We start from the raw sequence: 55776 nt of genomic DNA, 5'->3' as shown, positions 1-55776 counted from the left end.
ACCGGAACTCTTGCCGAAGCTGGTGCCGGCGCTCTTGCTCGACTGGGTGGATTCGTCCAGCACCACGGTGAGGATGTCGCCGACCCGCACCGCGCGCTTGTCGCCGACCAGCGAGCCGCTGTAGCCGCTGCGGAACAGGCCGCCGCTGGTGGTGGGCGGCTGGCTGTAGTCCAGCGCCAGCGGCTCGTAGTGGCTGGAGTCCTCGTCGGGCAGCATCTCGTTGAAGCTGGCGCAGCCACCCAGGGTCAGCAGCAGGGCAAGCGGGATCAGGCGCTTCATGGCGGTCACACGGTCTGGTTGAGGAACTGCTGCATGCCGGACGCGGCGTCCAGCACCTTGGCGTTGGCCTCGTAGGCGCGCTGGATGGCGATCATGTTGACCATGGCCTCGACCACCTGCACGTTGGAGCCTTCCAGCACACCCTGCTTGAGGTTGCCCAGGCCGTCCTCGCCCGGCGTGCCTTCCACCGGCTCGCCGCTGGCCACGGTCTCGCGGTAGAGGTTGCCGCCGAGGGCTTCCAGGCCGCCCGGGTTGGCGAAGTTGGCCAGGGTGATCTGGCCCAGTTCCACCGGCAGGGTCTCGCCGGCCATGACCGCGGTGACGATACCGTCGCTGCCCACGGTGAAGCGGCTGCTGCCGGCCGGCACTTCGATGCCCGGCACCAGCGGCAGACCCTGGGCGTTGACGATCACGCCCTCGGCATTGAGCTGGAACTGGCCGCTCTCGGTGTAGTAGATGTCGCCGTTGGGCGCCTCCACCTGGAAGAAGCCGTTGCCGATGATGGCCAGGTCCATCGGCTGGCCGGTGGTTTGGATGCTGCCCTCGGTGAACACCTTCTGCGTGCCGGCCACGCGTACGCCGCTGCCGAGCTGAATGCCCGACGGCACGGTGTTGACCTGATCGGCCTGGGCACCGGGCTGCAGCTCGATGGCGTAGAACAGGTCCTCGAACACCACGCGGTCGCTCTTGAAGCCGGTGGTGTTGACGTTGGCCAGGTTGTTGGCCACGGCGCTCATGGCCTTGTCCTGGGCGGCCAGGCCGGTCTTGCTGACCCAAAGGGCGGAACTCATGTGCATTACCTCGTTTGTCTGTAGCCCGGATGCAATCCGGGGAAATGTTCCCGGATTGCATCCGGGCTACGCGTCGTGTCCTGTGCCCCGTAGGGTGGGCAGGGCGGCGGTCCGCTTCCGTGGGTAGGGTGGGCTTTAGCCCACCATTGCAGAGCACGCCGGTGGGCTGAAGCCCACCCTACGGTCCTACGGTGCTACGAGCCGCGAATCATCCGGTTGCCGGCCTCGGACAGGTCCTCGGCGGCCTTCATCATCTTCACCTGGGTCTCGAACAGGCGGTTCAGGCTCATGGTCGCCACCAGCTGATCGATGGCGCCGACGTTGCTCGCCTCCAGATAGCCGGAAACCAGTACCGGCGCTTCCATATCTTCGGCCGGCTGGCCGTCGCTGCGCGCCAGCAGACCGCTGGCGTCCTTGATCAGGTCGCCGGCTGCGACGTCGACCACGCGGATGCGATCGACCTCGGCGGTGAGGAAGTCGCCGCGCGGGATCACCGACACCGTGCCGTCGCGGCCGATATGCAGGCTGTCGTACTCGGGCAGCACGATGGGCCCGCCCTCGCCCAGCACGGCGCGGCCATTCAGGGTCAGGCGCAGGTCGGCATCGACCTGCAGCGCGCCGTTGCGCGTGTAGCGCTCGGCGCCGTCGTCACCCTCGACGGCGAACAGGCCCTGGCCCTGAATCGCCACGTCGAGATCACGTCCGGTGGCCATCAGCGCGCCGGGCGCCAGGCTCACGCCGTTGTTCTTCACCTGAGCCAGGTGCCGGCTGTCGTAGCCGTAGCCTTCCACGGCCACGGCCTGGGCCTGTTCCAGGTCGGCGCGAAAGCCCGGGGTATTGACGTTGGCCAGGTTGTTGGCGCGCACCGTGAGCGAACTCATGGTGCGGCTGGCGGCGGTCATTGCGGTGTAGCCGAGACGGTCCATGGGTCAGCCTCAGATCGCGCCGAACAGCACTTGGGTGAGTTCCTTGTTGGTGGTCAGCACCTTGGTGTTGGCCTGGTAGTTGCGCTGGCCCTCCATCAGGCCGACCAGCTGCTGGGTCAGGTCGACGTTGGAGTTCTCCAGCGAACCAGCCACCAGCTCGCCGAACGGGCCGACGCCGGGCACGCCGATCAGCGCCGCGCCGGACTCGGCGCTTTCCACCCAGGCCGTGCCGCTGACGTTCTTCAGGCCACCGGCGTTGGCGAAGGTGGCCAGCGCCACCTGGCCCTGCAGCATGCGCTGGCCGTTGCTGTAGTTGGCGTAGACCATGCCGTCCTTCTCCACCGACAGGCCGGTCTGCTCGCCGGCCGCGTAGCCGCTGGCGCGGTTGCTGGTGACGACGAAGTCGGAGCCGTACTGGCTGGAGTTGCTGTAGTCGATGGCGATGTTCATCGGATCGACGCCCGGCAGCGGGAAGCCGACGGCCACCGGGCCGACCGGCGCGGTGAGGCTGCCGTTGGTGCCGAAGGTCAGCGCCTGCGGGCCACCGACGGCGGCGCCGTCGGCGTAGTAGTGGGCTTCCCAGGCGTTGTCGCCGGTCTTGACGAAGTACTGGGTCAGGGTGTGTTCCTTGCCCTGGGAGTCGAACACCTTGGTGGTGTAGGTGGAGTTGTAGGTGTTGACGTCCGCCGGATCGAACGGCGCAGCGGTCGGCACGCTCTGGTTGGAATCCAGGTTCATGACGAAGGCCAGGCTGTCGGTGGCGCGCGCCGGCAGGTTGGCGTTCTGCAGCTGCAGGTCGCCCATGGCGCCGACCAGCAGGTTGCCGGCGGCATCCACCGGATAGCCCTGCAGCTTCAGGCCGGCGGCGTTGACGATGTAGTTGTCCTTGTCGGCACCGAACACGCCGGCGCGGGTGTAGCTGACGTCACCGTTGCTGCCGCGGGTGACGAAGAAGCCGCCGCCGGAGATGGCCAGGTCCAGGCTGCGCCCGGTGGTCACCAGGGAGCCGCCCTGGCTGATGCTCTGGGTGGTGGCCAGCACTTCCACACCCATCGCTTGGCTGTCGGCATAGATGCTGCCGAACTCGGTGCGCGACGACTTGAAGCCGGTGGTGCCGGCGTTGGCGATGTTGTGGCTGATGGTGTTGAGCTGTTCGTTGACGGCACTGAGGCCGGTCATGGCGATGTTGAAACTCATGGCGACTGGACCTTTGAAAACAATGGAAAGAAAGGATCAGAGCAGACCGGCGGTCTGCGTCTGGCCGAATTCGGTGATGTTGTAGAAAGGCACCGAGCCGATGCCGACGATCTCCAGCACCGGGCCTTCGGCGCTGACGCGCACCTGGGTGACGCGGCCGGCCACCTCGACCTTGGGGTACTCGCCGCTGTCGCTCTGCACCTCGACCTTGTAGCTGCCCGGCGCCAGGCCCAGGGCCTTGGGGTCCAGCTCGAAGGGCACGCGTCCCGGCGCCTGGGAGCCGAGGGCGATCTCCTTCTTCACGCCGTTGCTGTCGGTGACCACCAGGGTCAGCTTGCCGGCGGCATGCTCGAGGTTGACCTCGCCCCTGACCTTGTCCGCGCCCAGCTCCAGCTTCTCGGTGGCCACCTTGACCTCCTGGCCGACCAGGCCGGCGGCGGTGAGGGTCTGCAGGTTGTCCAGCAGCACCAGGTTGCTCTTGCTCAGCGAGGCCATGTTCTCCAGGCTTTTGACCTGACTCATGGCGGCGAACTGGTTGAGGAACTCGGTGCTGTCCACCGGTTTGGTCGGGTCCTGGTTCTGGATCTGCGCGACCATCAGGGTGAGGAAGTTGTTTTCCAGCTGGGTCGCGTCGCTGACGTTGACCGCCTGCTTGACCGCCTCGTCGATGCCGTAGACGGGGTTGTTCTGGCTGTTGTTGCTGACCGCGGTCATCAGGATTCTCCGAGCTTGAGCAGGCCCTGCTGCATGCTTTTCAGGCGATTGAGCACTTCCACGCTGGTCTCGAAGCTGCGGGTGGCCGACATCATGTCGGTCATTTCCTCGATCTGGTCGATGTCGGCGTAGAACACGTAGCCCTGGTCGTCGGCCAGGGGATTGTCCGGCTCGTAGCGGCGCACCGGTTCGCGACCGGCGGTGACCACGTCGAGCACCTGCACATGGGCGCCGCCCATGCCCACGCCGCGGGTCAGCTGATCGTTGTTGTAGACGGCGGCGAACACCGGCTTGCGCGCCTGGTACACGTCCTCGGCCTTGGCCGCCGCCGAGTCGGCGTTGGCCAGGTTGCTGGCCACGGTGTTGAGGCGCACGGTCTGCGCGTTCATCGACGAACCGGCGATGCGGTAGATGGAGTCGAAAGCCATGCTCAACGCCCCTCGATGGCCTGTTTCAGGCCGCGAAATTTCATGCTGAGAAAGGTCAGGCTGGTCTGGAAGTCCATGGCGTTCTTGGAGAACGCGGCCTGCTCCACACTCAGCTCGACGCTGTTGCCGTCCTGCGACGGCTGGGTCGGCACGCGGTACTTGAGCTCCGCGCTGCTGGCGGCGAAACGCTGCTGCGGGTCGAGCCGCTGCATCTCGCCGGCGAAGTCGATGTCGCGGGCGAGAAAGCCCGGGGTGTCCTCGTTGGCCAGGTTGGCCGCGAGAATCTCGCTGCGCTGCATGCGCAGTTCGAGGGCGCGGCCATGCAGGCCCACCACGTCATCAATCCGTATACTCATTCACCGGTACCCTTAACCCAAGGTTGTGCTGCAGTGCCTTGAGCACAAAGCGTGCCCAACCCTCAAGAGAGCATCAGGCCTTTGATTTATAAGGATTTTCTCGGATCTCACGGCGCTCTTCGCGTCGCCCTGCTTCCGCATCGGCGCAGCCGGGAGCGGAAAAGCGGAAAGGTTTTTTCCGCCTGCGCGCTGGAGCTCTTCCTCTTCGCCCTGCTGCCATCGGCCGTCGTGCGTGCCGAGGTGGAGGCCGCCGGCCAGATCGACCAGGCGATTGCCGCGCACATGCAGCAGCAGCTCGCCGCCGAGGCCAAACGACAGGCCTGGCAGGGCATGCGCCACAACCTCGGCATCACGCTGCTGAGCAGCGCCGAGCAGCTGCCGGCCTGCAGCCAGGCACTGGAGCTGACGGTCGCCAGCGACGACCCGTCGCCCCTGGCGCGTCAGCGCCTGCAGCTGCGCTGCGCCGACACGCCGGGCTGGACCCGGGTGGCGCTGGTGCAGGCCAGCGTGTTCGTGTCCGCGGTGCATGCCGCACGGGTGATCGAACGCGGCCAGACCATCGCCGCCGAGCAGGTGCAGCTGCAGGAAGTGAATGTCGGCAGAAGCTCACGCGGCTTCTACAGCAGCCTCGACGAGGTGGTTGGCCAGGGCGCCAAGCGCCGCATCCGCGCCGGCGCGCTGATCGCCCCGAGCCTGCTGAGCGCACCGCTGCTGGTGCGCCGCGGCCAGCAGGTGACCATCGTCGCCAGCCAGGACGGCATTTCCGCCTCGGCCACCGGCGAGGCGTTGGGCAACGGTCGCGAGGGCGAGGTGATCCGCGTGCGAAACCTCGGCAGCCAGAAGGTGATCGAGGCGCAGGTGGTGGAAGAAGGCGTGGTGACCAGCACCTTCAGGTAGGGTGCGCCGCGCGCACCAACGCGCCGGTTGTAGGGCGGGGGCAACTCGCCACCGTCATCAGGCGGGTTTCACCCGCCCTACGCCCAGCCCTCCAGACGCATGGTGGCGCGCACCAGGCGCTGCTCTTCCTGCTCGATCTCCTGCAGGTTGTCGCGGATGCTGTGGATATGGTCGCGCGCGGCGCGCTGCGCCTGTTCCGGCAGGCGCTCGATCACCGCGTGATACAGGCGCGAGTGCTGGCGGTCGATCTGCCGCTTCTGCGCCGGGCGGTGGTAGAGGTTGTTCACCGAGGCGAACACGGTGCTGAGCATCAGGTCGGTCAGCGACTGCAGGGTGTGCACCAGCACCGGGTTGTGCGAGGCCTCGCAGATGGCCAGGTGGAAGGCGTGGTCGAGGCGCGCATGCTCGCGCGGGTCCACCGGATTTTCCTGCGCATGGGCCGCCAGCATCTCTTCATAACGCCGCGTCAACAGCACGAAATCCGCCTCGGTGCCGCGCAGCGCGGCCAGGCGCGCCGACTCGCCTTCGAGCAGGCCGCGCACCTCCAGCAGGTCATAAAGGGTGCGCGGCTGCGAGTTGAACAGGTGCATCAGCGGGCTGGCGTCGCGCTCGCCGCTGAGCTTGGCCACGCGTGAATCGCGGCCCTGCGCGGTCTCGATGATGCCGCGCCCGCGCAGCACCTTGAGCCCTTCACGCAGCGCCGAACGGGAGATGCCCAGCTTCTCGCACAGGCGCCGCTCCGAGGGCAGCGGCTGGCCCACCTTGAGCACGCCATCGACGATCAGCCGCTCGATACGCTCGGCCACCACGTCACTCACCTGGCGCCGTGCGGCGCCCTGTTTCGCATCCATCTCAGCCCTCCTCGCAACTGGTCGTACCAGTTTTCGCAGCTCTATTCACTTGAGCTCAAAGCCTGCGCTCAGGCCAGCAAGCATAAGTCTTTTATCCGAGACGAGGTGAAAGACTGACGAAAGAAACTGGTCATACCAGCATGGGCAAAGATGGACGCAGGAAGCCAGGCGGCCTAAACATGCGGCCCAAGGTCGCGGCATGACCGCCAACAAGAACAACGTCCACGAACGAGCCTGCCATGAGCATTCTGTACGACGAGCGCATCGACGGTGCGCTACCCAAGGTCGACAAGGCCGCGCTGCTGGCCGAGTTGCACCAGCGCCTGCCCGACCTCGATATCCTGCATACCCAGGAAGACCTCAAGCCCTACGAGTGCGACGGCCTGTCCGCCTATCGCACCACGCCCATGCTGGTGGTGCTGCCCGAGCGCATCGAGCAGGTGCAGCAACTGCTGCAGATCTGCCATGCCCGCGGCGTGCCGGTGGTGGCGCGCGGCGCCGGCACCGGTCTGTCCGGCGGCGCGCTGCCGCTGGAGCAGGGCATCCTGCTGGTGATGGCGCGCTTCAACCAGATTCTCGAGATCAACCGCGAAGGCCGCTTCGCCCGCGTCCAGCCCGGCGTGCGCAACCTGGCGATCTCCCAGGCCGCGGCGCCCTTCGACCTCTATTACGCGCCGGACCCCTCGTCGCAGATCGCCTGCTCCATCGGCGGCAACGTCGCCGAAAACGCCGGCGGCGTGCACTGCCTGAAGTACGGCCTGACCGTGCACAACCTGCTCAAGGTGGAGATTCTCACCGTCGAGGGCGAGTTCATGACCCTCGGCAGCGACGCCCTGGACGCGCCGGGTTTCGACCTGCTGGCGCTGTTCACCGGCTCCGAGGGCATGCTCGGCATCGTTACCGAGGTGACGGTCAAGCTGCTGCCCAAGCCGCAGGTGGCCAAGGTGCTGCTGGCCGCCTTCGACTCGGTGGAAAAGGCCGGTCGCGCGGTCGGTGACATCATCGCCGCCGGCATCATCCCCGGCGGCCTGGAAATGATGGACAACCTGGCCATTCGCGCCGCCGAAGATTTCATTCACGCCGGTTACCCGGTGGAAGCCGAAGCCATCCTGCTCTGCGAGCTGGACGGCGTGGAAGCCGACGTGGCCGACGACTGCGAGCGGGTGCGCGCGGTGCTGACGAAGGCCGGCGCCACCGAAGTGCGCCAGGCGCGCGACGAGGCCGAACGGGTGAAGTTCTGGGCCGGGCGCAAGAACGCCTTCCCCGCGGTCGGGCGCATCTCGCCGGACTACTACTGCATGGACGGCACCATCCCGCGCCGCGAGCTGCCGGGCGTGCTGCGCGGCATCGCCGAATTGTCCGCCGAATACGGCCTGCGCGTGGCCAACGTGTTCCACGCCGGCGACGGCAACATGCACCCCTTGATCCTCTTCGATGCCAACGTGCCCGGCGAGCTGGAGCGCGCCGAAGCCATCGGCGGCAAGATCCTCGAACTCTGCGTCAAGGTCGGCGGCAGCATCACCGGCGAGCACGGCGTGGGCCGCGAGAAGATCAACCAGATGTGCGCGCAGTTCAACAGCGACGAAATCACCCTGTTCCATGCGGTGAAGGCGGCGTTCGACCCGGCCGGCCTGCTCAACCCGGGCAAGAACATCCCCACCCTGCACCGCTGCGCCGAGTTCGGCGCCATGCACGTGCACCACGGCCAACTGCCCTTCCCGGAACTGGAGCGCTTCTGATGCAGCAGGATTTCGACGCCAGCGCCGCGCTGCTGGAACAGGTCAACCACGCGCTGAACAGCGCCACGCCGCTACGCATCCAGGGCAGCGGCAGCAAGGCCCATCTGGGTCGTGCCACCCCGGGCGAAGTGCTGGACACCCGTCAGCATCGCGGCATCGTCAGCTACGACCCCACCGAGCTGGTGCTCACCGCCCGTGCCGGGACGCCGCTGGCCGAGATCGAGTCGGCGCTGGAGGCGAACAACCAGATGCTGCCGTGCGAGCCGCCGCACCTGGGCGATGGCGCCACCCTGGGTGGCATGGTCGCCGCCGGGCTGTCCGGCCCGCGCAGGCCCTGGGCCGGTTCGGTGCGCGACCAGGTGCTCGGCACCCGCGTGATCACCGGCCAGGGCAAGCTGCTGCGCTTCGGCGGCGAGGTGATGAAGAACGTCGCCGGTTACGACCTGTCGCGCCTGATGACCGGCAGCTTCGGCTGCCTCGGCCTGCTCGCCGAGGTGTCGCTCAAGGTGCTGCCCAAACCGCGTCAGGTGCTCAGCCTGCGCCTGGTAATGGACGCTCAGCAGGCGCTGAACAAGCTCGCCGAATGGGGGCAGCAGCCGCTGCCGATCAGCGCGGCCAGCCATGACGGTGCGGCGCTGCATCTGCGCCTGGAAGGCGGCGAAGGCTCGGTTCTGGCCGCGCGCCAACGCCTGGGCGGCGAGGAGATCGACAACGCTTACTGGTATGAGCTGCGCGAGCAGCGCCTGCCGTTCTTCGCCGGCGAAGGCACGCTGTGGCGGCTGTCATTGCCGCTGAACAGCGCTCTGCTCGTCCTGCCCGGCCGCCAGCTGATCGACTGGGGCGGCGCGCAGCGCTGGCTGAAGTCCGACGCCGATGGCGAACTGATCCAGCGCGTGGCCGCCAAGCTCGGCGGCCACGCCACCTGCTTCGCCGCCGGCCAGGCGCAACCCTTCCAGCCGCTGGCGGCGCCGCTGCTGCGCTACCAGCGCCAGCTGAAGAACCAGCTCGATCCCCAGGGCATCTTCAACCCTGGCCGCCTATACGCCGAGGTATAAGACGTGCAGACCAACCTGAGTGAACAAGCCAAACGTCTGCCACGCGCCGAGGAAGCCGAGCGGGTACTGCGCTCCTGCGTGCACTGCGGCTTCTGCAATGCCACCTGCCCGACCTACCAGTTGCTCGGCGACGAGCTGGACGGTCCGCGCGGGCGCATCTACCTGATCAAGCAGATGCTCGAAGGCGGCGAAGTGACCGCCAAGACCCAGCAGCACCTGGATCGCTGCCTGACCTGTCGCAACTGCGAAACCACCTGCCCCTCCGGCGTGCAGTACCACGACCTGCTGGATATCGGCCGCGAGCTGGTCGAACTCACGGTACCGCGGCCGCCGAGCCAACGCCTGCTGCGCCAGGGCCTGCGCGCCGTGGTGCCGCGCCCGGCGCTGTTCAAGGCGCTGACCCAGACCGGTCTGGCCCTGCGCCCGCTGCTGCCGGCCGCGCTCAAGGCCAAGCTGCCGCGCGAGGTTCGTCCGGCCAAGCCGCGCCCGACGCAGCAGCATGCCCGCCGCGTGCTGATGCTCGAAGGCTGCGTGCAGCCGGGGCTGTCGCCCAACACCAACGCCGCCACCGCGCGCGTGCTGGATCGTCTGGGCATCAGCGTCACACCAATCCGCGAGGCCGGCTGCTGCGGCGCCGTGGACTACCACCTCAACGCCCAGGAAGCCGGGTTGCAACGCGCGCGGCAGAACATCGACGCCTGGTGGCCGGCCATCGAGGCCGGCGCCGAGGCCATCGTGCAGACCGCCAGCGGCTGCGGCGCCTTCGTCAAGGACTACGGCCACCTGCTCGCCAGCGACCCCGCCTATGCGAGCAAGGCGGCGCGGGTCAGCGCCCTGGCCAAGGACCTGGTCGAGGTGCTGCAAGGCGAGCCGCTGGAGCAGTTGCAGGTGCGCGCCGAGCAGCGCCTGGCCTTCCACTGCCCCTGCACCCTGCAGCATGCGCAGAAGCTCGGCGGTGCGGTGGAGGGCGTGCTGACGCGCCTCGGTTTCGGCCTCACCGCCGTGCCGGACGGCCATCTGTGCTGCGGCTCGGCCGGCACCTATTCGCTGACCCAGCCGGCGCTGTCGCGGCAGCTGCGCGACAACAAGCTCAACGCCCTGGAAAGCGGCAAACCCGACGCCATCGTCACCGCCAATATCGGCTGCCAGACCCATCTGGACGGCGCCGGACGTACGCCGGTGCGGCACTGGATCGAGATCGTCGAAGAGGCGATGGCGTGAAACCCTGAACCCTCTCCCCCAGCCCCTCTCCCATAAATGAGAGGCGGGGGGTGAACAGCCAAACACACGAGGTATGCCATGCAACACAAAGCCGTACTCAGCCAGCGCGAAGTCAGCCAGATCCTCCAGGCGGCCCGCAGCGAAGCGCAGCAACAGGGCTGGGCCGTGGCCATCGCCGTGGTCGACGACGGCGGCCACCCGCTGGCCCTGGAACGCCTCGACGGCTGCGCGCCGATCGGCGCCTATATCGCCACCGAAAAGGCGCGCAGCGCCGCCCTCGGCCGCCGCGAAACCAAGGGCTACGAGGACATGGTCAACGGCGGCCGCACCGCCTTCGTCAGCGCGCCGCTGCTGACCTCGCTGGAGGGCGGCGTGCCGCTGCTGGTGGACGGCCAGGTGATCGGCGCGGTGGGCGTGTCCGGGGTCAAGGCCGAACAGGACGCGCAGGTGGCCAGGGCGGGGATCGCAGTGCTGTAAGCAGCACGCAGCGTTTTCGCCCTCTCCCGCTTGCAGGAGAGGGGCGAGGGGACTGATCGAGGCAAGACGACATTCATAGGCATCCCAGGCAAGCGGATGCAGACAGGAGAACAGCAAAATGACCGAACGCGTGCAATGTCAGCGCCTGCAGGTAGCCGCCGAGCTCAAGCAGTTCATCGAAAGCGAGGTGCTGCCCGGCAGCGGCGTCGAGGCGGCGGCCTTCTGGAGCGGTTTCGATGCGTTGGTACATGACCTGGCGCCGCGCAATCGCGCCCTGCTGGCCGAGCGCGAACGCCTGCAGGCCGAACTCGATGCCTGGCATCGCGCCCATCCCGGCCCGATCACCGACATGAGCGCCTACCGCGCCTTCCTCGAATCCATCGGCTACCTGCTGCCGCAGCCGGAGAAGGTCAAGGTCAGCACTGCCAATGTCGACAGCGAGATCGCCAGCCAGGCCGGCCCGCAACTGGTGGTGCCGGTGATGAACGCACGTTACGCACTGAACGCCGCCAACGCGCGCTGGGGCTCGCTGTACGACGCCCTGTACGGCACCGATGCGATCAGCGAAGAGGGTGGCGCCAGCAAGGGGCCGGGCTACAACGAAGTGCGCGGCGCCAAGGTGATCGCCTTCGCCCGCGCCTTTCTCGACCAGGCCGCGCCGCTGGCCCAGGGCTCGCACGCCGACGCCAGCGCCTATGCCGTGGTCGCCGGCCAGCTGCAGGTAACCCTCAGCAGCGGCGCGCAGACTTCCCTGGCGCAGCCGGAGAAGTTCGTCGGTTTCCAGGGCGAGGCCGCCGCGCCCAGCGCCGTGCTGCTGAAGAACAACGGCCTGCACGTCGAGATCCAGATCGACCCGGCCAGCCCCATCGGCCGCACCGACGCCGCCGGCGTGAAGGACCTGCTGATGGAAGCGGCGCTGTCCACCATCATGGACTGCGAAGACTCGGTGGCGGCCGTCGATGCCGCCGACAAGGTGCTGGTCTACCGCAACTGGCTGGGCCTGATGAAGGGTGACCTGGCCGAGGAGCTGGACAAGGGCGGCAAGCGCATCACCCGGCGTCTCAACGCCGATCGCGTCTACACCGCCGCCGACGGCAGCGAACTGACTCTGCACGGCCGCTCGCTGCTGTTCGTGCGCAACGTCGGCCACCTGATGAGCAACCCGGCGATTCTCGATGGCGAAGGCTTCGAGATTCCGGAAGGCATTATGGATGCGGTGGTCACCAGCCTGATCGCCCTGCACGACCTCAAGCGCCGCGGCAACTCGCGCACCGGCAGCGTCTATATCGTCAAACCGAAGATGCACGGGCCGTTCGAAGTGGCCTTCGCCAACGAGCTGTTCGGTCGCGTCGAACAGCTGCTGGGCATGCCGGCCAATACCCTGAAGATGGGCATCATGGACGAGGAGCGGCGCACCAGCGTCAACCTCAAGGCCTGCATCGAGGCCGCCAGCGCGCGGGTGGCCTTTATCAACACCGGCTTTCTCGACCGCACCGGCGACGAGATGCACACGGCCATGGAAGCCGGCGCCATGCTGCGCAAGGGCGACATGAAATCCAGCGCCTGGATCGCCGCCTACGAGCGCAACAACGTGCTGGTCGGTCTGGCCTGCGGGCTGCGCGGCAAGGCGCAGATCGGCAAGGGCATGTGGGCCATGCCGGATCTGATGGCGGCCATGCTCGAGCAGAAGGTCGGCCATCCGAAAGCCGGCGCCAATACCGCCTGGGTGCCGTCGCCCACCGCCGCCGTACTGCATGCCCTGCACTACCACCAGGTGGATGTGCAGGCGGTGCAGGGCGAGCTGGAGCGGATCGACCTGGCCAGCCAGCGCGACAGCCTGCTGGGTGACCTGCTCAGCGTACCGGTCAGCGCCGAACGGCCGTGGAGCGCCAGCGATATCCAGCAGGAGCTGGACAACAACTGCCAGGGCATCCTCGGTTACGTGGTGCGCTGGGTCGAGCAGGGCGTCGGCTGCTCCAAGGTGCCGGACATTCACAACGTCGGCCTGATGGAAGACCGCGCCACCCTGCGCATCTCGGCTCAGCACATCGCCAACTGGCTGCACCACGGTGTGGTCAGCGAGGCCCAGGTGCGCGGGACGCTGCAGCGCATGGCGCAGGTGGTGGACGGGCAGAACGCCGGCGATCCGGCCTACCGGCCGATGGCGCCGAACTTCGAGCAATCCCACGCCTTCCGCGCCGCCTGCGACCTGGTGTTCAAGGGTCGCGAGCAGCCGTCCGGTTACACCGAGCCGCTGCTGCATGCCTGGCGGCTGCGCTTCAAAGAGGAGGTTTGAGCATCTCAGCGAAGCTGTAGGAGCGGCGCCCCGCCGCGAAGGTGGAGAAAAGCTTCGCCCCGGGGCGGGGCTCCTACACAAGGGGGTTAACAACCGTGGATGGCTCTTGACGCCTCCACGGAGCAGTAGCAAGCCCTGACGGTTCCGGCCGTCGGGGCTTTCGAGCATGAGCGCGGTGGTGGGCGATCCCTGCCGCCGCGGCTCGCGGGAGGGGCGGTGCCGTGGCGCCCGGCCCTTCCAGATGCGTGGCGCCGGGTAGCCCCGGAAAACTGTGGTTCACAAGAAAAAGAAGGAACCAACCCATGAGTCAAACGCTGCTGTCCATCCTGGCCTTCGTGCCGCTGGTGCTGGCGGGGGTACTGCTGATCGGCTTTCGCTGGCCGGCCAAGTACGCGATGCCGCTGGTGTTCGTCCTCACCGCCCTGATCGGCCTGCTGGCCTGGGACATGTCCCTCAACCGGGTCATCGCCTCCAGTCTGCAGGGGCTGATCCTCACCGCCTCGATCCTGTGGATCATCTTCGGCGCCATCCTGCTGCTCAACACCCTCAAGCATTCCGGTGGCATCGCGGCGATTCGCCGGGGCTTCTCCAACATCAGCCCTGATCGCCGCGTGCAGGCGCTGATCGTCGCCTGGCTGTTCGGCTGCTTCATCGAGGGCGCCTCCGGTTTCGGCACCCCGGCCGCCGTGGCCGCGCCGCTGCTGGTAGCCCTGGGCTTCCCGGCCCTGGCCGCGGTGGTACTGGGCATGATGGTGCAGTCCACCCCGGTGTCCTTCGGGGCGGTGGGTACGCCGATCCTGGTGGGCGTCGGCGCCGGCCTGGACAGAACCGGCATCACCGAACAACTGGTGGCCACCGGCAGCACCTGGGAAACCTTCTTCCACCTGATCTATTCGCGGGTGGCCATCACCCACGGCCTGATCGGCCTGCTGATGCCGCTGATCATGGTGATGATCATGACGCGCTTCTTCGGCCGCAATCAGAGCTGGAAGGAAGGCCTGGCAGTGGCGCCCTTCGCCATCTTCACCGCCTTCGCCTTCTCCCTGCCGTACATGGCCGCCGGCGTGTTCCTCGGCCCGGAGTTCCCCTCGATGATCGGCGCCCTGGTCGGCCTGGCCATCGTGGTGCCGGCGGCCAAGGCCGGCTTCCTGCTGCCGAAGGAAACCTGGGACTTCGCCGATCCCAAGGACTGGCCGTCCGACTGGATGGGCAAGATCGAGATGAAGCTGGACGAGGTCGCCGGCAAGACGCCGATCTCGGTGCCCATGGCCTGGGCGCCCTACCTGCTGCTGGCGGTGTTTCTGGTCATCTCGCGGACCTTCCCGCAAGTGAAAGCGGCGCTGATGAGCCTGAGCTTCGGCTGGAAGGACATCCTCGGCGAGACCGGCGTGTCCGGCACCATCGAGCCGCTGTACCTGCCGGGGGGCATCCTGTGCATGGTGGTGCTGGTGACCTTCTTCCTGCATCGCATGCGTCTGTCCGAGCTCAAGGCGGCAGTGGGCGAGTCGAGCAAGACCCTGCTCGGCGCCGGCTTCGTGCTGATCTTCACCATTCCCATGGTGCGCATCCTGATCAACTCGGGGGTCAACGGCGCCGAACTGGTGTCGATGCCGGTGGCCATGGCGCAACTGGTGGCCGATAGCGTCGGCGGCATCTACCCGTTCTTCGCCCCGGCCGTGGGCGGCCTCGGCGCCTTCATCGCCGGCTCCAACACGGTGTCCAACCTGATGCTGTCGCAGTTCCAGTTCAACGCGGCGCAGCTGCTTGGCGTGTCCGGGGCGATGATGGTGGCGCTGCAGTCGGTCGGCGCGGCGGCGGGCAACATGATCGCCATCCACAACGTGGTGGCGGCCTCGGCGACCGTCGGTCTGCTCGGGCGCGAGGGCATCACCCTGCGCAAGACCATCCTGCCGACGCTCTACTACCTGGCCATGGCCGGCGCCATCGCCCTGTTCGCCATGTACGTGATGGGGATCGGCGATCCGCTGCTGGCCAGCCGATAGGGGACGCGCGACCCGACTTTGGTTGGCCCCTGGCGGGCGGCGTTTGCCGTCCGCCAGCTTGGCGCATCCGTGCAATTGCGGTAGCGTGCCGGCACCGTGAGTTTCACCGAGGTCGATATGAAGAAGTGGCAATGCGTGGTCTGTGGACTGATTTACGACGAGAGCCAGGGTTGGCCGGATGACGGCATCGCCCCCGGCACCCGCTGGGAAGACGTGCCGGAAGACTGGCTGTGCCCCGATTGCGGCGTCGGCAAGATGGATTTCGAGATGATCGAGATCGGCTGATCAGGCCTGGTATTCGAATAAACGGCGACCCGAGGGTCGCCGTTTTTGTTTGCGCGACGTCCCGTAGGGTGCGCCACGCGCACCACGAGTCGCCAACACAACAGCCGGTGCGCACAGCGCACCCTACGCAGGACAGCCCGTACCAGCGAGGCAGGCGCACAGGTGCAGAAAAAATCGCCAACGTCATTTAAGCAGCGCCAAAAGCCGGTCGCCCTTCACTTACAGCAGGCAATCACAGCCAGCTTCACTCAAGCGCTCACGCACGAAGGAATACTCAAATGGCTCTGTCGATTCATACCAACTACTCCTCGCTGATCACCCAGACCAACCTGTCCAAGACCAACAACGCCCTGGGCACCAACCAGCAGCGTCTGGGCACCGGTTTCCGCATCAACTCCGCTGCCGACGACGCCGCCGGCCTGCAGATCGCCACCCGCCTCAACGCCCAGTCGCGTGGTATGGACGTCGCCATCCGCAACACCAGCGACTCCATCTCCCTGCTGCAGACCGCCGAAGGCGCGCTGACCGAGATGACCGACATCGTCCAGCGCATGAAGGACCTGGCCACCCAGGCCGCCAACGCCACCGCCAGCGAGAAGGACCGCGACGCCCTGCAGGCCGAGTACGACCAGCTGGGTCAGGAGCTGGGCAACATCGTCAAGAACACCAAGTACGCCGGCGAAGGCCTGTTCAGTGACGGCACCGCCACCGACGGTACCGGTGGCAAGTTCGGCGCCGCCATGGACTTCCAGATCGGCGCCAGCGCCGCCGAGACCCTGACCCTGGACGTGAGCACCTCCCTGGGTGACCTGGCCACCGCTCTGGACGGCCTGTCCGCCCAGTTCGCCACTCCGGACAGCACCACTCCGGGCACCGAGATCGCCGGCGCCGACACCACTGCCGCCAACGGCATGATCGACACCCTGAGCGACGCCCTGGACTCCATCGGCTCCCTGCGCGCCCAGTTCGGTGCCAACATCAACCGCCTGAACCACACCGCCAACAACCTGAGCAACATGAAGGACAACACCGACATGGCCAAGGGTCGCATCATGGATGCCGACTTCGCCAAGGAAAGCGCCAACATGAGCAAGAACTCCATGCTGCTGCAGTCGGGCATCTCCATGCTCAAGCAAGCCGGCCAGATGCCGGGCATGGTCATGTCCCTGCTGGGCTGATCCCGCGTCATCCGGGCGCAACGGACTGCGCCACCCCTCCAGACGCCCCGCACCCGCGGGGCGTCGTCGTTTCCCGCCCCGCCAGCCGTTGCTATCGGCTGTCATCTCGCGCCGGCAAGATGGCCAAGGTGCGGCGAATCCATCGCTTTCCGCTACACAATGGCTAGTATTTAGCCATCGCCAGTGTGAATCGGACGCCGTCCAGGCCAGGCCGCCGCTGGCACAAGACTTGCCAATTGCAATTTCCTGACGCCAGAATGCCGACCGTTTATCGCCCCAGGATTTGCTCTGGCAAATGCCGCTCGTCTCAAGGACTGCATGAACTCCAGCCCCGAAACAACGGCCGCCGAGCCGGAAAGCAGCATCGCCTGCCTGATCATCAAGACCGGGCGCAACGACTGCTACGCGCACTTCTATCCAGCGCTGTACCAGTTGACCCTGGTTCGCAGTGGCATCGAGGAGAAGATCGACCTCGGCTACTCCGGCAGCCGTCTGCTCGAGCGGCTGGTCCGGGAACCCGGCGAGGTGGTTGCGCGCGAGGAGCTGATGAGCCATGCCTGGGCCGACCGGGTGGTGGGCCAGGGCAGCCTCAACCAGCAGATCTACACCCTGCGCCAGATACTGGGTGACGAAAAGAGTCGCGAAATCATCCAGACCCTGCCGCGCCGCGGCTACCTGCTCAACCCCAGCTACCTGGTCTATCCGCCGAGCATCGACGACATCGGCGCGGTTCAGGAGGCCGACGCCCCCGGCACGCCGCCAAACTTCCTGCATCGGCACAGCCGCCGTCGCACCTCCTGGCTGGTGCTGCTGAGTGCGCTGGGCCTGATGGCCGTGGGGCTGTTCGTCGCGCTCTACCAGTTCAGCCTGCCCGCCCGCCTGCACAGCAGCGAGCTGAATCTGGGCCAGATCAGTCTGCTCTACGTGGATCAGGACGCGCAGCGTCTGCAGCAACTGATCCTGCAGACCCACGGGCTGGCCAGCCGCCTGTCCGAGCTGAGCGCGGCACCGGCCGAGCTGATCATCGGCAACAGCGGCGGCTTCTTCGAAGTGCTGTGCATGCAGCCGGGCGGCGGTGCCCGTTCGCTGATGTTCCATGAGAGCCAGCTGGCTCATCTCGCCGACGATCAACTGAACCGGTGCCTGCCATGAGCCAGTATCCGCAACGCGGCCTGAGCCGCCGCTGGCTGCTGGCGGCCCTGGCCAGCAGCCTGGGTCTGCTGCTGGGCATTCTTAGCCTGTGGCTGAACTTCAAATCCAGTGCCGAGCTCGACGGCCGCTACCACTCCACCGGTCAGGTGCAGCTGAGCAATGGCCAGGTACTCGACCTGAGCCACAATCTGCAGGTGCAGGACGGACGCTTCTACGCCATGACCCGTCAGGGCGACAGCATCCTCGAGACCTCGGGCGAGGTGGAGTACGGTTTCCTCGGCAACTACCGCCTGCGCGTCGAGGACGGCAAGCTGACCGGCCTGTCCAGCGAGGCCGACGACGAGCTGGTGTTCAATCTGCTGTACGGCCGACACAAGGGCTCGACCATCCGCCTGGTGACCTTCCGCAATTGCCTCTACGGCGTGGAAACCCGCCAGGTCTACTGCCCGACGCGGATCCGTCAGTAGGGAGCTCCGGACCGAGGACGCCCGGTGCGCACGGCGCCCCCTACGGCCGCCGTCTCGTAGGGCGCGCCGTGCGCACCAATTTCCCTACGATCCCGGCGCGTTGAACTGCGCGCCGCCTTCGCGATAGTCCACCCGCACCTGGGCATCGCCGAACAGCTCGCGGTACAGGCCTTCGGCCTGGCTGGTCAGCAGCAGCAGTTCGATGCGGCGGTTGGCGCCGTTCTGCGGATCGCTCGGCAACAGCGGCATGCCATCGGCCTGGGCGGTCACCTGGAGCACGGCGGAGGTGGGCAGGCCGGCCTCGACCAGCACGTTGCGCGCGCGCAGGGCACGGTCGCCGGACAGATTCCAGTTGTTGTAGCCGCCAACCACACCGCGATAGGGCGTGGAATCGGTGTGCCCGCTGATGATCAGGTGGTTGTCCACCTTGGCCAGAATGCCGGCCAGGCGCTGCAGCAGTTTCTCGAAGTGCGGATCCAGACGCGCGCTGCCACGACTGAACATGAAGCGCTGGGCGTCGTCCTTGATCAGGATGCGCAGACCCTGCGGTACCACCTGCACCTCGATATTGGCTTCGGCGTCCAGCTGCAGCGCCAGCTGCTCCAGCAACTCGGCGAGTTCCTGCATCTGGCCCGGTTCGGCGTAGTGAGGGCGGCGCGGCTCACCCGGCTGGCCTTCGCCGAGGGTGGCACCGGGATCCTCCTGCGGCGTACGCGCCTGGTTGTCGCGGTCCTTGCGCGGGCTGACCTGCACCGGTACGCCATCGAGATCCAGCGGCGTGCGGCTGCTGCCGTCGAAGATGCCGGCACCGCCCTCGACCAGGGGATTGGTCAGCTGGTCGGCATCGGCGCGGCTCTGCTGCTGGTTCTGCGGCTGGATGATCCACAGCACCATGAACAACGCCATCATGGCCATGGTGAAATCGGCGAAGGCCACTTTCCAGGCACCGCCATGCTCGTCGTGGCCGCCCTTCTTGCTGCGCCGCTTGACGATGATCTCGTGTTCTTCGCCGCCACGCTTTCTCATGCCGCGTCCCTTTCATCCTCGTAGCGGTTGACCCAGGTCTCCAGCTGCTTGAATGCGGGTTTGACGTCCTGCTCGATCAGCTTGCGCCCGGCATCCACCGCCAGCAGCGTGGGCTTGCCGGCAACGTGGGCGACCAGGGTGGTGCGCACGCATTCGAGCGCCGACAGCTCGGTCTTGATGCGCTGGCTCATGGCGTTGGACAGCGGCTCCATCACGCAGTAGCACATGAAGATGCCGAGGAAGGTGCCGACCAGCGCGGCCGCCACGTGGGCGCCGATCTCGGCCACCGAACCGCCGATGTTGCCCATGGTGATGATGATGCCCATGATCGCCGCGAGGATGCCGAAGCCCGGCATGGCCTCACCGATCTTGTGCAGCGAGCGCGACGGCTGCAGCAGGATGTGCTCCATGGCTTCGAGCTCCTGCTCGAGAAAGCCTTCCAGTTCGTGAGCGCTGATCTTGCCCATGGCCATCAGCCGGAAGTTGTCGGCGATGAAGGCCATCAGGTTCTTCTCCTGACGGATCAGCGGGTACTTGGCGAACAGCTCGCTCTGCTCCGGCTCCTCGATATGCGCGTCGAGCACCTTGAGGCCGCCGACCTCGACCATTTCCAGCAGCTCGTAGAGCAGCATCAGCAACTGGCGCTGGAACTCCTCGCCACGCCGCTTGTAGACGAATACGCCCTTGATCTGCTGGCACATCTCCACCAGCACTTCCTTGGGGTTGCCCACCACCAGCGCGCCGAGACCGGCGCCGACGATGATCACCACCTCGGCCGGCTGCCAGAGCATGGCCAGCTCGCCGTGGGCCATGACGTAGCCCCCCAGCACGCAGCCGACGATGATCAATGCACCTAGTAACTTCTGCACCCTAGCCTCTCTCGTTCAGGTAGCGGCTGGCCTTGGCGATCGCCTGCTTGCTCAGCTGACAGACGCGCGCGTCGCTCAGCTCCAGCACCAGGGCGATTTCCTTGAGGCTCAGCTCGTGTTGATAGTAAAGGGTCAGCACCAGCCGCTCGCGCTCGCTGAGCTGGCTCAGCGCCTGGGTCAGCAGGCGCTCCTTGAGCACCCGCTCCTCCAATGCGCTGGCACCGCAGACGAAGCCCTCATGGCCGCTCTGCAGCAGCTCGTCGAGGCTTTCGATGGCCTCGCAGGCGTCGGCCTGGAGAAACTCCTGATAGGTCTTGGCGTCGATGCCAGCGGCGGCGAGGATTTCCTCCTCCTGCGGCACGCGACCAAGCTGGCGGGCCAGCTGGCGGATGGCGTCGCGAATCCTGTGGGTCTGCTGACGCACCTGGCGCGGTCGCCAGTCCTGGCGGCGCAACTCGTCGAGAATCGCGCCACGGATGCGCAGCGCAGCGAAGCGACCGAACTGTTCGTCCGGCGTGCCGTAGCGACGCAGGCATTCGAGCAGACCCATCAGGCCGATCTGCTCCATGTCCTCGCGATCGAGCACCTGGTTGGCCTGCAACGCCAGCTGGCTGACGATGCGCTTGACCAGCGGCAGGTATTGCAGCAGCCACTTCTGCTCGGCCCCGGGGGCGAACAGCGCGGCTCCGCCCTGTTCGGCGGCGTAGCGGTAGTCGATGGCGCAGGTGGCGTTCATGGCTAGGCTCTGCTCTTTACTGGACGATCAGCTTGCTGACCAGCACGTTGGCGAACGGCATCGCCAGTTTCTTGCTGGCGAAGTCATCGAACAGTGCCCGCTCCAGGGCACTCTGCAACTCGGGGATGGGCATGCCGCGCAGCTTCTCGAAGCTCATCGCGGACAGGTGTGCCACCACCGAGTTGCGCACCATCGGGTCGATCTGTTCGAGCTTCTTCGGGTCGGTCTCCAGGTCGGCCTGCAGCACCAGGTCCAGCACGAAATAGTGCTCGCGGCTCTCGCCCTGCAGGCTGACGATGACCTTCTCGATGGGGAAGAAGCGGTATTCGCTCTTGGCTTCCTCGGCTTCGCTGCCGGCGCTGCCGATGGAAATGCCGAGCACCGCCTGGCCGGTTTGCATGGACTTGAGCGTGGCGTAGTTGAAGATGGTGCCGCCAACCACCACCAGGGTGTTGAAGATAACCAGCAGCAGGAGGACGCGCGGCATTGTCATGACTACTCTCGATTCACTAACGGGAAATTAAACGGTGACCAGCACATCGCTGGTCGATTGCGCGCCATTGCGCTCGCCGCTGGCGGGTAGCGCGACGGCAGCGGCCACCTCATCCTCGACGAGCCAGCGCTGCGCTTGCGCCTGTTGCTGCTGACGACCGCCCTGAGCATCGGCGGAGACCTGCACGTTGACCTGCACGAAGTTCTGCCCGACCAGCTCCTGACGCAGACGCTCGCTGGTCTGCTGCAGCAGCCTGGCCACCTCGCCATTGGCCGCAGAAAGCTGCACGTTGAGACGGCCGGACTCATGGCTGAGGAAAATTTCCAGACTGCCCAGCTCCGGCGGATCGAGGCGGATGGTGGCGTTCTGGATACGCTGGTTGATCTGCAGCTCGACCTGCTCGCGCAGGCTGTGCAGCATTTGCTCGCCCCACTGTGCCTGCGCTACCGGCAGCTTGAGGCTGCGCTCGGCCGTCAGGGGCTGCGCGCCGGCCTGGGTGGCGGGTGCGCCGCCGGCTGCGGGTTTGTCGCTTTCCACGGTGCCCGGCAGGCGCTCCAGCACCTCGGGCGCCTCGTCAGTCAGGGCAAGCGGCGACGGCAGCTGGCCGGTGCCCTCCGCCGCGAGCGGCAGTGTCATCACCGTCGTGCGCTGCATGGCAGGCGCGGGCTGACGCGCTTCGCTCAGCCCCTCGAGCGCCGGCGCAGGCGCCACCACGGCTGGCTCATGCGGCGGCAGCAGGACCGCAGCCAGCGGCACCGCCTGCGGATCGCGAATGTCGTCCGTGGGCTGAGCCCGCTCGGGCTGCTCGGGCACCTCGCGCGCTTCCACGCGCACGGCCTGCTGACCGAGCATGCCGGCCAGCCACTGCTCGGCATCCGCTTCGACGAGCGGCGCCTGAGCGGGTGCAGGAGCCGCCACCGACGGCGCGCTCACCTCGGCGGCGCTGAAGCCGTGCAGCGCCAGCTGCAGGCCGAAGGCCTGCAGCTCGCCGCTGCCCGCCTGCGCCTCGGCGAAGCCGGCCGGCAAGGTCTCGACAGCGGAACCGCTCAGGCTGACCTGGACGCTCGGATTGATCGACTGCAACACGCTTTATCTCCCACCTTGAAACTGATCGACGCGCAAATAGGCGCTGCGCCCTTCGGCGTACTCCAGGTGCCTGAGCAGCAGCTGCCGCACCCGTTCGCATTCTTGCGCGCAGGCGATGCGCGCCTGTCCGTGCAGCTGCTGCAGACGCCGCTTGGCCTCGCGCACTTCGTCACTCAGCGTCGGCAGCCCGGCCAGCAGCTGCAGGCACGAGCGGATCAGCGCATCGATCTCGCCGATGCGCGTCCAGTCGCCCTGCTCCAGCGCCTCGGCCAGCTGGCCGTGCAGGTGCTGCAGGGCGCGCAGCTCACTTGCGCGCGGCATTCACGCCTTCCCAGCCCTCGCGCAGCACGCCGAGCAGGCCGACCACTTCGTCGAGGCCTTCCAGCGACAGGCTGACGCTGACGTCGGAGAGGCGGTAGATGCAGTAGTCGTAGAGGCGCGCCAGGCCCTGCACCAGTTCGCCGCCGTTCTCGTAATCGAGGGCGCTGTTGAGACCGCCGAGGATGTTCAGGCACTTCTCCAGCGACTGGCCCTTCTGCTGGTAACGCTTGGCCTCGATATGGCCGCGGGCGCGAGCCAGCTCGTCGAGCAGGCCGTCGAACAGCACCAGCACCAGCTCGTAGGGCGAGGCCGCGGCGGCGCGCGCCTCGAGGTCGACGGTGCGGTAGCTGTCGTAACTTTCGTTGAGGTTGTAGGCACTCATCAGAACATTCCGTAGGTCTGCTCCATCGCCGCCATGGTCTGCATGAGACCGGTGTACTGGCGGAGATAGCGGCTGTAGTAGGAGTCGTACTGCTTCTGGATGTTGTCGAACTGCTGATCGACGCGGCGCAGCTGGGTGTTGAGGGTGTCCTTGCGGTTGGTCAGCAGGCCACCGGCGCTGCTGGTGTAGACCGCCAGATTCTTGTCCAGGGTGTCGAGCAGGTTGCCCTTGTCGGTGAACAGCTTCTCGAAGCCCTCCGGGTTGGCCGCCACGGCCTTCTCGAAGCGCGCGTTGTCGATGGTCAGCTTGCCGTTGCGGTTGGCGACGATGCCGAACTCGGTGAGGCTGGCGCCGCCGAACGAGGTGCGCACCAGCTGGTTGAGCATGGTCTCGATGGCGCGCACGCTGGCATCGCCGGCCAGGGGGCCGCGCCCGCCACTCTCGCCGCCGCTGGCGGTGAGCGAGTCGAAGCTGGTCATCAGCGCGTTGAAGGCGCTGACGAAGGTCTGCGCCTTCTCCTTGGTGGCCTTCTGGTCCTGGCCGATCTCGATGGTCAGCGGCGTATCGCCGGCCTTGTGCGCCTTGCTGAAGGTCAGGCTGACGCCGTCGATGATGTTGTCGAAGGTGTTGCTGGTGCTGCTCAGCTCGATGCCGCCCTCACCGCCCAGACGCACGATAGCGTCCCTGGCCACGGAGAGCTCCTGGCGACCGGCCACCGCGCCCTGGAAGGCGGCGTTGCCGCCGGCGCTGAGGCTGATGGCCTGATCGGCGCCGGTCTTCTCGCTGGTCAGCACCAGGTTGACCTGGCCATTGCTGCGCACCAGGGTCGCCTTGACGCCGGTGTTGTCGCCGGCGCCGTTGATCGCCGCGGCCAGCTCGTCGAGGGTGCTCACTGCGCCCAGGTCGATCTCGAACGAATCACCTCCCTGGCCGATGGTCAGGGTACCGCTGCCCAGGTCGCCATCCTGCAGGCCCTGCAAGGCGAGCTGACTCTTGCTGGCCAGCTGCTGGACGAAGAAATCGTAACTGCCGGCCACCGCCTTGCTGCCCACCGTAGCGCTGGCGTACCCCTCCTGGCTGAAGCTGGCGCTGTTAACCAGCATGCTGCTGCCGGCCAGCTTGAGGCCGCTGGCGGCGCTCTTGAAGGTTTTCAGCGCAGTATCCAGGGTCGTCAGCGCGCTGAGCTGCGCCTTGTACGCCGCCTGGTTGCGGTTGGCCTTGGCCAACTGGCCCTGAATCTCGTATTTGGCCAGTTGGGTCGCCATGCTTTGTACGTAATCTGAATCGATAGCCATAGTCGGACACCCGTTTTCCTGAGTGATAGCAATAGCGGTGCCAACAGCTGAAACCCTTGATCTAGAGGGCTTTCGGCGATCCGCCAGGTGAAAGATCCTTTCCGCTCGTGCGGCGACGGACGCCAGGCGGAAGGCCGACTTCCGCCTGCGTCGCGCAGACGGCGGACGTGTCCCTTACACAGGCGACATTAGGAGAGGGCGGCTTAAGGACCGCAGGGTGTCGCGGGGCCGCCCAGGCCGCGCGCACCGCTGGCGATCCGCAGCGATGACGAAGGGGCGCGGTGTGCACGCGGACGCCATGCAGGATGCGCAGGCATCGCAGGACCAGGCGAGATGTGGGCCGAAGCCCGCGGGGCTATTCGCCGCCGACGGCGAAGTTGGGCAGGCTGTTGACCGGCTGGGCGAAGTTGAAAGGGATGGATTCGACCGCCAGGCCGACATTGCGCTGCACCACGAAATGCAGGTGCGGGCCGGTGCTGTTGCCGGTATTGCCGGAACGGGCGAGCAGATGGCCGGTCGCCACGCGCTGGCCCTCGCGCACGGCTACCGAGCCCTTCATCAGGTGCAGGTAGACGCCCATGGTGCCGTCGTCGTGCAGGATGCGCACGAAGTTGCCGGCCGGGTTGTTGCCGCGCCCGCTTTGCTGGTTCTCGGTCTTGATCACCACGCCACCGCGCGCGGCGACGATGGGCGTGCCCTCGGGCATGGCGATGTCCACCGCGTAGCGGCCCTTGGGGGTGAAGTGGCTGTAGGTGCCGTTGGCGCCCTGGGTCTGGCGGAACGGGCCCCCGCGCCAGGGCAGCGGGTAACGATGGATGCTTGGCTGCAGGCGCGGATCACCGAGGGCATAGCGCAACCTGGGCTTGTAGCGCAGCGGCTTGGAGGCGTCCTGCGGGGCGAGGGTGGCCAGGCGGATATTGCTGCGCGGCGGCAGCACCCAGCGAATCGGCTTGTCCGGCGCACCGATGGCGTTGTCCACCTGCTCCAGCTTCAGCTCGATTTCCACCGGGGCGTACAGGTCGTTGCGGATCAGCAGGGTCTCGCCGGCTTCGTGCTTCTTGGTTTCCAGCTTCACCTGGTTGTCCAGGCGCTCGACCATGCGGTCGTTGAACACGAACACCTGGGCGCCGGGCGCGGCCTGATCGCTATAGGTCACCACGCCGTTCTTGTCGACGTACTTGTAGATGGTCAGGGCAGCGGCCTGGCCGCTGAAGGCCAGCAGACTGCAGAGAAAGAACAGACGCCCTAGCATAAGACTCGGATCTAATGGTTTTTTGATATCCGGGTTAGCAAGACTAGCAGCGCACCACGCAGCGCGCGAGACACCGACCGTCAGGCTGTGATGCGGCTCACCGCCATTGGTCGGCCGGGTGCGAAAGGGCCCCGAATTGCATCCGGGCTACGCGCCGGGGACGAAGTGCTTCTGCGCGGTGCCGCGAGCGATCAGGCGCGACAGGTAATCGAGCTTCTGCGGGTCGCGGTCGACGAAACGGAAGGTCAGCTGCAGCCACTCGCTGTCGGGCTTGGGCTCGAAGGCCGCCACCGCATGCAGATAGCCGTTGAGTCGCGCGGTTTCCGCCGCCTCGCCCTGTTCCAGATCGAGCACCGCGCTTTCCAGCACCTGCGGCAATGGCTCGCCGCGCTTGACCACCAGCAGGGCCTCCTTGAGGCTCAGCGCCTTGATCACGCAGGCCATGCTGCCGCCCGGCAGGCGCAGCTGGCCCTGGCCACGGCCGGCCGGCGCCTTGCTGGCGGCGGCGGGCGCAGGCGCGGCGCTCGGCGCAGCGGCAGGCGGCGGGGTCGGTGCACTGGGCTTGACCACCTCGGCCTTGCCGCCGGTCAGCGCGGCCAGCGAGTCGTTGGCGAAACCGCCGCTGCTGAGCATCTTCGGCGGCGCACTGGCAGCCAGCGCCTGCAGCTTGCCGGCGCGGCTCAGCGCCTTCTTCACCTTGGTCACCAGCTGCTCGTTGGAGAACGGCTTGCCGATGTAGTCGGAAACGCCGGCCTGGATCGCCTGCACCACGTTTTCCTTGTCGCCACGGCTGGTGACCATGATGAAGGGCGTGGTTTTCAGGCGCTCCTGCTCGCGGCACCAGGTCAGCAGCTCGAGGCCGGACATCTCCGGCATTTCCCAGTCGCAGAGAATCAGGTCGACATCCTGCCGACCCAGCAGCTGCTGGGCCTTGCGCCCGTTGACTGCCTCGTCGATCTGTACGCCGGGAAAGTGATCGCGCAGCCCTTTCTTGACCAGATCACGGATAAAGGTCGCGTCATCCACCACCAGCACACTGACTTTGCTCATCGGCCACTCCTGTACGAATGGCAATAAGCATAGTCATGGCCAGTGGCCTAAGGCCAACGGAAAACGCCGGACGCGCAACAAATCGCGCAAAGGAAACGGCCCGGCATGTCCCGGGCCGTGCGAAAGCCGCGGCGATCAGGCCTCGGGCTTGCCCTCGACCTCTTCGCGCATGCGCGTCAGGCCGATGTGGCGCACGTCGGTGCCGCGCACCAGGTAGATCACCAGTTCGGCGATGTTGCGCGCGTGGTCGCCGATGCGTTCCAGCGAGCGCAGCGCCCAGATCACGTTGAGCACGCGGGAGATCGAACGCGGATCTTCCATCATGTAGGTGACCAGCTCGCGCAGGGCGGTCTTGTACTCGCGGTCGACGGTCTTGTCGTACTGCGCCACCGACAGCGCCAGGTCGGCATCGAAACGGGCGAAGGCATCCAGCGCCTCCTGCACCATCCGGCGTACCTGGTCGCCGATGTGACGCACCTCGACATAGCCACGCGGCGACTCGCCTTCTTCACACAGCTGGATGGCGCGCTTGGCGATCTTGGTCGACTCGTCCCCGATGCGCTCCAGGTCGATCACCGACTTGGAGATGCTGATGATCAGGCGCAGGTCGGAGGCCGCCGGCTGGCGGCGGGCGAGGATGCGCACGCATTCCTCGTCGATGTTGCGCTCCATCTGGTTGATCTGGTCGTCGATCTCGCGCACCTGCTGGGCCAGGCCGGAGTCGGCCTCGATCAGCGCGGTGACGGCGTCGTTGACCTGCTTCTCCACCAGGCCGCCCATGGCCAGCAGGTGGCTGCGCACTTCTTCCAGCTCGGCGTTGAACTGCTGGGAGATGTGCTGGGTAAGGTTGTCTTTGTTGATCATGTTTCGCTCCGCGAAAGCTGCCGGCTTGGATGGCCATGGTGCGCACGGCGCACCCTACTGGTTGTTAAGGGATGGGCTTTGGCAGAGGGTGCTGGGCAAGGAGGCGGAACGCAGACAGTACCGGTTCCGCCGACGCAGTCCAGCGCCCTCTGACATGGCCATCAGCCGTAACGACCGGTGATGTAGTCTTCAGTCTGCTTCTTGGCCGGGTTGGTGAACAGGGTATCGGTGTCGCCGAACTCGATCAGCTTGCCCATGTACATGAACGCGGTGTAGTCGGAGACGCGCGCCGCCTGCTGCATGTTGTGGGTGACGATGACGATGGTGTACTTGCTCTTGAGCTCGTAGATCAGCTCTTCGACCTTCAGCGTGGAGATCGGGTCGAGCGCCGAGCAGGGTTCGTCGAGCAGCAACACTTCCGGCTGCACGGCCACGGTGCGGGCGATCACCAGACGCTGCTGCTGACCGCCGGACAGGCCGAGGGCCGAGTCATGCAGACGGTCCTTGACCTCGTCCCACAGCGCCGCGCTCTTCAGCGCCCACTCCACGGCCTCGTCGAGCACGCGCTTGCTGTTGATGCCCTGGATGCGCAGGCCGTACACCACGTTCTCGTAGATGCTCTTGGGGAAGGGGTTGGGCTTCTGGAACACCATGCCGACGCGACGACGCAGCTCGGCCACGTCCTCGCCCTTGCGGTAGATGTTGCGCCCGTCGATGTTGATCTCGCCTTCCACACGGCAACCGTCGACCAGGTCGTTCATGCGGTTGAAGGTGCGCAGCAGTGTCGACTTGCCGCAGCCGGACGGGCCGATGAAGGCGGTCACGCGCTGCTTGGGGATGTCCATCTTGACGTCGAACAGCGCCTGCTTCTGGCCGTAGTACAGGTTCAGGCCCGGCACCTGGATAGCCGTGGTCTCGTTGGCCAGGCTCAGGCTCTGCTTGTCGCGGCCGAGGGCGGCCAGGTCGATACCGTGGGTATGGGTTTCGTGTTGCATAAACTCACTCCGTTCGTAGCTACAAGCTGCAAGCTGCGCACCGGCGGTACGCGGCTCGTAGCTGCGTTAGTGATCCAGCGCCTTGTACTTCTCGCGCAGGTGGTTACGGATATAGACCGCGGTCAGGTTGAGCAGGGCGATGACGATCACCAGCAGCAGTGCCGTGGCGTACACCAGCGGGCGCGCGGCCTCGACGTTGGGGCTCTGGAAGCCGACGTCGTAGATGTGGAAGCCCAGGTGCATGATCTTCTGATCCAGGTGCAGATAGGGGTAGTTGCCGTTGAGCGGCAGGCTCGGCGCCAGCTTGACCACGCCCACCAGCATCAGCGGTGCCACCTCGCCGGCGGCACGTGCCACGGCGAGAATCAGGCCGGTCATCATCGCCGGGCTGGCCATCGGGATCACCACCTTCCACAGCGTCTCGGCCTTGGTCGCACCGAGGGCCAGCGAGCCTTCGCGCACCGCACGCGGGATACGCGCCAGACCTTCCTCGGTGGCGACGATGACCACCGGCAGGGTGAGGATCGCCAGGGTTAGCGAGGCCCACATCAGGCCCGGTGTGCCGAAGGTCGGCGCCGGGGCCGATTCGGGGAAGAACAGCCGGTCGATATTGCCGCCCAGCACATAGACGAAGAAGCCCAGGCCGAACACGCCGTAGACGATCGAGGGCACGCCGGCGAGGTTGTTCACCGCGATACGGATCACCCGGGTCAGCGCACCCTGATGCGCGTACTCGCGCAGATACACCGCGGCGATCACGCCGAACGGGGTGACGATCACCGCCATCAGCATCACCATCAGCACGGTGCCGAAGATGGCCGGGAAGATCCCGCCTTCGGTGTTGGCCTCACGCGGCTCGTCGCTGACGAACTCCCACAGCTTCATGGCGTAGAAGCCGAACTTGTCGAGGGTGCTCATGGCGTTCGGGCGGAAGGCCCGTACCACCTTGCCCAGGGCGATCTCGGTCTGCCGACCATCGCTGGCGCTCAGGGTCACGCTGTCGCGGTTGATCTGCTGAACCAGCGCGACCATCTGCTCTTCGAGCACCTTGTAGTCGGCATTCAGCGCGTCGCGGCGCGCATCCAGGGCGGCCTGCGCGTCGGCGTCCAGCTTGCCCTGCAGCTGCAGCTTGCGGCCTTCCAGACGAATGCGCTCGAGACCGTGGTTGATGCGGCCGATGTCCTTCTTCTCCAGGCGCACCAGTTGGGCATGCAGCGCGTCGACGCGATCCAGACGCTGCTGCAGTTCGGACCAGGCAGCATCGCCCTCGGCGACGACCTGTCCGCCTTCCTTGACGTTGATCAGGTTGCCGTAGAAGTTGCCCCATTCGCGGCGTTCCAGCACGGTGATGCCGGCCGGCTTGCGCGGGTTGCTCAGCCACTCGCCGACCACCCAGGTGAAATCGGCGCCGAACAGTTCGCGGTTGCCCACCTTGAGCAGCTCGCGGGTCATGAACTCGCCGCCCTCTTCGGCCACCGGCAGACCGGCGGCGGCCAGACGGGCGCGCGGCACTTCCTCGACCTGCACCACCTCACCGAGCATCACCCGCGCTTCCTGACCAGGCACCTGGTAGTCGGCTTCGAGGATATCGGCCGGCCAGAAATGGCCCAGACCGCGGGTGGCGATCACCGCCAGCAGACCGAGGGTCATGATGATAGCGATGGCCACCGCGCCACCGCTCATCCACACGCCCGGGGCGCCGCTCTTGTACCAGGATTTCAGGTTGTTCTGTTTCACGGACATATACCTTCCAAAACCTTAGAGCGACGAATACTTGGTGCGCAGGCGCTGACGAATCAGCTCGGCCAGGGTGTTCATCACGAAGGTGAACAGCAGCAGTACCAGCGCGGCGAGGAACAGCACGCGATAGTGGGTGCCGCCGACTTCCGACTCGGGCATTTCCACCGCGACGTTGGCAGCCAGGGTGCGCATGCCTTCGAAGATGTTGATGTCCATGATCGGCGTGTTGCCGGTGGCCATCAGCACGATCATGGTCTCGCCCACGGCGCGGCCCATGCCGATCATCAGCGCCGAGAAGATGCCCGGGCTGGCGGTGAGGATCACCACGCGGGTCAGGGTCTGCCAGGGCGTGGCGCCGAGGGCCAGAGAACCGAAGGTCAGGCTCTTGGGCACGCTGAACACGGCGTCTTCGGCGATCGAGTAGATGTTCGGGATCACCGCGAAACCCATGGCCAGACCCACCACCAGGGCGTTGCGCTGGTCGAAGGGAATGCCCAGGTCGTTGGACAGCCACAGGCGCATGTTGCCGTCGAAGAACCAGTTCTCCAGGTGGCCGCTGATCGACAGCGAGAACCAGCCCACGGCGATCACCACCGGGATCAGCAGCGCGGCTTCCCAACCGTCCGGCACGCGGTGGCGGACCGACTCGGGCATCTTGGTCCACAGGTAACCGGCGGCGAGGATCCCCACCGGGGTCAACAGCAGCAGGCTGAATATGCCGGGCAGGTGGTTCTCCAGGAACGGCGCGAGGAACAGGCCGGCGAAGAAACCGAGGATCACCGTCGGCAGCGCCTCCATCAGCTCGATCACCGGCTTGACCTTGGTGCGCATGCGCGGCGCCATGAAGTAGGCGGTGTAGATTGCCGCGGCCACCGCCAGGGGCGCGGCCAGAAGCATGGCGTAGAAGGCGGCCTTGAGAGTACCGAAGGCCAGCGGCGAGAGGCTCAGCTTGGCCTCGAAATCGGTGTTGGCCGAGGTGGACTGCCAGACGTAGTCCGGCTCCGGGTAGCTCTCGTACCAGACCTTGCCCCACAGCGCGCTCCAGGACACTTCCGGGTGCGGGTTGTCGACCACGAAGCGCTGCAGCTTGCCGTCCGACTCCACCAGCACGCGGCTGGCGCGCGGCGACAGGGCGGCAATACCGCGACCTTCGGCGACCTGCTCCTTGAGCAGGGTGCGGTGCGCGGTGCTGTGGAAGATGCCCAGGCGACCGCTCTCGTCCAGCGCCATGAAGCCCTTGCGGCGCTCCTCGGGGAGGATCTGGGTGATGGCGCTGGTGCCCAGCTGGAAGCTGCGGATCGGCTGGAAGGTGGACTTGCCGTCGCCATCGCGCACCATGAACCACTGCTGGATGCCGCCCTTGGCGTCACCGATCATGATCGAGATGCCGCCCAGCAGCGCCTTGGCGCTGGTGACGCGATTGGAGGCGTCCTTGAGCAGGTCGTAGCGGCCGTTGAGGCTGCGCTTGCGCAGATCGAAGACATCGGCGGTGGAGTCGCCGTTGAACACGTACAGCCACATCTGCCGCGGGTCGAGGATCAGCTGGGTGATCGGCTCGCCGATCTGCGGCAGGCCGATGCGCTCCTCGCTCAGGCTCACCTCGCCGGTGAACAGATTTTCCTCGCGCCCGATGCTGATCAGGTGCAGCTCACTGCCAGTGGCACCGGCCAGCATCAGGGTGCCGCTGTTGAGGTTCAACGCCACGTGCTCGAGCGGGCGACCCTGCGGGTCCAGCTCGATGGGCGTCTCGCCGTAGGGGTAGTCGATCTGCGGGGTGATGACGCGGACGTTGTCCGGATAGCTGACCTTGTAGTTGTGCTGAACGATCAGCACCTGGCCGTTGGACAGGCCGAGCACGGCGCGCCGGCTGCCCGGCTGATCCTGCGCTACCGAGGCGACGCTGACGCCTTCCGGCAACGGCAGTTGCAGGCGCTGCAGCGGCTCGCCGGTGCGCAGCTCGAAGAACTGCACCACGCCGGCGTCGTCCAGACGCATGGCCACCTGGTTCTGCTCTTCGATGGCCAGCAGCAGGGGCGCACCGGCCTGGCCGAGCCAGGCCGGCTGCTGGGCCTTGCGCGCCTCGATTTCGGCGCCCTGGAACATGGGCAGCACCACATGGGCCAGGTAGAAGAAGATCAGGGTGATGGCACCGAGTACCGCCAGGCCGCCAATCGAGACGTACCAGCGCGCCAGGCGATCCTTCAGCGCGCGCAGGCGGCGCTTGCGTTGCAGGGCGGGGGTGTTGAAGTCGATCCCCAGGGGGTTCTGCGGTCGGTTCACGGTGTCGTTTGCCAAGTCGTTCATGCGAGAAGTCTCTGCGCGGGCTCGAGTGCAGCGCATGCGGCTGCCCAGGCCTGCCAATCTAGCGGGCTTGTATGACAGAAAAGTTACAGTCAGCTGACATGACGAAACCCGCCACTCCTAAGAGGGCGGGTCGCGTTCTGTAAGGCGTCTAGCGCGCGGCCAGGCTTACAGACCCAGTTCCTTCAGGGCTTTCTCGGCCACTTTCGACGGCAGCGGGATGTAACCATCCTTCATCACCACTTCCTGGCCTTGCTTGGACAGCATCAGCTTGACGAACTCGGCGTCCAGCGGGCTCAGCGGCTGGTTCGGCGCCTTGTTGACGTAGACGTAGAAGAAGCGAGCCAGCGGGAACTTGCCAGCCAGGGCGTTCTCTTCGGAAGCTTCGAAGGCTTCGCCGCCTTTCTTCGACAGCGGAACGGCGCGCACGCTGGAGGTCTTGTAGCCGATGCCCGAGTAACCGATGGCGTTCAGGGTGCTGGAGATCGACTGCACCACGGAAGCCGAACCCGGCTGCTCGTTGACGTTGGACTTGAAGTCACCTTTGCACAGGGCTTCTTCCTTGAAGTAGCCGTAGGTGCCGGAAACCGAGTTGCGGCCGAACAGCTGCAGCGGCTTGCTGGCCCACTCGCCGGTCAGACCGAGGTCACCCCAGGTCTTGATGTCCTTGTCGCCACCGCACAGGCGGGTGCTGGAGAAGATCGCGTCGACCTGCTCGATGGACAGCGACTTGATCGGGTTGTCCTTGTGCACGAACACGGCCAGGGCGTCGATGGCCACCGGAACGGCGGTCGGCTTGTAGCCGTACTTCTCTTCGAAGGCCTGGATTTCGCTGTCCTTCATCGGACGGCTCATCGGGCCCATGTTGGCGGTGCCTTCGGTCATGGCGGGCGGCGCGGTGGAGGAACCGGCGGCCTGGATCTGGATGTTGACGTTGGGGTAGTTCTTCTTGAACTCTTCTGCCCACAGGGTCATCAGGTTGGCCAGGGAGTCGGAGCCGACGCTGGACAGGTTACCCGATACACCGGAAGTCTTTTCGTAGTTCGGCAGAGCCGGGTCGACGGCGGCTACAGCAGATACGGCGCTTACGCCGGCGGCGGCGAAAGTCAGGGCCGCCATCAAACGCTTCAGTTTCATGCCTTGCTCCTAGCAGGATAGTGTTGGTTGAGCGGGCCAAGTATCTGCAGGCCTCGTGAACACTCTATGAAACGAATGTGACAGTTAAATGAACGTCGACGGCTTTCGGGTACAGCAGAGAGAAAGCGCTTCGGATGGTTTGGGAAAAGAGTGGGTGATACCGGACTGGCAAGTTTATGTACGTATCGCTCACGGGCTTAGCACTATCCACTACCGCATGCGCTGGGCGTTTGGGTTGCGCCCCTTACGGGCGCCACACCTTGATTCGCTGCGCTCACCCTTCGGGCCAGCCTGCGGCTGTTACTCCGCTTCGCTGCGTTTCCTCGCTCCGGCGCCGCTCCGGGGCCGGCTTACAAGGGCCTTCCCTGGCCCTTTAAGCGGGGCCGCCATCGGTATCTCGCCGCATCCCTGCGGCTCGTCCCCCTACGCAACACCTCCGCTCGGCCTCCTGAAGGGGATCGGGTCGCGAGCTTGCGAAATCTCCAGAAGATCAAAGTCGGTAGCGTTTGGCTTTTGCTCTTGAAGCGCGATCTCACAGACGACGCCCCAAGTCCCCTTCAGGAGGCCGAGTGGAATCACCATGGAAGGGGTTGAGCGGCATGGATGCCGCGAGAGCCGTGATGGGCCAGGGATGGCCCTTCGTCGGTGGGCCGCATCCGGTCGTGCCCCTGGAGTGGTGATGGAGCGAGGGAACCCCGGCGCAGCCGGGGCCGGATGTAGGGGTGTGTTTCTTTGCTTACTTTCTTTGCACAAGCAAAGAAAGTGAGTCGCCCGTGAGGGGCGAAACCAAGACGAGAGATCGACACGCCAATGATCTTGGCCCGGATATAAATAGCGCAAAAGCACACACTTATCTGCCAGTCCAGTCTGCTCAGCCCCCATAAAAAGCCCCCGCACGCAATGCGTGCAGGGGCTCGGATGACGCACTGGGGTTACTGCATGTTCTGCTTCAGCGCACGCATGCGGTCATGGCAGGCGCGCACCTTGGGCATCTCCACCGCCAGCAGTACCCGCACGTCCTGGTCGGCGCTCTCCAGTGCATCCTCGAAGGCATGCAGGATGCGGTCTTCGGCCTCTTCCAGCTGGGCCACGTAGGCGGCGTCCTCGTCCTTGGACAGGGTGGCGCGGGTATCGGCGTAGAGCTGGCGCAGCTTGCCCAGCAGGGTGCCGCCGCTCGCCGGGTCGGCCTGGTTGGCGGCCACCTTGACGCTCAGGGCGTCGATCACCTCGGTCTTGGCCCGCACCATGTCGCGGAACAGCGCCTGCAGGCGGATGTCCTTGACCTCGTCGTGGGCATGCTCGTAGAAGCGCTTGCCGTCGCGGGTAATTTCGATCAGTTCGTTGAGTTGTGCGGTCTTGCTGCTCATGGGATCTCTCCTTGGCTATGGGACTTGCGGTTGTCGGCCATTCCGTCGGCCGGTATCGGTCAGGTTCAGCTGCTGATGCGCAGGGCGTCGGCATCGACGCCGCGCACACCGCGGATATTGCGGGCGATCTCCACCGCCAGACGTTTCTCGGCACTGCTCAGCACGCTACCGCGTAGCCTGACCAGGCCGTCCTCGGTGTCCACCGAGATGTTCAGCGCATCAAGGTTGCGGCTATACAGGAAGCTGGCCTTGACCTTGCTGGTGATCCAGCTGTCGCTGATGTCTTCGCGCGCTTCCTCGACAGCCGTCTGCACCTCGCTACTGCTGCTGTCGGCGGTGCTGATGCTCAGGTGATTGAACACTTCGCGCACGCCATCGGTGTTGGCGGCGAGCTGGCCGGCCAACTCCTTGGCGGCCGGGGTCTGCGCGTGGCCGCTGAGGGTGATGGCGCCGTTCTGGCTCTTGACCTGGATATCCAGGCCACGGGTGTTGCTGTTCCACAGCAGCTTGGATTTCACCGTCGCCGCCAGGCTGGCGTCCTCCAGCTGCTGCACCAGCCGCGGCGGCTCGTTCTCAGCGGTGGCGGCATCGACCACGATGCGGTTATCCACGCGCTCCACCCCCTTCACGCTCAGCGCCACCTCCTCGGCCAGCTCCTTCTGCACCTCGCTTTCGACTTGACCATCAAGGGTGGCGCGGCCCTTCTCGACTGCCACGTCGAGCCTGAAGGGGTTGAGGTGACGGTTCAGGGCGAAGGCCGTCCAGATCGAACCCTCCTGGCGTGCGGCCTCGATCTGCTCGGTCAGCCCGTCCGTGGCAGCATGGCTGGCCAGGGGCGTCAGACTCAGCAGCAGCGCAGTGCCACCGGCCAGCATCAGGGTTCTCAAAAACGGCATTACAGGGTCCTCGCGGGTGAATCACGAGAACAATTTCGCAAGGCCCGTGCCAGCCCGGACAAAAGAAATAATCCTTTTAAAACAGATACTTATTAACCACTATCAGGCGCCCCCTGCGTGCAGGTTGCAGGGTTGCAGGCATACTACCGTGCAACTTGCACGACTTTTACCTGACTAACCTCCATCGACCAGTCACAGGGAGCAACAACATGGCAGCGTCAGAACAGACCAGCGGGCGCATTCTGCTGGTGGACGACGAGGCGGCAATCCTGCGCACCTTCCGCTACTGCCTGGAAGATGAGGGCTACGAGGTCGCCGGCGCCAGCAGCGCGGCGCAGGCCGAAGCGCTGTTGCAGCGCCAGGTGTTCGACCTGTGTTTCCTCGACCTGCGCCTGGGCGAGGACAATGGCCTCGACCTGCTGGCGCAGATGCGCATCCAGGCCCCCTGGATGCGCGTGGTGATCGTCACCGCCCACTCGGCCGTGGACACCGCGGTCGACGCGATCCAGGCCGGCGCCGCCGACTATCTGGTCAAGCCCTGCACGCCGGACCAGCTGCGCCTCGCCGCCATCAAGCAGCTGGAGGTGCGCGCCCTGGCGGCGCGGCTGGAGGCGCTGGAAGGCGAAGTGCGCAAGGCCAAGGACGGTCTCGACTCGCACAGCCCGACGATGATGGCGATCCTGGAAACCGCGCGCCAGGTGGCGGCCACCGATGCCAACATCCTCATCCTCGGCGAATCCGGCACCGGCAAGGGCGAACTGGCCCGCGCCATCCACGGCTGGAGCCGCCGCGCCAAGCGCACCTGCGTGACCATCAACTGCCCGTCGCTGACCGCCGAGCTGATGGAAAGCGAGCTGTTCGGCCATGCCCGCGGCTCCTTCACCGGCGCCAGCGAGAGCACCCAGGGCCGGGTCAGCCAGGCCGACGGCGGCACCCTGTTCCTTGACGAGATCGGCGACTTCCCGCTCGCCCTGCAACCCAAGCTGCTTCGCTTCATCCAGGACAAGGAATACGAACGCGTGGGCGATCCGGTCACCCGCCGCGCCGATGTGCGCATCGTCGCCGCCACCAACCTGGATCTGGACGAGATGGTGCGCGAGGGGCGCTTTCGCGAGGACCTGCTGTATCGCCTCAACGTCATCACCCTCAAGCTGCCGCCGCTGCGCGAACGCCATGAAGACGTGATGTCCCTGGCCGAGCGCTTTCTCGCCCACTTCGTCAGCGATTACGGCCGCCCGGCCTGCGGCTTCAGCCCCGAGGCGGTCGCCGCCCTGCAGTCCTACCACTGGCCGGGCAACATCCGCGAACTGCGCAACGTCATCGAGCGCGCCAGCATCATCTGCCAGCAGGAGGCCGTGGAGGTCGCCCACCTCGGCCTCGGCGGCAGCAGCGATGCGCCCAACGGCGCCATCCGCGTGGGCGCGCCCATGAGCCTCGAGGAGTTGGAAAAGGCTCATATCGCTGCCGTTCTGGCCAGCAGCAACACCCTGGACATGGCCGCCAGGACCCTGGGCATCGATACTTCGACCCTGTATCGCAAACGCAAGCAGTACAACCTCTGACCATGGAATCGCCATGAAGCTGTCGATGAAGCTTCGCACGCGTCTGTTCCTCAGCATTTCCGCGCTGATCACCGTGGCGCTGCTGGGGCTGCTGCTCGGGCTGTTCAGCGTCACGCAGATGTCCCGCAGCCAGAGCGACCTGATCCAGCGCGGCTTCACCGCCGTGCAGATCGGCCAGAAGCTGCGCCAGCACCTGGGCGACGAGCTGATCCTGCTGATCGGCCAGACACCGAACCCGGAGGCCCTGGAAAATATCCGTCAGGCCTTTCGCAGCACCCTGGCCGAAGGTTTCGGCGCCAAGCTGGGCGCGGACTACGTGCAGGGCCTCGAGCAGGCCGCGATCCTGCATCGCCAGATGGAACAGGTGGCTGAAAGTGCCACTCCTGCCGGCCAGTCGCCGCACAACCTGGCTGGCAACATCCCCTTTACCGAAGCCTTCCAGAAGCTACGCAACCACCTGCTGGATCAGCAGGACCGGGTCGTCAGCTGGGTCATCGCCGCCGAGCACAAGGCCGGCGAGCGCTCCCGGCTGATCGCCGGCCTGCTGGTGATGACGGGCCTGGCCGTGCTGGCGATCGGCGTCATCACCGCCAACGGCATCGCCCGCCGTTTCGGCGCCCCCATCGATCTGCTGGCGCGCGCCGCGGACCAGATCGGCAAAGGCCAGTACGACGTGGTATTGCCGGTGTCACCAGTGGTGGAGCTGGCCGTGTTGAGCCGCCGCTTCGGCCTGATGACCGAGGCCTTGCGCCAGTACCATTCGAGCAATCTCAAGCAGCTGCTCAACAGCGAAGGCCGTCTGAAGGCGGTGCTCGACAGTATCGACGACGGCCTGGTGATCCTCGATGCCCTGGGCCGCGTCGAGCATGCCAATCCCGTGGCCCTGAGCCAGCTGTCGTGGAAGCAGGACATACAGGATCAGCCCATCGGCCCGCTGCTGCCCGGCCACGCCGTGGACGAGGCATTGCGCCAGGTGCTGGCCGGCGAGCCGATGCGCGCGCCACCGGCAGACCTGCAGATCGACCGCAACGGCGAGGTTCGTCTGCTGGCCTGGGCCCTGACCCCGGTACAGGTTCGCGAGGGCGGCAGTGTCGGCGCCGTGATGGTGCTGCGTGACGTCACCGAGCAACGCGCCTTCGAGCGGGTACGCAGCGAATTCATCCTGCGTGCCTCCCATGAGCTGCGTACACCGATCACCGGCATGCACATGGCCTTCAGCCTGCTGCGCGAACGGCTGCAGGTGCCAGCGGGCGGACGCGAGCAGGACCTGATGCGCACCGTCGACGAGGAAATGCGCCGCCTGGTGCAGCTGATCGACGACCTGCTCAACTTTTCGCGCTACCAGAACGGCCTGCAGACCCTGCAGCGGGTCCCGTGCGATCTCGCCGTCATGCTCCAGCAGGCGCGCCAGCGCTTCACCGACGAAGCAAGCGAGCGCGGCGTGACCATCACCTGCGAGCTGCACCAGCCGCTGCCGCGCCTGAGCCTCGATGAGGGCCAGCTACACCGCCTGCTCGACAGCCTGCTCAGCAACGCGCTGCGCCACAGCGACTCGGGCGGCACCGTGACCCTGCAGGCGCACCGCCACGGCGAACAGGTGATCGTCAGCGTGCAAGACCAGGGCGAGGGCATTCCCTACGAACAGCAGGCGCGCATCTTCGAGCCGTTCGTGCAGATCGGCCGGCGCAAGGGTGGGGTCGGGCTGGGGCTGGCCTTGGCACGGGAGATCGTGCAGCTGTTTGGCGGGCAGCTGGGCGTACGCTCCCGCCCGCGCGAAGGCGCCAACTTCTACTTCAGCCTGCCGGTCTAGCGCCCGGCTAGCGCAAGGCGTTCGGTCAGCGCAGCACGGGGTCGAACTTGAAGCGGCGACCCAGCATCAACGCCAGCAGGAAGCCGAGACCGAAGACGGCAGCGGCGCCCTTGAGCAGCAGGCTGACCGGCTCTCCCAGGCCGGGCATCAGCCAGAGGCTGGCCAGGCTCAGGAGCGTCATGATCAGCAGGATGACGGCACTTCGGGACATGGCGCAATTCCTTGTCGGTCAGAACACCCAGCGCGGCGTGCTGACGGCGGGACGCGGTTCGCGGTTGGCGGTATCGGTCTCGTCGGAGATGCGCAGCCACTGGGCATCGTCCTGGGCACGGCGGGAGCCGCTGGATTGACTCAACTCGCGCTGCTCGGCAGAAGCGGATTCGCGTGACTGAGCATTGGAAACGGTAAGGTCGGCGGTCCTGGCACTGGCGCCGGCCGAACCGATGAAATCGTTGGCGTAAGCCCCGTTGACCAGCAATGTAGCGACGCAGAACAGGCTCAGTCGGACGAGGTACATGGCGCTTCTCCATCAGCAGGTCAGTCGGGGCTTACGGGACTGATTTCTGCAGCGCTCATGCCAATCCGAAACGACACAAAAAATCCTTATAAATCAGGCACTTATTCTAAAAATAAAAGCCATCTGCCTTGCACTTTGCAAGATGCATGAAACGCGACACATGCAATTTGCACGATCAGACGCGGCGCGGTAGCAGGACGCTGAAGCAGGAGCCCTCACCCAGGCGGCTGCTCAGTTCGATGCGCCCTCCGTGGGCCTGCACGATCTGCTCGCTGATGAACAGGCCGAGCCCAAGCCCCTGGGCGACACCGGCGTCGCAGACCCGCTCGAACTGCTCGAACACCCGCCGCTGGTCCGCTTCGGAAATGCCCATGCCCTGGTCGCGCACCTCGGCGCGGACGGTCTCGCCCTCGCTGCTGACCCGCACCAGCACCGGCTTGCCGCCTCCGTAGCGCAAGGCGTTGGTCAGCAGGTTGGCCAGCACCTGCTCGATGCGGAACTCGTCCATCATCACCGGCGCGGGGCCGTCCACCTGCAGGTCGATGTGGTTGCCCTGACTGGCGAACTGCGCGGCCAGACCCTCCACGACGTTGCCGGCCAGTACGCCGAGGTCTCCCGGTTGGGGTATCACCGAAAGCTTGCCGGTACGGATGCGCGACACGTCCAGCATGTCGTCGATCAGGCGGCTCAGGCTGCGGATCTGTCGCTCGTCGCGGGCGATCATCTCGTGCAGCTTGTCCGGGGTGAAGGCATCCGTGCGGCCCTGCTCCAGGCGCAGCTTGCGCAGCTGCACGTCGAGGATCAGGCCATTGAGCGGGGTACGCAGCTCGTGGGAGGCGATGGACATGAACGAGTCGCGCATCTGCACCGCCTTCTGCAACTCGGCCTGGGTCTCGCGCAGCTCGGTGAGCAGGGCCTCCTGTTCGCGCCGCGCGGCCTCGAGCACTTCCAGCTGCTGGCTCAGCGCCTTGCGGTGACGGTACAGCTCGACGAACATCGACACCTTGCTGCGCACCTCGAAGGGCGATAGCGGCTTGTGCAGGAAATCCACAGCGCCGCTCTCGTAGCCCTTGAAGGCATAGTCCATGTCGCGGCCGACGGCGCTGACGAAGATGATCGGGATATGCCGGGTCTTCTCCGTTCCGCGCATCAGCTCGGCCAGTTCGAAACCGTTCATGCCCGGCATCTTCACATCGAGGATGGCCAGGGCGAATTCATGCTCGAGCATCAGCGACAGCGCCTCGTCGGCGCTACTGGCCTGGAACAGCGTGCGATCGTCGCTCTGGATCAGCGAGCGCAGAGCCAGCAGGTTCTCCGGCAGGTCGTCGACGATCAGCACCTTGGCTTCAATCTTCCTTAGCATGGCGGGGCATCCAGTTCGGCCAGCAGCAGTCGCATGGCGGTGAGGGGCAGGAGAAAATCCGGTTGCAGCAGCGCCAGCGCCGCCTCCGGCATGGTCGGGACCTGGGCGTCGGCGGGGTCCTGTACCAAGGTCAGGCCGCCGGCCCGCTGGATCGCCAGCAGGCCGGCCGCGCCGTCCTCGTTGGCTCCGGTGAGCAGGGCGGCAGCCAGCCGCGCACCGTAGGCGTCGGCAGCGGACTCGAACAGAATGTCGATCGACGGCCGCGAGAAATGCCGCGGCTCCTCGCGACTGAGGGAAAAGCTGCGATCCGCCTCGATGGACAGGTGATAGCCGGCCGGCGCCACGTAGACCACGCCGCCGCGCAGGTATTCCTTGTCCGCGGCCTCCTTGACCTGCAGCTGCAGGCGCCGAGCGAACAGGTCGGCGAGCAGGCTGTCGTTGCGATCGGGCTGATGCAGCAGGCACACCACCGGCAGGCGGTAGCTCGGCGGCAGATCGACGAGCAGCTGCAGCAGCGCCTCCACGCCGCCGGCGGAGGCGCCCAGCAGCAGTGCCTGCAGGGGCACGCGGGGGCGGCCACGCAGCATGATCCTCTGCTCGTTCATCGCTTGCGAAAGATCCGCTCGGGCCGCGCCAACGCCTCGAACTGGTTGGCATAGGCGGAGAAATCCAGGCTTTCCTTGCTGCCCAGGCCGAGGAAGCCGCGATGGCACAGCGAGTCGTGAAACAGCCCGAGGGCACGGTCCTGCAGGTCACGGTTGAAGTAGATCAGCACGTTGCGGCAGGACACCAGGTGGGTCTCGGCAAACACGCTGTCGGTGGCCAGGCTGTGATCGGCGAAGGTCACGTTGGCCCGCAGCGACTTGTCGAACAGCACCCGGTCGTAGGCCGCCGAGTAGTAGTCGGAGAAGGCGCGCTTGCCGCCGGACAGCTGGTAGTTCTGGGTGTAGGTGCGCAGGTTGTCGAGGGCGAAGATGCCCTGCTCGGCCTTCTCCAGCGAATGCGGGTTGATGTCCGTGGCATAGATCATGGTGCGCTCCAGCAGGCCTTCCTCACGCAGCAGGATAGCCAGGGAATACACCTCTTCGCCGGTGCTGCAGCCGGCCACCCAGACCTTCAGGGAAGGATAGGTGTGCAGCAGCGGCACCACCTGCTGGCGCAGCGCCAGGAAGTAGCCGGGGTCGCGGAACATTTCGCTGACCGGGATGGTGAGGTACTGCAGCAGCTGCATGAACACCTGCGGCTCGTGCAGGATGCGCTCCTGCAGGGCCGAGATGGTCGGGCAGTCCAGCTGCACCTGCGCCTGCCGCACGCGGCGCTTGAGCGATGCCTTGGAGTAGTCGCGAAAGTCGTAGCTGTAGCGCAGGTAGATCGCTTCGATCAGCAGGCGCAGCTCGATCTCGTCAGGCATCAGAGACGCTCCAGCTTGGGCATCCACACGCGGATCAGGGAGAACAGGCGATCCAGGTCGATGGGCTTGGCCAGGTAGTCGTTGGCGCCGGCCTCGCGGCAGCGCTCCTGGTCGTCCTTCATCGCCTTGGCCGTCACCGCGATGATCGGCAGGTTGTTCCAGCGCGGCTGCTGGCGAATCTTGCGGGTGGCCTCATAACCATCCATCTCCGGCATCATCACGTCCATCAGCACCAGATCGATGTCGTCGTGCTCGTCCAGCTTGGCCAGCGCCTCGAAGCCGTTGCGGGCCACCTCCACCGCCGCCCCCTTCTGTTCCAGCGCACTGGACAGGGCGAAGATGTTGCGTACGTCGTCATCCACCAGCAGCAGGCGGCGCCCTTCGAACAGTTTTTCCCGGCTGCGCGCGGTCTTGAGCATGCGCTGATGCTCGCTGGACAGCGACGACTCGACCTTGTGCAGGAACAGGGTGACTTCGTCCAGCAGACGCTCCGGCGAGCGCGCGCCCTTGATGATGATCGAGCGCGAATAGCGCAGCAGCTCGGCCTCTTCTTCGCGGGTGAGGTTGCGCCCGGTGTAGACGATCACCGGCGGGAAGGAGCAGATGTCCTCCTCGGCCATGCGCCGCAGCAGCTCGTTGCCGAGCATGTCGGGCAACTTGAGGTCGATGATCATGCAGTCGAACACCGTGTCGCGCAGCTTCTCCAGCGCTTCGCCGGCCAGGGCCACAGCGCTGATCTCGATGTCCTCGTCGCCGATCAGACGGGCGATGCTGTTGCGCTGCAGCGGGTCGTCCTCGACCAGCAACACGCGCTTGACCTGCTGATTGAGCTTGGCCTCCAGCTTGCCGAACACCTCCTTGAGCTGGTCGCGGCTGGTGGGTTTGAGCGCATAGCCCACGGCGCCCAGGTGCAGGGCCGCCTCGCTGTGGTCCTCCACCGAGACCACATGAACCGGGATGTGACGGGTCTGCGCGTCGTCCTTCAGGCGCTGCAGCACGCCGAGCCCGGAATCGTCGGGCAGGCGCATGTCCAGCAGAATGGCGTCCGGACGGTACTGACGAGCCAGCTCCAGCCCCTCGTCGGCACTGGTGGCCACCAGGCAGGCGTAACCCAGTTCGTGAGCCAGATCGAAGAGGATGCGGGCGAAGCGCACCTCGTCCTCCACCACCAGCACGCGGCGGCCGCCGCGTTCACCCAGGCGCTCGCGGTCGTCGGCGAAGGGCGCTGGCGCGCGCGGTGCGGCAGGCAGCGGCGCCGCCGGGACGGAAGCGACCACTGCCGGCGGCGAAACCGGGGCAGCGGGCAGCGGCCGGGCCGGCGCGCCGTGGTCCAGCAGCCGCTCTGGCAGCAGCAGGGTGAAGGTGCTGCCCTCGCCGGGCACGCTGCTGACGCCGATGGAGCCGCCGAGCAGGCCGGCCAGATCGCGCGAGATGGACAGCCCCAGGCCGGTACCGCCGTAACGGCGGTTGGTGGTGCCGTCGGCCTGGCGGAAGGCCTCGAAGATCACCTCCTGCTGATCCGGGGCGATGCCGATACCGCTGTCGCTCACGGCAAACGCCAGGGTCTGCTCGTCGTGGCGCGACACGCGCAGGGTCACGCCACCGCGGTCGGTGAACTTGAAGGCGTTGGACAGCAGATTGCGCAGGATCTGCTCGGCACGCTGGCGATCGGTGAACAGCGTCTGCGGCAGCTCGGCCTGGCGCTCGATTTCGAAGCTCAGGCCGCGCTCGCGTGCCAGCGGCTCGAACACGTCGCTCAGGCTCTCGAGCATGCCGGCCAGCGGCGTGCGCTCGGGGCGCACCTCGAGCTTGCCCGCCTCGACCTTGGCGATGTCGAGAATGTCGTTGATCAGGTTGAGCAGGTCGTTACCGGCCGAGTAGATGGACTCGGCGAACTTGACCTGCTCCTCGTCGAGGTTGCCCCGGGCGTTTTCCGCCAGCAGCTTGGCCAGGATCAGCGAGCTGTTCAGCGGTGTGCGCAGCTCGTGACTCATGTTGGCGAGGAACTCGGACTTGTAGCGGCTGGCGCGCTGCAGTTCCTCGGCGCGCTCTTCCAGTTGCGCCTGGATGCGACCGAGGGCGGTGTTGCGCTGGTCCAGCTCGTCGCGCTGGTCGGCCAGCGTCTGCGCCTGCTCGGAGAGCTTCTCGTTGGTCTGTTCCAGCTCGGCCTGCTGGGTCTCCAGGTGGGCCTGGGACTCCTTGAGCACACGGGCCTGCTGCTCCAGCTCCTCGTTGGCGGCGCGCAGTTCTTCCTGCTGGGTCTGCAGCTCCTCGTTGAGCTGCTGGGTGTCGGCCAGCACCTCCTGCAGGCGCTGGCGATAGAGCGATGCTTCCAGCGCGGTGCCGACGCTGGCGGAAATGGATTCGAGAAACTCGCGCTCGCGAGGCTCGAGCACGCGCATGAATGCCAGCTCGAGCACGCCGTTGACGCGATCCTCCGACTGCAGCGGCACCAGGGCGACACTCACGGGCTGGCCATCGCCCAGGCCCGAGGTGACCTTGATGTAGTCTGCGGGCAGGTTGTCCAGACACACCAGGCGGCGCCGCTGGGCGGCCTGCCCGACCAGGCCCTCGCCGCGGTAGAACTCGTCCCTGAGAGCCTCGCCCTCGCTGAAACCATAGCCTGCGATACGCCGCAGGTCGCCGCTGCGGGCATCGCGCTGGTACAGCGCGGCGACCACGCAGTCGAGGTATTCGGCGAGGAATACCAGCGAGCGCTCGGCCAGCTCGTTGACCTGCGGCTGGCCCAGCAGGCGCTCCGACAGTTGCGTCTGTCCGCCGCGCAGCCAGGCCCGCTGATGCTGCTCCTCGGCGTACTCGGCCTGCTTGCCCAGCGCCGCGGAATAGGTGTGCGAAAGGTTCAGCAGCTCGCGCCGGCCGAACAGGGCCAGCAGGGCGCTGAACAGGATGCTGACCACCAGATAGATGCCGGCGCCCCAGGTGGTGGCGCTGCTGACCTGGGCATTGCGGTGCCGGCGCAGGTCACGTTCGCTGCTGATGAAGGCATCCAGCTCTCCGCGCATGCCATCGGTGAGGTTCTTGCCGCGGCCGCTGCCCACCTCTTCGAGAATATCGCGGCCGTTGCGACGGCTGGCGATCACCTCCTGGGCGAAGGCATCCCACTGCGCCTGCATGGCCAGCAGACGCTCGAGGCGCTGCGCCTGGGGCGGATTGTCCTTGACCATGGTGATCATCTGCTCGACCAATGGGCGGTACTTGCCGCGGGCCAGCTCGTAGGGCGCCAGATAGTCCTCGCGGCCGCTGAGCAGGAAGCCGCGCATGCCGGTCTCCAGGTCGAGTGTCAGCTTGTACACCTCGCTGGCCCGGTTCAGCACCTGATCGGTGTGCTCGACCCAGCGGATCACGTTGAGCAGGTAGCCGATCAGCACCGCGAAGAACAGGGCGCTGACCAGGCCCAGACCAAGCGGCAGGCCGACGTTACGGTTGAGAATGCGGCGAAAGCTCTTTTCGTCCATTGCGGACTCGTTCGACACTGGGACGTCCATTCGATGTCTCGCTTCTGCTTATCTATCCTGAAGGCCTGTGGCACACTGACCGCCCGCAGACCCCGAAGTTTGCCAAACATTTGCGTATTCTGCGCGCCGAAACAGAGAGTCCCATGACCGAAACCGGCTCCGCCATCGTCAAGACCATCGTACTGGTCGAGGACGACGACGTCGTTCGCCAGCTCACTGCGCAGGTACTCGAAGAATTCGGCTATCGCGTGCAGGCCCTGCGCGACGGCAGCAGCGCACTGGCACTTTTGCAGAGCGATCAGCCCTGCGATCTGCTGATGAGCGACATCGGCCTGCCCGACATGGACGGGCGTGCGCTGGTCGAGGCTGCGCGCAAGCTGCGCCCCACCCTGCCGGTACTGTTCGCCAGTGGCTACAACGAGCGCGAGCTGCTCGACGAGGTGCGCGCCCGCGATACGGCCGCCGCCACCGACAGCATCGTCAAACCCTACGATCTCACGGTGCTCGCCCGTCGCCTGGAGGAACTGGCGAACAAGCGGAGCGGCATCTAGGCTGGACGCAGATCCCTGGACAGGAGAGTCTGCGATGCGCCGTGCCAACCCGCTTTGCCTTCTGTTTGCTGGCTTGCTGCTGAGCGGTTGCGCCAGCCAGACCACCAGCCCCACGCAGTTTTCGGGCTACCTCGCCGATTATTCGCAGCTCCAGCCAGCCACCTCGGCCACCGGCGCGCCCGTACTGCGCTGGATCTCGCCGCAGTTCAAGGCCGAAAGCTACAGCGCGGTGTACATCGAGAAACCCACCTTCCATCCCCAGCCCGTGCCCAACGAGCAGATCAGCGCACAAACCCTGGAGGAGGTGCGCAATTACCTGCATCAGGCGTTGATACGCGAAGTGCAGGGGCGCATGAAGGTGCTCAGCGAACCGACCATGGACAGCCTGGTACTGCGCAGCGCCATCACCGGCGTGACGGTGGCCACCGAGGGGCTCAAGGCCTACGAGGTGATCCCCGTCGCCCTGGTCGTGGCGGCTGCGACAACCGCCGCGGGCACGCGCGACCGCGACAGCGAGATCTTCATCGAACTGGAGGCGCTGGACGCCCGCAACAGCGAGCCGATGGTCCGGGTGGTGCGCAAGGGCCATGGCCTGACGCTGGAAAACAGCAGCACCCAGCTCACGCTGGATGACCTCAAGCCGGTGCTCGACAGCTGGGCACGGGACGCGCGGGACTTCCACCCTGGGTTGCGCTGACCGACTGCCGCGCTCAGCCGCACGGATCGTGCGGCATCAGGGGTATCGATAACCCTTGCCGCCGCCCGGCGGCAAGGCCAGGCTCGGCGCAACACCACAAGCAAGGACCTGCCATGCCCAGCATCGATCCCAGCCGAGCCGATCTGGCCGAATTCGCCACGCGCATGCCAAGCGACACGCCGATCCTGATGCTCAACCTGTTGCGCTTCAACGACCAGGCCGCGTATCCCGCCGACAGCGCACATGCGCCCTGCAGTGGCCATGACGCCTACGCCCGCTACAGCCGCACGGCACTGAGCAAGGTACGCGGCGTGGGTGGCGAGGTGCAGCTGCTGGCCAATGCCCACATGGCCCTGATCGCGCCGGCCGGGGAGCACTGGGACCAGCTCGTGCTGGTGCGCTATCCCTCGACCGCCGCCTTTCTGAGCATGCTGGCCGACCCCGAATACCAGGCCGCCACCGTGCACCGCAGCGCGGCGCTGGCCGATTCGCGCCTGATCGGCACGACACCTGCCTGAGCGCTAACCCGCCGCCTGCTGGTTGAGCACCAGCAGCCGCGCTGCGGTTTCGGCGTCCGGCTGGCCATCGTAGTTGGCCGGGCGGTACTTCATCTGGAAGGCGGCAATGACATTGCGCGTGGCTTCGTCCAGCTCGCCATGCCGGGGCACGGTGTAGCCCTGCTGCGCCAGCTGCTCCTGGAACCACTCGATGCCGGGCAGGCTGATGGCGAACAGCGCCTGCTGCCGCGCCACCCGCGCCTCGTCCGGCCAGGGCACCAGGCCTTCGTCAGCCAGCCGCTTCCAGGGGAACAGCGGCCCTGGATCGACCTTGCGCTGCGGCGCCACGTCGCTGTGGGCGATGATCGAGCCCAGCGGCAGCTGGTGGCGCTGCACGATGTCCTTGAGCAGCACGATCAGGGTGTCGATCTGTTGCGGGGCGAACGGCTGCCAGTAACGACCGGCCGGGGTCTCGTAGTACCCCTGGTTGACCAGCTCGATGCCGATGGTCGAAGCGTTGAGCCAGGTCCGCCCCTGCCACTCGCTGACGCCGACGTGCCAGGCGCGGCGATTCTCGTCCACCAGGCGGTAGACGGTCGGCGGCGCGTCGCCGATCAGGTAATGGCTGCTCACCTCGGTCTGCGTCAGCAGATTCAGCGAACGCTGCAGATCGGCCGAGGTGTAGTGCAGCACCACGTACTGCACGCGGCTGTTCTGCCCCGTTGCGGTGTGGCTGTCGTCGATGCGCAGCCCGCCGGTGCAACCGGCGAGCAGGACAAGAAGCAGGGCAAGGCTGAGAGACTTCATGCGTGACCGAATACGCTCTGCAGGTTGTCCAGCAGCATGTCGACGCTGAGCATGATCAGCAGCATGCCCATCAGTCGTTCCACCGCCATCAACCCGCGATTACCGAGAAAACGCTGCAGGAACGACGCCTGCAGCAGGATGAATGCCGTCGCCGCCCACGCCAGGATGACCGCCAGGTAAAGCTCCCAGAGCGGCCCGGTGTGAGTGTTGCGCAGGGTCATCAGCACTGCCAGGGCCGAGGGCCCGGCCACCGCCGGCGTGGCCAGCGGCACCAGCATCGGCTCGCCATCCGGCACGTCGCCGAGCAGGCCCTGCGGGCTGGGAAAGATCAGGCGCATGGCGATGACGAACAGGATGATACCGCCGGCAATGGCGGTTGCCTCGCGCGACAGCCCGAGGCTGGAGAGGAATTTGTCACCAAAGGTGAGGAACAGCAGCAGCAGGCCGAGGGCGAACAGCAGCTCGCGCGCAGCGATCCACAGGCGTCGGCGCGGCGCGACGTTCTTCAGCGCGGCGATATAGATGGCGATGTTGCCGAAAGGGTCGGTGACCAAAAAGATCAGCACGGCGATGCTGAAGATGTCCATGGGCGTCTCCGATGACAGGGACGCATAGTCTAGGGCCTGAGGGGGCATCCCAGCGAGCCGGCCGCCAGGTCAGGTTGCAACGCGGACTCGGTACCGGGGCATTTTTGTGACCACCTCCAGGCAAAGCGTTCCCGAAGCGCTCGCAGAAAGAAATGTATACAAAGCTGTAGCCAATATAGCCATTAAGTGTCTACAGTACGCACACAAGAACAACAGCGAGTAGCTTGCCCATGACCTCCACCCCTCAGCGCCCCGAGGACGAGAACCTCGGTATCGGCTCCAATCTTCTCTACGGCCTGCAGCACGTACTGACCATGTATGGCGGCATCGTCGCGGTGCCCTTGATCGTCGGTCAGGCGGCCGGCCTGTCGCCTGCGGACATCGGCCTGCTGATCGCCGCCTCGCTTTTCGTCGGCGGCGCGGCCACCCTGCTGCAGACCCTGGGTCTGCCCTTCTTCGGCTGCCAGTTGCCGCTGGTGCAGGGCGTGTCCTTCGCCAGCGTCGCCACCATAGTCGCGATAGTCGGCGCCAATGGCGGCGAAGGCGGCCTGCCGGTGGTGTTCGGCGCGGTGATAGGCGCGGCGCTGATCGGCCTGCTGATCACGCCGGTGTTCTCCAAGATCACCAAGTTCTTCCCCCCGCTGGTGACCGGCATCGTCATCACCACCATCGGCCTGACGCTGATGCCGGTGGCCGCGCGCTGGGCCATGGGCGGCAACAGCGCCGCGGCGGACTTCGGCAGCATGGGCAACATCGGCCTGGCGGCCTTCACCCTGGCCACGGTGCTGCTGCTGAGCAAGGTCGGCAGCGCCACCATCTCGCGTCTGTCGATCCTGCTGGCGATGGTCATCGGCACCCTGGTGGCGCTGGCCTTCGGCATGGCCGACTTCTCCCGGGTCGGCGAAGGCCCGGTGCTGGCCTTCCCGGCGCCGCTGCACTTCGGCATGCCGGTATTCGAGGTGGCGGCGATCGTCTCGATGCTGATCGTGGTAATGGTGATCCTGGTGGAAACCTCGGCCGACATCCTCGCGGTGGGCGACATCATCGATACCAAGGTGGACTCCAAACGCCTCGGCAACGGCCTGCGCGCCGACATGATCGCCAGCATGGTGGCGCCGCTGTTCGGCTCCTTCACCCAGAGCGCCTTCGCCCAGAACGTCGGCCTGGTGGCCGTGACCGGGGTGAAAAGCCGCTACGTGGTGGCCACCGGCGGCCTGATTCTGGTCACCCTCGGCCTGCTGCCGATCATGGGCCGGGTCATCGCCGCGGTGCCGACCTCGGTGCTGGGCGGCGCGGGTATCGTGCTGTTCGGCACGGTCGCTGCCAGCGGTATCCGTACCCTGGCCAAGGTCGACTACCGCAACAACATGAACCTGGTGATAGTCGCCACCTCGGTCGGTTTCGGCATGATCCCCATCGCCATGCCGAGCTTCTACCATCACTTCCCGGCCTGGTTCGAGACCATCTTCCACTCCGGCATCAGCTCGGCGGCGATCATGGCGATCCTGCTCAACCTGCTGTTCAACCATTTCACCGCGGGCAATTCCGACCAGCAGTCGGTGTTCGTGGCCGGTACCGAGCGCAGCCTGCGCTATCGCGACATCGCCGCCCTGCATGAGGGCGACCATTTCATCGGCGGCAAGCTGTATGACGCACAGGGCAACGAGGTGCCGCTGCAGGACGAGGAAGAGGCCCACGGCAAGACGCAGACCAGACGGCAGGCGGCCTTGGCCGACCACTGAGGCGGCAGCGGCGGGCCTCAGCCCAGTTCGACGCGATTGCGCCCGTTGCCCTTGGCCCGGTACAGCGCCTGATCGGCACGCTCGAATACCGCCTCGGCGCTCTCGCCGTCGCGGAATTCGGCAAGGCCGGTGGAGAGGGTGATGGTCACCGGCTCGCCCTTGAAGTGAAACGGACAGGCCTCGATGGCGGCGCGCAGGGTTTCCAGCAACTGCATGCCACCCTCCAGCGGAGTGGCCGGAATCAGCAGCACGAATTCCTCGCCACCGAAACGGGCGATGAAGTCGGTCTTGCGCAGGCGCTTGTGCAGTTCGCCGGCGATGATCTTCAGCACCCGGTCGCCGGCCAGGTGCCCGTAGCCGTCGTTGATGCGCTTGAAATGGTCGACGTCGAGCACCGCCAGCAGCAGCTCCCCGCCGTAGCGCGCGCGGCGAGCCACTTCCAGCTCCAGGCGCTCGCTCCAGGCCGCCCGGTTGGGCAACCCGGTGAGCGGATCGAGCAGGGACTTCTGCCGCTGCTCCTCGATGTGTTCGCGAAACTGCTGCGCCTCGCGCTCCATGTCGGCGACACGCTGCACCAGTCCCTGCAGGCGCTCGGCCACTTCCTCCTCGCGACTGTCGCGCTGGCGCTGATGCACGCTGACGCTCTGCAGCAGACCGTCCAGGCGCTGCTCCAGCGCCTGCTTGAGTGCCTCCAGATCGGCAGCCTCCTGCACGCGGTTCTGCAGATCGGTGACCTGGTCGCGCAGCTCCTGGTTGAAGCTGCGCGCGCTTTCCACCGACGCGCTGTAGCCTTCGTGCGCCTCGCTGAGGGTGCCGAGGAAGGCTTCCAGCCGCTCGTTGAGCTGCTTGAGGTAGCCGGCGAATTCGCGCTGACCGCTGTCGGTCACGGCCAGCACCAGCACCGCCAGGTCATCCAGCACCGGCACCAGTTCGTACCAGTTCAGGCCACCTTCCAGGCGCAGACGCAGGGCTTCGCCCTGCGGCCGATGCCGGGCCGGCAGTTCGAGCTCATCGAGCAGGCTGCGCAGGCTGCTGGCGATATGCGGCGCCACGGCGCTGTAGCCCGGCTCGCTGGTCGGCAGCGAGAAGGGGCTATCCTCATCCTCGGGCTGCGGCACCAGGCCGGGCGGCAGCGGCAGGCTGTCCAGCGCCGCCCGCGGCGCCAATGACGATCGTGCAGGCGCGGCAGTACTGAGTGCGGCGGCAGGCGCGGGCACCGGTGCGGCCGGCGAGTCGAGGAGTTCGGCGGCGATCTGCTGCGTCTCGCCAGCAGCGGCAGCCACCTGTTCGGCCGGTTGCGCCTGTTCGGCGGCATCGCCACGACTGCCGAACAGACGCTGCAGCAACCCCGGCTGTTCCTGGGCCGGCGCCTGCAGCACGGTCAGCGCCTGTCCCTGCAGGTTGCGCAGCTGGCTGAGCAGCGCCGGCAGCTGATGCTGCTGACCCACGGCGGCCTGCAACTGCTTGCCGAGGCTCTTCAGCGCCTTGCGTACCTCGCGCGGCGGCTGCAGGCGCTGCAGCTGCTCGACCAGGCCGGCCAGCGCCGCCGTCGCCTCTTCGGCGCGCTGCTGGCGACGCTGCTCCGAATCCAGTACGGCCCTTTCCAGGCGCGGAATCAAACCGCCCAGCGCGGCATCCATGTCGTCGCGGCGCAAGATGTCGCGCATCTCCTGCATGCACTGGTCGACCGCCTTGTCCGCCCCCTCGGCGGCCAGGCTGCTGCGCACCAGGCCACGGCGCAGCAGATCCAGGCGCAGCTCCCAGCGCCGCTCGAGCTTTTCCTGCTGCTCCAGGCTGCTCAGGTATTTGTCTTTCCAGCGTTGCGCGTCATCGCTCATACGACTTACTCAGGGGATGGCGTCTTCAGCATAGGCATTGGCGCAGCATTCTGAGCGCCCGGCAGACGGATTTCCACGGCCACCGGCAGGTGGTCGGAAATCGGCTGGCTGAGCACGTCGACGCGCCCCAGTTCGAGTTCGGAACTGAGCAGGATATGGTCCAGGCAGCGCTGTGGCCGCCAGCTGGGGAAGGTCGCTTCGGCCTGCGGGGCGATCAGGCCGAGATCGCGCAGCGGCGAGTTCTCCAGCAGGTCGACGGCATGGGTGTTCATGTCGCCCATCAACACCAGGTGGCGGAACTCGCCGACCCGCTCGCGGATGTAGGCCAGCTGCCGGGTACGGGTACGCGCGCCCAGGGCGAGGTGCATCATCACCACGCACAGGGCGTGTTCGCCCTCGCCCAGCTGCAGGAAAATCGCCCCGCGCCCTGGTGGCCCCGGCAGCGGGTGATCCTCCAGCAGGGTCGGACGCAGACGGCTGAGCACGCCGTTGCTGTGCTGGGCGAAGCGCCCGAGGTTGCGATTGAGCTGCTGATACCAGTAGGGAAAGGCGCCCTGCTGGGCCAGATATTCCACCTGATTGACGTAGCCCGAACGCAGGCTGCCGCCATCGACCTCCTGCAGGGCGACCAGATCGAAGTCGGCGAGCAGGTCGCCGATGCGCTGCAGATTGCCGGCACGTCCGGCATGCGGCAGCAGATGCTGCCAGCTGCGGGTCAGGTAGTGATGGTAACGCTGGGTGTTGATGCCGACCTGCACGTTGAAACTGAGCAGACGCAACAGGCCGTCGCTGGGCCATTCGGCGTTGGGCTGGCAGTGCGGGTTGACCCGTGGGTCGCACAGGCCAACCGCACGAGTCTTTCGCCAGCGGCGCAACATGCTCGGCGCCCGCGGCCGCTTAAAGCGCGGCGCGCTCCTTGGCGATCAGGTGGTCGGCGACCTCGAGGGTCTGCTGCGGGCCACCGGCCGAGCCCAGGTCGAAGCGGTACTTGCCGCCGACGATCATCACCGGCACACCGGTGATCTGGTAGGCCATGGCCAGCTTCTTGGCCTTTTCCATCTGGCCTTTGACGGCGAAGGAGTTGAAGGTCTTGAGGAAGGCGTCGCGATCGACACCCTGGGTGGCGACGAAGTCGGCGAATTCCTCGGCGGAGCCCAGCTTCTTCTTCTCCTGGTGGATGGCGGTGAACACGGCGTCATGCACCTTGTGCTCGACCTTCATCATTTCCAGGGTGATGAACGCCTGGCCGTGGACGTTCCAGATACCGCCGAACAGGGCGGGGATGCGCACGAAGTTGACGTCGTCCGGCAGCTTCTCGACCCAGGGGTTGAGGGTCGCTTCGAACTGGTAGCAATGCGGGCAGCCGTACCAGAACAGCTCCACCACCTCGACCTTGCCAGGCTTGGACACCGGCACCGGGCTCTTCAGCTCGACGTACTGCTGGCCAGCCACCGGCTCGGCATGAGCGGTGATCCCGAACAGGCTGCTGATGGCCAGAGCGGCGCCGAGAATCAGGTTACGCATGGGGTACTCCTTGGTAGTAGGCATCGCCTCGTGGCGAATCGCTAGTAAGACCGGATGACACGAGGCAGGTTCCGGCCATTGTAGCCGCGGCGCAAATGAAAAAGGGTGGCCGCGGCCACCCTTTGTCTTACCAACTGCAACAGTGGTCGCTTGCAACAACCGCTTAGTGCAGACCCTGGATGAAGCTGGAAACCGCCTCGATATCCTTGTTGCTCAGCTTGGCAGCGATGGCACGCATGATCATCGCGTCGCCGTCGTTGGTGCGGTCGCCCTCGCGGAAATCGGTCAGCTGCTTGGCCACGTAAGCGGCGTGCTGGCCACCCAGCTTCGGGAAACCAGCGGCGGCCAGACCGGCACCATCAGGCGAATGGCAACCGGTGCAGGCCGGCATGCCCTCTTCCAGCTTGCCGCCGCGGAACAGCGCTTCGCCGCGCTCGACCAGCTTCGGATCGGCAGCGCCGACGCTCATCTGCTGGCTGGCGAAGTAGGCGGCGATATCGGCCATGTCCTGATCGCTGAGGTTGTCCAGCATGCCGGTCATCTCGACCACCGGACGCGCACCGGACTTGATGTCGTGCAGCTGCTTGAGCAAGTAGCGCTCGCCCTGACCGGCCAGCTTGGGGAAGTTTGGCGCGGGGCTGTTGCCATCGGCACCATGGCAGGCACCACAGACAGCGACTTTGCCCTGACCGGCTTCGGCATCGCCAGCAGCCTGTGCCACGCCGGTGAGGCCCAGGGTCAACAGCAGACTCACGAGTACTTTGTTCATCAGCTAATCCAATTACGGCTAAGAGAGAAGGTTATCGGGCGGGCCCACTCATTCGGTCATCAGCTTGATGACCGCCTGGTAGTCCTCTGCGGTGCAGTCCATGCACAGACCGCGCGGCGGCATGGCATTCAAACCATTGGTGACGCTCTCCACCAGTGCATCCATACCCTTGGCCAGACGTGGTTCCCAGGCGGCCTTGTCGCCCTTGAGCGGCGCGGTGGGAATCTGGCCATTGTGGCAGACGCCACAGGAGCGGTCGTACACGGCTTGTGGATCCTGAGCGGCATGGCCATTGAAAGACAACATCAAAACGGCAGCCGCGAGCAGCATTTTCTTCATCAGATCGACCTCATCAGGGAGGGAAACGTCCTGCCTTCTATCGAGCAGAGCCTTTGATCGTTCCCCTTAATCGGGTTCCTGCGGGTGGGACAAAGCGCACACAAAATCTGCGGCATTATATACTGGCAACGCTGAAACGGAAACGACGCCGCTTGCCGCGCCCC

The 55776-nt window shown here is 66.1% G+C and carries 55 protein-coding genes (1 of these 55 cut by a window edge); 17 read left to right on the top strand and 38 right to left on the bottom strand.

The genetic code is table 11. The features are described from left to right. From flgH to flgB, 7 genes are all read right to left on the bottom strand, one after another. A protein-coding gene (flgH, locus tag L1F06_RS01095; protein ID WP_011920519.1) for a flagellar basal body L-ring protein FlgH crosses the window boundary here: on the bottom strand, positions 1-279 show its beginning. 384 nt of this gene lie to the left of the window's left edge; the window shows 279 of its 663 coding nt (coding positions 1-279); its start codon is at positions 277-279; the stop codon falls past the left edge of the window. Positions 280-284: 5 nt separating this feature from the next. Further along, on the bottom strand, positions 285-1070 hold the full coding sequence (gene flgG / locus L1F06_RS01090; protein ID WP_011920518.1) for a flagellar basal-body rod protein FlgG: 786 nt from the start codon (positions 1068-1070) through the stop codon (positions 285-287). A gap of 194 nt (positions 1071-1264) precedes the next feature. Then, complete coding sequence (locus tag L1F06_RS01085; RefSeq protein WP_011920517.1) at positions 1265-1996, bottom strand: flagellar basal body rod protein FlgF; 732 nt, start codon at positions 1994-1996, stop codon at positions 1265-1267. Between the two features lie 9 nt (positions 1997-2005). Further along, positions 2006-3193, bottom strand: coding sequence for a flagellar hook protein FlgE (gene flgE, locus L1F06_RS01080; RefSeq protein WP_011920516.1), 1188 nt, complete (start codon positions 3191-3193; stop codon positions 2006-2008). A gap of 36 nt (positions 3194-3229) precedes the next feature. After that, positions 3230-3907 carry a flagellar hook assembly protein FlgD gene (gene flgD, locus L1F06_RS01075; RefSeq protein WP_129483280.1) on the bottom strand — a complete coding sequence of 226 codons (678 nt, stop codon included), beginning with the start codon at positions 3905-3907 and terminating at the stop codon, positions 3230-3232. Further along, on the bottom strand, positions 3907-4335 hold the full coding sequence (flgC, locus tag L1F06_RS01070; protein ID WP_090435199.1) for a flagellar basal body rod protein FlgC: 429 nt from the start codon (positions 4333-4335) through the stop codon (positions 3907-3909). The genes flgD and flgC overlap by 1 nt, the downstream gene beginning before the upstream one ends. Positions 4336-4337: 2 nt before the next feature. Beyond that, on the bottom strand, positions 4338-4691 hold the full coding sequence (flgB, locus tag L1F06_RS01065; RefSeq protein WP_129483279.1) for a flagellar basal body rod protein FlgB: 354 nt from the start codon (positions 4689-4691) through the stop codon (positions 4338-4340). A gap of 228 nt (positions 4692-4919) precedes the next feature. On the opposite strand from flgB, the gene flgA reads away from it, so the two are divergent. Further along, on the top strand, positions 4920-5588 hold the full coding sequence (gene flgA / locus L1F06_RS01060; RefSeq protein ID WP_347815294.1) for a flagellar basal body P-ring formation chaperone FlgA: 669 nt from the start codon (positions 4920-4922) through the stop codon (positions 5586-5588). A 77-nt stretch (positions 5589-5665) separates the two neighbouring features. Here flgA and glcC read toward each other — a convergent pair whose 3' ends face one another. Then, the gene (gene glcC / locus L1F06_RS01055; protein ID WP_011920511.1) at positions 5666-6439 is read right to left on the bottom strand and encodes a transcriptional regulator GlcC; all 774 of its coding nucleotides are present in this window, start codon (positions 6437-6439) and stop codon (positions 5666-5668) included. Between the two features lie 239 nt (positions 6440-6678). Between glcC and glcD the strand changes: the two genes are divergently transcribed. The 10 genes from glcD (at position 6679) to L1F06_RS01005 (ending at position 18312) form a co-directional block, all read left to right on the top strand. Next, positions 6679-8178 carry a glycolate oxidase subunit GlcD gene (gene glcD / locus L1F06_RS01050; protein WP_096824957.1) on the top strand — a complete coding sequence of 500 codons (1500 nt, stop codon included), beginning with the start codon at positions 6679-6681 and terminating at the stop codon, positions 8176-8178. Further along, positions 8178-9233: a glycolate oxidase subunit GlcE gene (gene glcE / locus L1F06_RS01045; RefSeq protein WP_129483278.1), complete on the top strand. Its 1056-nt coding sequence runs from the start codon at positions 8178-8180 to the stop codon at positions 9231-9233. Before glcD ends, glcE begins: the two co-directional genes overlap by 1 nt. A gap of 3 nt (positions 9234-9236) precedes the next feature. Beyond that, complete coding sequence (glcF, locus tag L1F06_RS01040; RefSeq protein WP_003242231.1) at positions 9237-10454, top strand: glycolate oxidase subunit GlcF; 1218 nt, start codon at positions 9237-9239, stop codon at positions 10452-10454. 78 nt (positions 10455-10532) lie between these two features. Beyond that, positions 10533-10931, top strand: a complete 399-nt coding sequence (locus L1F06_RS01035) for a heme-binding protein (RefSeq protein ID WP_129483277.1) — start codon at positions 10533-10535, stop codon at positions 10929-10931. A 118-nt stretch (positions 10932-11049) separates the two neighbouring features. Then, a complete protein-coding gene (locus L1F06_RS01030; protein WP_129483276.1) occupies positions 11050-13227 on the top strand; it encodes a malate synthase G in 2178 nt (725 codons plus the stop codon). Positions 13228-13529: 302 nt separating this feature from the next. Next, positions 13530-15230 (top strand): L-lactate permease, encoded by a 1701-nt coding sequence (locus L1F06_RS01025; protein ID WP_129483275.1) that lies wholly within the window; start codon positions 13530-13532, stop codon positions 15228-15230. 117 nt (positions 15231-15347) lie between these two features. Continuing rightward, entirely contained in the window at positions 15348-15515 is a 168-nt protein-coding gene (locus L1F06_RS01020; RefSeq protein ID WP_003242223.1) for a rubredoxin, read from the top strand. A 278-nt stretch (positions 15516-15793) separates the two neighbouring features. Beyond that, positions 15794-16693 carry a lateral flagellin LafA gene (lafA, locus tag L1F06_RS01015; RefSeq protein ID WP_129483274.1) on the top strand — a complete coding sequence of 300 codons (900 nt, stop codon included), beginning with the start codon at positions 15794-15796 and terminating at the stop codon, positions 16691-16693. Positions 16694-17011: 318 nt separating this feature from the next. Beyond that, complete coding sequence (locus L1F06_RS01010; protein WP_011920503.1) at positions 17012-17845, top strand: winged helix-turn-helix domain-containing protein; 834 nt, start codon at positions 17012-17014, stop codon at positions 17843-17845. Continuing rightward, positions 17842-18312, top strand: a complete 471-nt coding sequence (locus L1F06_RS01005) for a hypothetical protein (protein WP_011920502.1) — start codon at positions 17842-17844, stop codon at positions 18310-18312. The genes L1F06_RS01010 and L1F06_RS01005 overlap by 4 nt, the downstream gene beginning before the upstream one ends. An 84-nt stretch (positions 18313-18396) precedes the next feature. Here the strand turns inward: L1F06_RS01005 and L1F06_RS01000 are convergent, their stop codons facing one another. The 17 genes from L1F06_RS01000 to L1F06_RS00920 form a co-directional block, all read right to left on the bottom strand. Beyond that, positions 18397-19338 carry a flagellar motor protein MotB gene (locus L1F06_RS01000; protein ID WP_011920501.1) on the bottom strand — a complete coding sequence of 314 codons (942 nt, stop codon included), beginning with the start codon at positions 19336-19338 and terminating at the stop codon, positions 18397-18399. Further along, the gene (gene motA / locus L1F06_RS00995) at positions 19335-20207 is read right to left on the bottom strand and encodes a flagellar motor stator protein MotA (RefSeq protein ID WP_011920500.1); all 873 of its coding nucleotides are present in this window, start codon (positions 20205-20207) and stop codon (positions 19335-19337) included. The genes L1F06_RS01000 and motA overlap by 4 nt, the downstream gene beginning before the upstream one ends. Position 20208: 1 nt before the next feature. Then, a complete protein-coding gene (locus L1F06_RS00990) occupies positions 20209-20943 on the bottom strand; it encodes a FliA/WhiG family RNA polymerase sigma factor (protein ID WP_129483273.1) in 735 nt (244 codons plus the stop codon). A gap of 16 nt (positions 20944-20959) precedes the next feature. Then, positions 20960-21436, bottom strand: coding sequence for a flagellar basal body-associated FliL family protein (locus L1F06_RS00985; protein ID WP_129483272.1), 477 nt, complete (start codon positions 21434-21436; stop codon positions 20960-20962). A gap of 27 nt (positions 21437-21463) precedes the next feature. Next, on the bottom strand, positions 21464-22522 hold the full coding sequence (locus L1F06_RS00980) for a flagellar hook-length control protein FliK (RefSeq protein WP_129483271.1): 1059 nt from the start codon (positions 22520-22522) through the stop codon (positions 21464-21466). 3 nt (positions 22523-22525) lie between these two features. After that, a complete protein-coding gene (locus L1F06_RS00975; RefSeq protein WP_011920496.1) occupies positions 22526-22843 on the bottom strand; it encodes a hypothetical protein in 318 nt (105 codons plus the stop codon). Further along, positions 22827-23225, bottom strand: a complete 399-nt coding sequence (gene fliS / locus L1F06_RS00970; protein WP_011920495.1) for a flagellar export chaperone FliS — start codon at positions 23223-23225, stop codon at positions 22827-22829. Before fliS ends, L1F06_RS00975 begins: the two co-directional genes overlap by 17 nt. Continuing rightward, positions 23225-24520: a flagellar filament capping protein FliD gene (gene fliD / locus L1F06_RS00965; RefSeq protein WP_129483270.1), complete on the bottom strand. Its 1296-nt coding sequence runs from the start codon at positions 24518-24520 to the stop codon at positions 23225-23227. Before fliD ends, fliS begins: the two co-directional genes overlap by 1 nt. Before the next feature lie 355 nt (positions 24521-24875). Continuing rightward, positions 24876-25772: a peptidoglycan DD-metalloendopeptidase family protein gene (locus tag L1F06_RS00960; protein ID WP_011920493.1), complete on the bottom strand. Its 897-nt coding sequence runs from the start codon at positions 25770-25772 to the stop codon at positions 24876-24878. A gap of 147 nt (positions 25773-25919) precedes the next feature. Next, positions 25920-26822, bottom strand: a complete 903-nt coding sequence (locus L1F06_RS00955) for a response regulator (protein ID WP_003242220.1) — start codon at positions 26820-26822, stop codon at positions 25920-25922. Positions 26823-26957: 135 nt separating this feature from the next. After that, entirely contained in the window at positions 26958-27686 is a 729-nt protein-coding gene (gene phoU, locus L1F06_RS00950) for a phosphate signaling complex protein PhoU (RefSeq protein WP_003242218.1), read from the bottom strand. A 161-nt stretch (positions 27687-27847) separates the two neighbouring features. Next, positions 27848-28681: a phosphate ABC transporter ATP-binding protein PstB gene (pstB, locus tag L1F06_RS00945; RefSeq protein ID WP_003242217.1), complete on the bottom strand. Its 834-nt coding sequence runs from the start codon at positions 28679-28681 to the stop codon at positions 27848-27850. A 66-nt stretch (positions 28682-28747) separates the two neighbouring features. Next, positions 28748-30418, bottom strand: a complete 1671-nt coding sequence (gene pstA / locus L1F06_RS00940; protein WP_003242216.1) for a phosphate ABC transporter permease PstA — start codon at positions 30416-30418, stop codon at positions 28748-28750. Between the two features lie 21 nt (positions 30419-30439). Continuing rightward, positions 30440-32725, bottom strand: a complete 2286-nt coding sequence (locus tag L1F06_RS00935) for an ABC transporter permease subunit (RefSeq protein WP_003242214.1) — start codon at positions 32723-32725, stop codon at positions 30440-30442. A gap of 165 nt (positions 32726-32890) precedes the next feature. After that, positions 32891-33859, bottom strand: a complete 969-nt coding sequence (locus L1F06_RS00930) for a PstS family phosphate ABC transporter substrate-binding protein (protein WP_003242212.1) — start codon at positions 33857-33859, stop codon at positions 32891-32893. 932 nt (positions 33860-34791) lie between these two features. Next, positions 34792-35226, bottom strand: a complete 435-nt coding sequence (locus tag L1F06_RS00925) for a ferritin-like domain-containing protein (RefSeq protein WP_003242210.1) — start codon at positions 35224-35226, stop codon at positions 34792-34794. A gap of 65 nt (positions 35227-35291) precedes the next feature. After that, positions 35292-36122, bottom strand: a complete 831-nt coding sequence (locus tag L1F06_RS00920; protein ID WP_129483269.1) for a BON domain-containing protein — start codon at positions 36120-36122, stop codon at positions 35292-35294. 209 nt (positions 36123-36331) lie between these two features. Here L1F06_RS00920 and algB point away from each other — a divergent pair, with 209 nt between their 5' ends. Both algB and L1F06_RS00910 read left to right on the top strand, forming a co-directional pair. After that, positions 36332-37684 carry a sigma-54-dependent response regulator transcription factor AlgB gene (gene algB, locus L1F06_RS00915; RefSeq protein WP_129483268.1) on the top strand — a complete coding sequence of 451 codons (1353 nt, stop codon included), beginning with the start codon at positions 36332-36334 and terminating at the stop codon, positions 37682-37684. 13 nt (positions 37685-37697) lie between these two features. Beyond that, positions 37698-39494 (top strand): ATP-binding protein, encoded by a 1797-nt coding sequence (locus L1F06_RS00910; RefSeq protein WP_129483267.1) that lies wholly within the window; start codon positions 37698-37700, stop codon positions 39492-39494. A 25-nt stretch (positions 39495-39519) separates the two neighbouring features. On the opposite strand, the gene L1F06_RS00905 is transcribed toward L1F06_RS00910, so the two are convergent. The 6 genes from L1F06_RS00905 to L1F06_RS00880 all read right to left on the bottom strand — a co-directional run bounded on the left by L1F06_RS00905 (position 39520) and on the right by L1F06_RS00880 (position 46261). Then, positions 39520-39705 (bottom strand): PA3371 family protein, encoded by a 186-nt coding sequence (locus tag L1F06_RS00905; RefSeq protein WP_003242203.1) that lies wholly within the window; start codon positions 39703-39705, stop codon positions 39520-39522. An 18-nt stretch (positions 39706-39723) separates the two neighbouring features. Next, positions 39724-40011, bottom strand: a complete 288-nt coding sequence (locus L1F06_RS00900) for a hypothetical protein (RefSeq protein ID WP_003242201.1) — start codon at positions 40009-40011, stop codon at positions 39724-39726. 175 nt (positions 40012-40186) lie between these two features. After that, positions 40187-41374 (bottom strand): hybrid sensor histidine kinase/response regulator, encoded by a 1188-nt coding sequence (locus L1F06_RS00895; RefSeq protein ID WP_129483266.1) that lies wholly within the window; start codon positions 41372-41374, stop codon positions 40187-40189. Continuing rightward, positions 41368-41979: a chemotaxis protein CheB gene (locus L1F06_RS00890; protein WP_129483265.1), complete on the bottom strand. Its 612-nt coding sequence runs from the start codon at positions 41977-41979 to the stop codon at positions 41368-41370. The genes L1F06_RS00895 and L1F06_RS00890 overlap by 7 nt, the downstream gene beginning before the upstream one ends. Then, complete coding sequence (locus tag L1F06_RS00885) at positions 41976-42785, bottom strand: CheR family methyltransferase (RefSeq protein ID WP_003242194.1); 810 nt, start codon at positions 42783-42785, stop codon at positions 41976-41978. The genes L1F06_RS00890 and L1F06_RS00885 overlap by 4 nt, the downstream gene beginning before the upstream one ends. Further along, entirely contained in the window at positions 42785-46261 is a 3477-nt protein-coding gene (locus tag L1F06_RS00880; protein ID WP_252576718.1) for a response regulator, read from the bottom strand. The genes L1F06_RS00885 and L1F06_RS00880 overlap by 1 nt, the downstream gene beginning before the upstream one ends. Before the next feature lie 143 nt (positions 46262-46404). Between L1F06_RS00880 and L1F06_RS00875 the strand changes: the two genes are divergently transcribed. From L1F06_RS00875 to L1F06_RS00865, 3 genes are all read left to right on the top strand, one after another. Continuing rightward, complete coding sequence (locus L1F06_RS00875; protein WP_011920483.1) at positions 46405-46812, top strand: response regulator; 408 nt, start codon at positions 46405-46407, stop codon at positions 46810-46812. A 34-nt stretch (positions 46813-46846) separates the two neighbouring features. Next, positions 46847-47509, top strand: a complete 663-nt coding sequence (locus L1F06_RS00870; RefSeq protein WP_129483263.1) for a DUF3313 domain-containing protein — start codon at positions 46847-46849, stop codon at positions 47507-47509. Between the two features lie 113 nt (positions 47510-47622). Further along, positions 47623-48027: a DUF1330 domain-containing protein gene (locus L1F06_RS00865; RefSeq protein ID WP_129483262.1), complete on the top strand. Its 405-nt coding sequence runs from the start codon at positions 47623-47625 to the stop codon at positions 48025-48027. A gap of 3 nt (positions 48028-48030) precedes the next feature. On the opposite strand, the gene L1F06_RS00860 is transcribed toward L1F06_RS00865, so the two are convergent. Then, positions 48031-48813: an N-acetylmuramoyl-L-alanine amidase gene (locus L1F06_RS00860; protein WP_096824965.1), complete on the bottom strand. Its 783-nt coding sequence runs from the start codon at positions 48811-48813 to the stop codon at positions 48031-48033. Continuing rightward, on the bottom strand, positions 48810-49400 hold the full coding sequence (locus L1F06_RS00855) for a MarC family protein (RefSeq protein WP_003242182.1): 591 nt from the start codon (positions 49398-49400) through the stop codon (positions 48810-48812). Before L1F06_RS00855 ends, L1F06_RS00860 begins: the two co-directional genes overlap by 4 nt. 230 nt (positions 49401-49630) lie before the next feature. Here L1F06_RS00855 and L1F06_RS00850 point away from each other — a divergent pair, with 230 nt between their 5' ends. After that, a complete protein-coding gene (locus L1F06_RS00850; RefSeq protein ID WP_003242181.1) occupies positions 49631-51142 on the top strand; it encodes a nucleobase:cation symporter-2 family protein in 1512 nt (503 codons plus the stop codon). Positions 51143-51159: 17 nt separating this feature from the next. On the opposite strand, the gene L1F06_RS00845 is transcribed toward L1F06_RS00850, so the two are convergent. From L1F06_RS00845 to L1F06_RS00825, 5 genes are all read right to left on the bottom strand, one after another. Beyond that, positions 51160-52980, bottom strand: coding sequence for a GGDEF domain-containing protein (locus tag L1F06_RS00845; protein WP_129483261.1), 1821 nt, complete (start codon positions 52978-52980; stop codon positions 51160-51162). Between the two features lie 5 nt (positions 52981-52985). Then, positions 52986-53858 carry an endonuclease/exonuclease/phosphatase family protein gene (locus L1F06_RS00840; RefSeq protein WP_003242179.1) on the bottom strand — a complete coding sequence of 291 codons (873 nt, stop codon included), beginning with the start codon at positions 53856-53858 and terminating at the stop codon, positions 52986-52988. 19 nt (positions 53859-53877) lie between these two features. Then, positions 53878-54504, bottom strand: coding sequence for a thiol:disulfide interchange protein DsbA/DsbL (locus L1F06_RS00835; RefSeq protein ID WP_003242178.1), 627 nt, complete (start codon positions 54502-54504; stop codon positions 53878-53880). Positions 54505-54667: 163 nt separating this feature from the next. Continuing rightward, entirely contained in the window at positions 54668-55273 is a 606-nt protein-coding gene (locus L1F06_RS00830) for a c-type cytochrome (RefSeq protein WP_003242177.1), read from the bottom strand. A gap of 48 nt (positions 55274-55321) precedes the next feature. Continuing rightward, entirely contained in the window at positions 55322-55612 is a 291-nt protein-coding gene (locus L1F06_RS00825) for a c-type cytochrome (RefSeq protein ID WP_003242176.1), read from the bottom strand. Positions 55613-55776 lie beyond the last annotated feature (164 nt).

This window comes from Pseudomonas hydrolytica (assembly GCF_021495345.1).
Lineage (GTDB): Bacteria > Pseudomonadota > Gammaproteobacteria > Pseudomonadales > Pseudomonadaceae > Aquipseudomonas > Aquipseudomonas hydrolytica.
This window is presented reverse-complemented; position numbering and strand designations above follow the sequence as displayed.

Excerpts from the sequence above, each read along its gene's own strand:
- L1F06_RS00840 (WP_003242179.1), bottom strand. The coding sequence starts at position 53,858 with ATGTTGCGCCGCTGGCGAAAGACTCGTGCGGTTGGCCTGTGCGACCCA.
- L1F06_RS00955 (WP_003242220.1), bottom strand. The coding sequence starts at position 26,822 with ATGAGCAAAGTCAGTGTGCTGGTGGTGGATGACGCGACCTTTATCCGT.
- flgC (WP_090435199.1), bottom strand. The coding sequence starts at position 4,335 with ATGGCTTTCGACTCCATCTACCGCATCGCCGGTTCGTCGATGAACGCG.
- flgD (WP_129483280.1), bottom strand. The coding sequence starts at position 3,907 with ATGACCGCGGTCAGCAACAACAGCCAGAACAACCCCGTCTACGGCATC.
- flgE (WP_011920516.1), bottom strand. The coding sequence starts at position 3,193 with ATGAGTTTCAACATCGCCATGACCGGCCTCAGTGCCGTCAACGAACAG.
- fliD (WP_129483270.1), bottom strand. The coding sequence starts at position 24,520 with ATGGCTATCGATTCAGATTACGTACAAAGCATGGCGACCCAACTGGCC.
- L1F06_RS00890 (WP_129483265.1), bottom strand. The coding sequence starts at position 41,979 with ATGAACGAGCAGAGGATCATGCTGCGTGGCCGCCCCCGCGTGCCCCTG.
- L1F06_RS00880 (WP_252576718.1), bottom strand. The coding sequence starts at position 46,261 with ATGGACGAAAAGAGCTTTCGCCGCATTCTCAACCGTAACGTCGGCCTG.
- L1F06_RS01030 (WP_129483276.1), top strand. The coding sequence starts at position 11,050 with ATGACCGAACGCGTGCAATGTCAGCGCCTGCAGGTAGCCGCCGAGCTC.
- L1F06_RS00860 (WP_096824965.1), bottom strand. The coding sequence starts at position 48,813 with ATGAAGTCTCTCAGCCTTGCCCTGCTTCTTGTCCTGCTCGCCGGTTGC.
- L1F06_RS00895 (WP_129483266.1), bottom strand. The coding sequence starts at position 41,374 with ATGCTAAGGAAGATTGAAGCCAAGGTGCTGATCGTCGACGACCTGCCG.
- flgB (WP_129483279.1), bottom strand. The coding sequence starts at position 4,691 with ATGAGTATACGGATTGATGACGTGGTGGGCCTGCATGGCCGCGCCCTC.
- L1F06_RS00905 (WP_003242203.1), bottom strand. The coding sequence starts at position 39,705 with ATGTCCCGAAGTGCCGTCATCCTGCTGATCATGACGCTCCTGAGCCTG.
- phoU (WP_003242218.1), bottom strand. The coding sequence starts at position 27,686 with ATGATCAACAAAGACAACCTTACCCAGCACATCTCCCAGCAGTTCAAC.
- L1F06_RS00985 (WP_129483272.1), bottom strand. The coding sequence starts at position 21,436 with ATGACAATGCCGCGCGTCCTCCTGCTGCTGGTTATCTTCAACACCCTG.
- L1F06_RS00960 (WP_011920493.1), bottom strand. The coding sequence starts at position 25,772 with ATGCTAGGGCGTCTGTTCTTTCTCTGCAGTCTGCTGGCCTTCAGCGGC.
- lafA (WP_129483274.1), top strand. The coding sequence starts at position 15,794 with ATGGCTCTGTCGATTCATACCAACTACTCCTCGCTGATCACCCAGACC.
- L1F06_RS00910 (WP_129483267.1), top strand. The coding sequence starts at position 37,698 with ATGAAGCTGTCGATGAAGCTTCGCACGCGTCTGTTCCTCAGCATTTCC.
- L1F06_RS00975 (WP_011920496.1), bottom strand. The coding sequence starts at position 22,843 with ATGCCGCGCGCAAGTGAGCTGCGCGCCCTGCAGCACCTGCACGGCCAG.
- L1F06_RS00885 (WP_003242194.1), bottom strand. The coding sequence starts at position 42,785 with ATGCCTGACGAGATCGAGCTGCGCCTGCTGATCGAAGCGATCTACCTG.
- L1F06_RS00835 (WP_003242178.1), bottom strand. The coding sequence starts at position 54,504 with ATGCGTAACCTGATTCTCGGCGCCGCTCTGGCCATCAGCAGCCTGTTC.
- glcD (WP_096824957.1), top strand. The coding sequence starts at position 6,679 with ATGAGCATTCTGTACGACGAGCGCATCGACGGTGCGCTACCCAAGGTC.
- L1F06_RS00930 (WP_003242212.1), bottom strand. The coding sequence starts at position 33,859 with ATGAAACTGAAGCGTTTGATGGCGGCCCTGACTTTCGCCGCCGCCGGC.
- L1F06_RS01020 (WP_003242223.1), top strand. The coding sequence starts at position 15,348 with ATGAAGAAGTGGCAATGCGTGGTCTGTGGACTGATTTACGACGAGAGC.
- glcE (WP_129483278.1), top strand. The coding sequence starts at position 8,178 with ATGCAGCAGGATTTCGACGCCAGCGCCGCGCTGCTGGAACAGGTCAAC.
- L1F06_RS00925 (WP_003242210.1), bottom strand. The coding sequence starts at position 35,226 with ATGAGCAGCAAGACCGCACAACTCAACGAACTGATCGAAATTACCCGC.
- L1F06_RS01035 (WP_129483277.1), top strand. The coding sequence starts at position 10,533 with ATGCAACACAAAGCCGTACTCAGCCAGCGCGAAGTCAGCCAGATCCTC.
- pstB (WP_003242217.1), bottom strand. The coding sequence starts at position 28,681 with ATGCAACACGAAACCCATACCCACGGTATCGACCTGGCCGCCCTCGGC.
- L1F06_RS01025 (WP_129483275.1), top strand. The coding sequence starts at position 13,530 with ATGAGTCAAACGCTGCTGTCCATCCTGGCCTTCGTGCCGCTGGTGCTG.
- L1F06_RS00845 (WP_129483261.1), bottom strand. The coding sequence starts at position 52,980 with ATGAGCGATGACGCGCAACGCTGGAAAGACAAATACCTGAGCAGCCTG.
- L1F06_RS01005 (WP_011920502.1), top strand. The coding sequence starts at position 17,842 with ATGAGCCAGTATCCGCAACGCGGCCTGAGCCGCCGCTGGCTGCTGGCG.
- glcC (WP_011920511.1), bottom strand. The coding sequence starts at position 6,439 with ATGGATGCGAAACAGGGCGCCGCACGGCGCCAGGTGAGTGACGTGGTG.
- L1F06_RS01000 (WP_011920501.1), bottom strand. The coding sequence starts at position 19,338 with ATGAGAAAGCGTGGCGGCGAAGAACACGAGATCATCGTCAAGCGGCGC.
- L1F06_RS00830 (WP_003242177.1), bottom strand. The coding sequence starts at position 55,273 with ATGAACAAAGTACTCGTGAGTCTGCTGTTGACCCTGGGCCTCACCGGC.
- L1F06_RS00855 (WP_003242182.1), bottom strand. The coding sequence starts at position 49,400 with ATGGACATCTTCAGCATCGCCGTGCTGATCTTTTTGGTCACCGACCCT.
- flgG (WP_011920518.1), bottom strand. The coding sequence starts at position 1,070 with ATGAGTTCCGCCCTTTGGGTCAGCAAGACCGGCCTGGCCGCCCAGGAC.
- L1F06_RS00850 (WP_003242181.1), top strand. The coding sequence starts at position 49,631 with ATGACCTCCACCCCTCAGCGCCCCGAGGACGAGAACCTCGGTATCGGC.
- L1F06_RS00870 (WP_129483263.1), top strand. The coding sequence starts at position 46,847 with ATGCGCCGTGCCAACCCGCTTTGCCTTCTGTTTGCTGGCTTGCTGCTG.
- L1F06_RS00865 (WP_129483262.1), top strand. The coding sequence starts at position 47,623 with ATGCCCAGCATCGATCCCAGCCGAGCCGATCTGGCCGAATTCGCCACG.
- L1F06_RS00825 (WP_003242176.1), bottom strand. The coding sequence starts at position 55,612 with ATGAAGAAAATGCTGCTCGCGGCTGCCGTTTTGATGTTGTCTTTCAAT.
- L1F06_RS00920 (WP_129483269.1), bottom strand. The coding sequence starts at position 36,122 with ATGCCGTTTTTGAGAACCCTGATGCTGGCCGGTGGCACTGCGCTGCTG.
- L1F06_RS00990 (WP_129483273.1), bottom strand. The coding sequence starts at position 20,943 with ATGAACGCCACCTGCGCCATCGACTACCGCTACGCCGCCGAACAGGGC.
- L1F06_RS01085 (WP_011920517.1), bottom strand. The coding sequence starts at position 1,996 with ATGGACCGTCTCGGCTACACCGCAATGACCGCCGCCAGCCGCACCATG.
- fliS (WP_011920495.1), bottom strand. The coding sequence starts at position 23,225 with ATGAGTGCCTACAACCTCAACGAAAGTTACGACAGCTACCGCACCGTC.
- L1F06_RS00935 (WP_003242214.1), bottom strand. The coding sequence starts at position 32,725 with ATGAACGACTTGGCAAACGACACCGTGAACCGACCGCAGAACCCCCTG.
- algB (WP_129483268.1), top strand. The coding sequence starts at position 36,332 with ATGGCAGCGTCAGAACAGACCAGCGGGCGCATTCTGCTGGTGGACGAC.
- L1F06_RS01010 (WP_011920503.1), top strand. The coding sequence starts at position 17,012 with ATGAACTCCAGCCCCGAAACAACGGCCGCCGAGCCGGAAAGCAGCATC.
- L1F06_RS00900 (WP_003242201.1), bottom strand. The coding sequence starts at position 40,011 with ATGTACCTCGTCCGACTGAGCCTGTTCTGCGTCGCTACATTGCTGGTC.
- L1F06_RS00875 (WP_011920483.1), top strand. The coding sequence starts at position 46,405 with ATGACCGAAACCGGCTCCGCCATCGTCAAGACCATCGTACTGGTCGAG.